The organism is Parafrankia sp. BMG5.11, assembly GCF_004337455.1.
On sequence record NZ_SJXI01000002.1, the window covers coordinates 114,110 to 168,913 of the forward strand.

At 66.5% G+C, this 54,804-nt stretch carries 58 protein-coding genes and 3 tRNA genes (2 of these 61 only partly in view); 24 read left to right on the top strand and 37 right to left on the bottom strand.

Going from position 1 to position 54,804, the window contains the following annotated elements:
• The 4 genes in view from E0504_RS03050 to E0504_RS03065 are tightly spaced (at most 35 nt apart) and all read right to left on the bottom strand, a layout consistent with a single transcriptional unit that may run on beyond the window.
• Positions 1 to 211, bottom strand: partial view of a MoxR family ATPase gene (locus E0504_RS03050; protein WP_131621953.1) — the 5' end (the start) only. Its footprint begins 746 nt before the window's first position; 211 of the gene's 957 nt are visible here — the first part of the coding sequence; the start codon lies at positions 209 to 211; the stop codon falls past the left edge of the window.
• Positions 212 to 213: 2 nt separating this feature from the next.
• Entirely contained in the window at positions 214 to 1,482 is a 1,269-nt protein-coding gene (locus E0504_RS03055; RefSeq protein WP_131621829.1) for a DUF4350 domain-containing protein, read from the bottom strand.
• Positions 1,479 to 2,141, bottom strand: a complete 663-nt coding sequence (locus tag E0504_RS03060; RefSeq protein ID WP_207912150.1) for a hypothetical protein — start codon at positions 2,139 to 2,141, stop codon at positions 1,479 to 1,481. Before E0504_RS03060 ends, E0504_RS03055 begins: the two co-directional genes overlap by 4 nt.
• Before the next feature lie 35 nt (positions 2,142 to 2,176).
• Positions 2,177 to 3,094, bottom strand: coding sequence for a prephenate dehydratase (locus E0504_RS03065; RefSeq protein WP_131621957.1), 918 nt, complete (start codon positions 3,092 to 3,094; stop codon positions 2,177 to 2,179).
• A gap of 140 nt (positions 3,095 to 3,234) precedes the next feature.
• On the opposite strand from E0504_RS03065, the gene E0504_RS03070 reads away from it, so the two are divergent.
• Positions 3,235 to 3,930 carry a cytochrome c family protein gene (locus tag E0504_RS03070; RefSeq protein WP_131621831.1) on the top strand — a complete coding sequence of 232 codons (696 nt, stop codon included), beginning with the start codon at positions 3,235 to 3,237 and terminating at the stop codon, positions 3,928 to 3,930.
• A 30-nt stretch (positions 3,931 to 3,960) separates the two neighbouring features.
• Here the strand turns inward: E0504_RS03070 and E0504_RS03075 are convergent, their stop codons facing one another.
• The 3 genes from E0504_RS03075 to E0504_RS03085 form a co-directional block, all read right to left on the bottom strand.
• Positions 3,961 to 4,164 carry a hypothetical protein gene (locus E0504_RS03075; RefSeq protein WP_131621833.1) on the bottom strand — a complete coding sequence of 68 codons (204 nt, stop codon included), beginning with the start codon at positions 4,162 to 4,164 and terminating at the stop codon, positions 3,961 to 3,963.
• A gap of 93 nt (positions 4,165 to 4,257) precedes the next feature.
• Positions 4,258 to 4,929, bottom strand: coding sequence for an RlmE family RNA methyltransferase (locus E0504_RS03080; RefSeq protein ID WP_131621835.1), 672 nt, complete (start codon positions 4,927 to 4,929; stop codon positions 4,258 to 4,260).
• Entirely contained in the window at positions 4,926 to 6,083 is a 1,158-nt protein-coding gene (locus E0504_RS03085; RefSeq protein WP_131621959.1) for a Ppx/GppA phosphatase family protein, read from the bottom strand. The genes E0504_RS03080 and E0504_RS03085 overlap by 4 nt, the downstream gene beginning before the upstream one ends.
• Positions 6,084 to 6,274: 191 nt before the next feature.
• On the opposite strand from E0504_RS03085, the gene E0504_RS03090 reads away from it, so the two are divergent.
• The 3 genes from E0504_RS03090 (at position 6,275) to E0504_RS03100 (ending at position 7,869) form a co-directional block, all read left to right on the top strand.
• Positions 6,275 to 6,348: transfer RNA gene (locus E0504_RS03090), tRNA-Gln, on the top strand.
• A gap of 65 nt (positions 6,349 to 6,413) precedes the next feature.
• Positions 6,414 to 6,953 (top strand): pseudouridine synthase, encoded by a 540-nt coding sequence (locus tag E0504_RS03095; RefSeq protein ID WP_131621837.1) that lies wholly within the window; start codon positions 6,414 to 6,416, stop codon positions 6,951 to 6,953.
• Positions 6,954 to 6,996: 43 nt separating this feature from the next.
• A complete protein-coding gene (locus E0504_RS03100) occupies positions 6,997 to 7,869 on the top strand; it encodes an LOG family protein (RefSeq protein WP_131621839.1) in 873 nt (290 codons plus the stop codon).
• Between the two features lie 20 nt (positions 7,870 to 7,889).
• Here the strand turns inward: E0504_RS03100 and thiD are convergent, their stop codons facing one another.
• From thiD to glmM, 3 genes are read right to left on the bottom strand one after another with little or no spacing between them, the layout of a single operon-like run.
• Positions 7,890 to 8,687 carry a bifunctional hydroxymethylpyrimidine kinase/phosphomethylpyrimidine kinase gene (thiD, locus tag E0504_RS03105; protein WP_131621841.1) on the bottom strand — a complete coding sequence of 266 codons (798 nt, stop codon included), beginning with the start codon at positions 8,685 to 8,687 and terminating at the stop codon, positions 7,890 to 7,892.
• Positions 8,684 to 8,908: a DUF1272 domain-containing protein gene (locus E0504_RS03110; RefSeq protein ID WP_131621843.1), complete on the bottom strand. Its 225-nt coding sequence runs from the start codon at positions 8,906 to 8,908 to the stop codon at positions 8,684 to 8,686. Before E0504_RS03110 ends, thiD begins: the two co-directional genes overlap by 4 nt.
• Positions 8,908 to 10,245, bottom strand: coding sequence for a phosphoglucosamine mutase (gene glmM / locus E0504_RS03115; protein WP_131621845.1), 1,338 nt, complete (start codon positions 10,243 to 10,245; stop codon positions 8,908 to 8,910). The genes E0504_RS03110 and glmM overlap by 1 nt, the downstream gene beginning before the upstream one ends.
• 102 nt (positions 10,246 to 10,347) lie before the next feature.
• Between glmM and E0504_RS03120 the strand changes: the two genes are divergently transcribed.
• Positions 10,348 to 11,640, top strand: coding sequence for a dicarboxylate/amino acid:cation symporter (locus E0504_RS03120; RefSeq protein ID WP_131621847.1), 1,293 nt, complete (start codon positions 10,348 to 10,350; stop codon positions 11,638 to 11,640).
• Positions 11,641 to 11,706: 66 nt separating this feature from the next.
• A complete protein-coding gene (locus E0504_RS03125) occupies positions 11,707 to 12,318 on the top strand; it encodes a superoxide dismutase (protein WP_131621849.1) in 612 nt (203 codons plus the stop codon).
• Between the two features lie 59 nt (positions 12,319 to 12,377).
• Here E0504_RS03125 and E0504_RS03130 read toward each other — a convergent pair whose 3' ends face one another.
• The 3 genes from E0504_RS03130 to E0504_RS03140 form a co-directional block, all read right to left on the bottom strand.
• A complete protein-coding gene (locus E0504_RS03130; RefSeq protein ID WP_207912152.1) occupies positions 12,378 to 13,604 on the bottom strand; it encodes an AI-2E family transporter in 1,227 nt (408 codons plus the stop codon).
• 68 nt (positions 13,605 to 13,672) lie between these two features.
• Positions 13,673 to 14,284, bottom strand: a complete 612-nt coding sequence (locus tag E0504_RS03135; protein ID WP_131621851.1) for a sigma-70 family RNA polymerase sigma factor — start codon at positions 14,282 to 14,284, stop codon at positions 13,673 to 13,675.
• The gene (locus E0504_RS03140) at positions 14,284 to 14,490 is read right to left on the bottom strand and encodes a NepR family anti-sigma factor (RefSeq protein WP_131621853.1); all 207 of its coding nucleotides are present in this window, start codon (positions 14,488 to 14,490) and stop codon (positions 14,284 to 14,286) included. Before E0504_RS03140 ends, E0504_RS03135 begins: the two co-directional genes overlap by 1 nt.
• 170 nt (positions 14,491 to 14,660) lie before the next feature.
• Here E0504_RS03140 and E0504_RS03145 point away from each other — a divergent pair, with 170 nt between their 5' ends.
• Complete coding sequence (locus tag E0504_RS03145) at positions 14,661 to 16,340, top strand: CHASE domain-containing protein (RefSeq protein WP_246844848.1); 1,680 nt, start codon at positions 14,661 to 14,663, stop codon at positions 16,338 to 16,340.
• A gap of 82 nt (positions 16,341 to 16,422) precedes the next feature.
• On the opposite strand, the gene E0504_RS03150 is transcribed toward E0504_RS03145, so the two are convergent.
• From E0504_RS03150 to E0504_RS03160, 3 genes are all read right to left on the bottom strand, one after another.
• Entirely contained in the window at positions 16,423 to 17,220 is a 798-nt protein-coding gene (locus tag E0504_RS03150) for a response regulator (protein WP_131621857.1), read from the bottom strand.
• A 419-nt stretch (positions 17,221 to 17,639) separates the two neighbouring features.
• On the bottom strand, positions 17,640 to 18,071 hold the full coding sequence (locus tag E0504_RS03155; RefSeq protein WP_207912153.1) for a response regulator: 432 nt from the start codon (positions 18,069 to 18,071) through the stop codon (positions 17,640 to 17,642).
• Positions 18,072 to 18,212: 141 nt separating this feature from the next.
• A complete protein-coding gene (locus E0504_RS03160) occupies positions 18,213 to 19,367 on the bottom strand; it encodes an N-acetyltransferase (RefSeq protein WP_131621859.1) in 1,155 nt (384 codons plus the stop codon).
• A gap of 108 nt (positions 19,368 to 19,475) precedes the next feature.
• Between E0504_RS03160 and E0504_RS03165 the strand changes: the two genes are divergently transcribed.
• Positions 19,476 to 20,600 carry a fatty acid desaturase gene (locus E0504_RS03165; protein WP_131621861.1) on the top strand — a complete coding sequence of 375 codons (1,125 nt, stop codon included), beginning with the start codon at positions 19,476 to 19,478 and terminating at the stop codon, positions 20,598 to 20,600.
• Between the two features lie 114 nt (positions 20,601 to 20,714).
• Here the strand turns inward: E0504_RS03165 and E0504_RS03170 are convergent, their stop codons facing one another.
• The 6 genes from E0504_RS03170 to E0504_RS03195 all read right to left on the bottom strand — a co-directional run bounded on the left by E0504_RS03170 (position 20,715) and on the right by E0504_RS03195 (position 26,748).
• Positions 20,715 to 21,002, bottom strand: a complete 288-nt coding sequence (locus E0504_RS03170) for a hypothetical protein (protein ID WP_207912154.1) — start codon at positions 21,000 to 21,002, stop codon at positions 20,715 to 20,717.
• 66 nt (positions 21,003 to 21,068) lie between these two features.
• On the bottom strand, positions 21,069 to 22,166 hold the full coding sequence (gene lptG / locus E0504_RS03175) for an LPS export ABC transporter permease LptG (protein ID WP_131621863.1): 1,098 nt from the start codon (positions 22,164 to 22,166) through the stop codon (positions 21,069 to 21,071).
• Between the two features lie 6 nt (positions 22,167 to 22,172).
• Positions 22,173 to 23,465, bottom strand: coding sequence for an LptF/LptG family permease (locus tag E0504_RS03180; protein WP_131621865.1), 1,293 nt, complete (start codon positions 23,463 to 23,465; stop codon positions 22,173 to 22,175).
• 50 nt (positions 23,466 to 23,515) lie between these two features.
• Positions 23,516 to 23,881, bottom strand: a complete 366-nt coding sequence (gene clpS, locus E0504_RS03185) for an ATP-dependent Clp protease adapter ClpS (protein WP_207912155.1) — start codon at positions 23,879 to 23,881, stop codon at positions 23,516 to 23,518.
• Positions 23,882 to 24,021: 140 nt separating this feature from the next.
• On the bottom strand, positions 24,022 to 24,786 hold the full coding sequence (locus E0504_RS03190; RefSeq protein WP_131621867.1) for a phasin family protein: 765 nt from the start codon (positions 24,784 to 24,786) through the stop codon (positions 24,022 to 24,024).
• A 108-nt stretch (positions 24,787 to 24,894) separates the two neighbouring features.
• Positions 24,895 to 26,748 (bottom strand): alpha/beta hydrolase, encoded by a 1,854-nt coding sequence (locus E0504_RS03195; protein WP_131621869.1) that lies wholly within the window; start codon positions 26,746 to 26,748, stop codon positions 24,895 to 24,897.
• A gap of 95 nt (positions 26,749 to 26,843) precedes the next feature.
• Here E0504_RS03195 and E0504_RS03200 point away from each other — a divergent pair, with 95 nt between their 5' ends.
• Together E0504_RS03200 and E0504_RS03205 are read left to right on the top strand one after the other, a co-directional pair.
• A complete protein-coding gene (locus E0504_RS03200; RefSeq protein WP_131621871.1) occupies positions 26,844 to 28,043 on the top strand; it encodes an LL-diaminopimelate aminotransferase in 1,200 nt (399 codons plus the stop codon).
• A gap of 38 nt (positions 28,044 to 28,081) precedes the next feature.
• Positions 28,082 to 28,657: an alpha-ketoglutarate-dependent dioxygenase AlkB gene (locus E0504_RS03205; RefSeq protein WP_165938387.1), complete on the top strand. Its 576-nt coding sequence runs from the start codon at positions 28,082 to 28,084 to the stop codon at positions 28,655 to 28,657.
• On the opposite strand, the gene rimO is transcribed toward E0504_RS03205, so the two are convergent.
• Entirely contained in the window at positions 28,654 to 30,042 is a 1,389-nt protein-coding gene (gene rimO, locus E0504_RS03210; protein ID WP_131621875.1) for a 30S ribosomal protein S12 methylthiotransferase RimO, read from the bottom strand. The genes E0504_RS03205 and rimO overlap by 4 nt on opposite strands.
• Positions 30,043 to 30,117: 75 nt before the next feature.
• Between rimO and E0504_RS03215 the strand changes: the two genes are divergently transcribed.
• Positions 30,118 to 30,516 carry a DUF1761 domain-containing protein gene (locus tag E0504_RS03215; RefSeq protein WP_207912157.1) on the top strand — a complete coding sequence of 133 codons (399 nt, stop codon included), beginning with the start codon at positions 30,118 to 30,120 and terminating at the stop codon, positions 30,514 to 30,516.
• Here the strand turns inward: E0504_RS03215 and E0504_RS03220 are convergent.
• Genes E0504_RS03220 through serS form a run of 3 tightly spaced genes read right to left on the bottom strand, consistent with a single transcriptional unit; the run spans position 30,501 to position 33,587 of the window.
• On the bottom strand, positions 30,501 to 31,541 hold the full coding sequence (locus tag E0504_RS03220) for a TrkA family potassium uptake protein (RefSeq protein ID WP_131621969.1): 1,041 nt from the start codon (positions 31,539 to 31,541) through the stop codon (positions 30,501 to 30,503). The genes E0504_RS03215 and E0504_RS03220 overlap by 16 nt on opposite strands.
• Positions 31,542 to 31,554: 13 nt before the next feature.
• Entirely contained in the window at positions 31,555 to 32,316 is a 762-nt protein-coding gene (gene surE, locus E0504_RS03225) for a 5'/3'-nucleotidase SurE (RefSeq protein WP_131621967.1), read from the bottom strand.
• Positions 32,313 to 33,587: a serine--tRNA ligase gene (gene serS / locus E0504_RS03230; protein WP_131621877.1), complete on the bottom strand. Its 1,275-nt coding sequence runs from the start codon at positions 33,585 to 33,587 to the stop codon at positions 32,313 to 32,315. Before serS ends, surE begins: the two co-directional genes overlap by 4 nt.
• A 101-nt stretch (positions 33,588 to 33,688) precedes the next feature.
• On the opposite strand from serS, the gene E0504_RS03235 reads away from it, so the two are divergent.
• The gene (locus E0504_RS03235; RefSeq protein WP_207912160.1) at positions 33,689 to 34,993 is read left to right on the top strand and encodes a sulfotransferase; all 1,305 of its coding nucleotides are present in this window, start codon (positions 33,689 to 33,691) and stop codon (positions 34,991 to 34,993) included.
• Here E0504_RS03235 and E0504_RS03240 read toward each other — a convergent pair.
• The 4 genes from E0504_RS03240 to sppA form a co-directional block, all read right to left on the bottom strand.
• Positions 34,990 to 35,898: a dimethylarginine dimethylaminohydrolase family protein gene (locus E0504_RS03240; protein WP_131621881.1), complete on the bottom strand. Its 909-nt coding sequence runs from the start codon at positions 35,896 to 35,898 to the stop codon at positions 34,990 to 34,992. The two genes, E0504_RS03235 and E0504_RS03240, sit on opposite strands and share 4 nt — an antisense overlap.
• A 42-nt stretch (positions 35,899 to 35,940) precedes the next feature.
• Positions 35,941 to 36,858, bottom strand: coding sequence for a methyltransferase (locus E0504_RS03245; protein ID WP_131621883.1), 918 nt, complete (start codon positions 36,856 to 36,858; stop codon positions 35,941 to 35,943).
• 127 nt (positions 36,859 to 36,985) lie between these two features.
• A tRNA-Val gene (locus tag E0504_RS03250) sits at positions 36,986 to 37,060 on the bottom strand.
• A gap of 78 nt (positions 37,061 to 37,138) precedes the next feature.
• Positions 37,139 to 38,959: a signal peptide peptidase SppA gene (gene sppA, locus E0504_RS03255; protein WP_207912161.1), complete on the bottom strand. Its 1,821-nt coding sequence runs from the start codon at positions 38,957 to 38,959 to the stop codon at positions 37,139 to 37,141.
• A 159-nt stretch (positions 38,960 to 39,118) separates the two neighbouring features.
• On the opposite strand from sppA, the gene E0504_RS03260 reads away from it, so the two are divergent.
• Both E0504_RS03260 and E0504_RS03265 read left to right on the top strand, forming a co-directional pair.
• Positions 39,119 to 40,156 carry an aspartate carbamoyltransferase catalytic subunit gene (locus E0504_RS03260; RefSeq protein ID WP_373693860.1) on the top strand — a complete coding sequence of 346 codons (1,038 nt, stop codon included), beginning with the start codon at positions 39,119 to 39,121 and terminating at the stop codon, positions 40,154 to 40,156.
• Complete coding sequence (locus E0504_RS03265; RefSeq protein WP_131621886.1) at positions 40,153 to 41,373, top strand: dihydroorotase family protein; 1,221 nt, start codon at positions 40,153 to 40,155, stop codon at positions 41,371 to 41,373. Before E0504_RS03260 ends, E0504_RS03265 begins: the two co-directional genes overlap by 4 nt.
• A 62-nt stretch (positions 41,374 to 41,435) precedes the next feature.
• On the opposite strand, the gene E0504_RS03270 is transcribed toward E0504_RS03265, so the two are convergent.
• The 3 genes from E0504_RS03270 to E0504_RS03280 are packed head-to-tail and all read right to left on the bottom strand — an operon-like array spanning position 41,436 to position 44,153.
• Positions 41,436 to 42,836 carry an SPOR domain-containing protein gene (locus E0504_RS03270; RefSeq protein WP_131621888.1) on the bottom strand — a complete coding sequence of 467 codons (1,401 nt, stop codon included), beginning with the start codon at positions 42,834 to 42,836 and terminating at the stop codon, positions 41,436 to 41,438.
• 23 nt (positions 42,837 to 42,859) lie between these two features.
• On the bottom strand, positions 42,860 to 43,405 hold the full coding sequence (locus E0504_RS03275; RefSeq protein WP_131621890.1) for a hypothetical protein: 546 nt from the start codon (positions 43,403 to 43,405) through the stop codon (positions 42,860 to 42,862).
• Between the two features lie 31 nt (positions 43,406 to 43,436).
• Positions 43,437 to 44,153: a ParA family protein gene (locus tag E0504_RS03280; protein ID WP_131621892.1), complete on the bottom strand. Its 717-nt coding sequence runs from the start codon at positions 44,151 to 44,153 to the stop codon at positions 43,437 to 43,439.
• A gap of 221 nt (positions 44,154 to 44,374) precedes the next feature.
• On the opposite strand from E0504_RS03280, the gene E0504_RS03285 reads away from it, so the two are divergent.
• The 4 genes from E0504_RS03285 (at position 44,375) to bfr (ending at position 47,619) form a co-directional block, all read left to right on the top strand.
• Complete coding sequence (locus E0504_RS03285) at positions 44,375 to 45,496, top strand: SPOR domain-containing protein (protein WP_131621894.1); 1,122 nt, start codon at positions 44,375 to 44,377, stop codon at positions 45,494 to 45,496.
• A gap of 31 nt (positions 45,497 to 45,527) precedes the next feature.
• Positions 45,528 to 46,781 (top strand): DUF418 domain-containing protein, encoded by a 1,254-nt coding sequence (locus E0504_RS03290; RefSeq protein WP_207912164.1) that lies wholly within the window; start codon positions 45,528 to 45,530, stop codon positions 46,779 to 46,781.
• A 42-nt stretch (positions 46,782 to 46,823) separates the two neighbouring features.
• On the top strand, positions 46,824 to 47,012 hold the full coding sequence (locus E0504_RS03295) for a bacterioferritin-associated ferredoxin (RefSeq protein ID WP_131621896.1): 189 nt from the start codon (positions 46,824 to 46,826) through the stop codon (positions 47,010 to 47,012).
• Between the two features lie 112 nt (positions 47,013 to 47,124).
• Positions 47,125 to 47,619, top strand: a complete 495-nt coding sequence (gene bfr, locus E0504_RS03300) for a bacterioferritin (protein WP_131621898.1) — start codon at positions 47,125 to 47,127, stop codon at positions 47,617 to 47,619.
• Here the strand turns inward: bfr and der are convergent.
• Positions 47,616 to 49,001 carry a ribosome biogenesis GTPase Der gene (gene der, locus E0504_RS03305; RefSeq protein WP_131621900.1) on the bottom strand — a complete coding sequence of 462 codons (1,386 nt, stop codon included), beginning with the start codon at positions 48,999 to 49,001 and terminating at the stop codon, positions 47,616 to 47,618. The two genes, bfr and der, sit on opposite strands and share 4 nt — an antisense overlap.
• A 109-nt stretch (positions 49,002 to 49,110) precedes the next feature.
• Here der and E0504_RS03310 point away from each other — a divergent pair, with 109 nt between their 5' ends.
• On the top strand, positions 49,111 to 49,848 hold the full coding sequence (locus E0504_RS03310; protein ID WP_207912165.1) for a CHAP domain-containing protein: 738 nt from the start codon (positions 49,111 to 49,113) through the stop codon (positions 49,846 to 49,848).
• Here the strand turns inward: E0504_RS03310 and E0504_RS03315 are convergent.
• The 3 genes from E0504_RS03315 to E0504_RS03325 are packed head-to-tail and all read right to left on the bottom strand — an operon-like array spanning position 49,845 to position 50,562.
• Positions 49,845 to 50,129 (bottom strand): DUF3297 family protein, encoded by a 285-nt coding sequence (locus tag E0504_RS03315; protein ID WP_131621902.1) that lies wholly within the window; start codon positions 50,127 to 50,129, stop codon positions 49,845 to 49,847. The genes E0504_RS03310 and E0504_RS03315 overlap by 4 nt on opposite strands.
• Positions 50,130 to 50,167: 38 nt before the next feature.
• The gene (locus E0504_RS03320) at positions 50,168 to 50,371 is read right to left on the bottom strand and encodes a hypothetical protein (RefSeq protein ID WP_131621903.1); all 204 of its coding nucleotides are present in this window, start codon (positions 50,369 to 50,371) and stop codon (positions 50,168 to 50,170) included.
• Between the two features lie 2 nt (positions 50,372 to 50,373).
• The gene (locus E0504_RS03325; protein ID WP_131621905.1) at positions 50,374 to 50,562 is read right to left on the bottom strand and encodes a hypothetical protein; all 189 of its coding nucleotides are present in this window, start codon (positions 50,560 to 50,562) and stop codon (positions 50,374 to 50,376) included.
• Positions 50,563 to 50,704: 142 nt separating this feature from the next.
• Between E0504_RS03325 and E0504_RS03330 the strand changes: the two genes are divergently transcribed.
• The 5 genes from E0504_RS03330 to clpX all read left to right on the top strand — a co-directional run.
• Positions 50,705 to 50,789 (top strand) — tRNA-Leu (locus E0504_RS03330).
• 60 nt (positions 50,790 to 50,849) lie between these two features.
• Complete coding sequence (gene tig / locus E0504_RS03335) at positions 50,850 to 52,427, top strand: trigger factor (protein WP_131621907.1); 1,578 nt, start codon at positions 50,850 to 50,852, stop codon at positions 52,425 to 52,427.
• Between the two features lie 47 nt (positions 52,428 to 52,474).
• Entirely contained in the window at positions 52,475 to 52,897 is a 423-nt protein-coding gene (locus tag E0504_RS03340; protein ID WP_131621909.1) for a DUF1622 domain-containing protein, read from the top strand.
• Positions 52,898 to 53,061: 164 nt separating this feature from the next.
• Positions 53,062 to 53,766 carry an ATP-dependent Clp protease proteolytic subunit gene (locus E0504_RS03345; RefSeq protein ID WP_131621911.1) on the top strand — a complete coding sequence of 235 codons (705 nt, stop codon included), beginning with the start codon at positions 53,062 to 53,064 and terminating at the stop codon, positions 53,764 to 53,766.
• Between the two features lie 144 nt (positions 53,767 to 53,910).
• Positions 53,911 to 54,804 carry the 5' portion of an ATP-dependent Clp protease ATP-binding subunit ClpX gene (gene clpX / locus E0504_RS03350; RefSeq protein WP_131621913.1) on the top strand. The gene runs 372 nt beyond the window's last position, so only the first 894 of its 1,266 coding nucleotides appear in the window; the start codon lies at positions 53,911 to 53,913; its stop codon lies off the right edge, out of view.

Below are 54,804 nucleotides of genomic sequence, written 5' to 3' on the forward strand. Positions count from 1 at the left end.
ACTGGATGCGCCCGAAATCCAGGCCCAGCGCGGCGGCAAAGCACTGGGCGAGGAACGTCTTGGCGGTGCCCGGCGGACCCTCCAGCAGGACGTGCCCTTCCGCGAGCAGCGCTACCAGCAGATGCTCGACGGTCTGTTCCTGCCCGACCACGGCCTTGGCGACTTCGCCGCGGATGGCGGCGGCCAGGTCGCGCACCTCGTCGAGGGTCATGGTCATCGGGTATTGGTCCTTTCGAGCGACTTGAGGGCGTGCGCCGCGCGCAGCGTCTGCGATGGTCCGCGCGCGGCGCGCAAGCGGTCGGCCAGCTCGCTGAAGCTGGGACCGTCCGGCGCGCGGCGTGCCAGGGCGGCGTCGATTGCGCCGGGGTCGGCGCTACGCAGGCCAAACGACGCGGCGAGCCTGCGGGCGACGAGATCGGCGAACGGTGCGCCCAGCAGATGCAGCCGGCCGCTGCGCCGGATGAAGCCTGCGGCGTTGGCGGCAAGGCGCGTCTTGCCGAAAGCGATCGCCCGATCCTCCGCCACCGGCGCGCCGAAGCGCCCGAACGCGCGCCAGCCCACCACCAGCAACGCCAGCAGCAGGCACAGCGTCGCGGCAAAAAAAGGCGGTTGGAAGGCGAGCGTGAGCAGATTCTTGTTCGCCCCGAACCCGTTGAGCGTGAGATCGAACACCACCGGAATGTCCTGCCCCTCGCGCGCTGCTTCGATCACCTCGGCCGCGAGCAAGGCGCGGTTGCGATCTGCCAGCCCATAGTTGTTGAACAGGTCCGGCTCGAACGCGACCACCAGGCTCCACTTATCGCCATCGCACTCCGCATCCGGCGCCGGAGCGCGGGCCGCGGCGTCAAGCACCGGATAGCAGCCGTGATCGTCGGCATAGGCGACCAGATCGCGGCCACGCGAGTCGCGCACCAGGCTGGTCCAGGCGCCTTCCTCCAGCCCCAGCACCTGATTGCGATCGGGCAATTGGCCGGCAAGGTCCATGCCCTGCCAGTCAGTGCCGCCGGGCAGCCGGGCAAGTCTGACGGTCATTTGTTGCGGGTCAGTCAGTTCATCGGTCCAGCGCGGTCGGCCTGCGCCGAGCAGTTGGACCCACCCCTGCTTGGTATTCGTCAGCGAGGCGGGGACGGTGACGCTGTTCCATTTCGGCAGGATCAGCAGGGTCGAGCCCGAATAGCGCCGCCGCTCGATGATCTCGGCAATGTCGTCGGGATCGCTCCACTGGGTGGGGGTAAGAACCAGTAGCGATTCGCCGGTGAGCTTGCCCGGACTGCGCGACAGCGTGACGTCATAGCCCTGCTTCTGCAGCATTGCGGCAAGCCCGGCATAGCCATCGAGCCCCTGGCTCCGCGCGTGGCCGCTGCCACTTGCCCCGCCCGGTCCGGTGTCGCCCTGCCCGATGAAGTACAGCAGCGCGATGAAGGTCGCCGCGCCGAACAGCACCAGGCCCAGCACTGCGCGCGGGCTGAACGACCCGCTCATGCGCGCGCCGGCAGCCGGGCAAGAGCGAACTCGGCATACGCGGCGCGGGCCGCGTGCCAATCTTCCGCGCCGAGCGCGCGCAAGGCAAACAGGCTGCGCTCCACCCGCCCGGCGATCGTGCCGAACGCGGTGCGCGCGCCGTCAGGCAACGCGGGCAGGGCGGCCAGCTCGCGCGCGGTGGTCGCGGGTTCGACGAGGTCGGGACGGGCAGCGGCGATCTGGCTAACGCTGCGCTTCAGCAGCAAGTGCGTCGCCTCATCGAAGCGGCCTCGCGCGGCGAGCGCGTCGGCATCCTCCAGCAGCGCGAGCGCATCGCCTGGCGCAGGGATCCATCCGCCGTCCTCCGACGCCGGTTGCTGTTTGGGGCGCCAGTGAAGCGCGGGAGACAGCATCCGCCACAGCAACAGGGCAAGTGCGGCGATCGCGATGGCAAGAAGCACCCATTTGAATATCGGCCAGCTTAAGCCCAGCGCACGGCCGACGGGCGCCAGCACGTCTCCCAACCATACGAACAGCGCATCGAGCCAGCCCGGTTCGGGCGGAGCTTCCTGGGGAATCTGTACCGGCGCGAACTGGATCGAATCGTCGGCGCGCACCGCGTCCCATGCCTTGGCAGGATCGCCGATCTGCCCCGTTCCCCCGATGCTGCCAGTCGTCACCGACCGGTGGTGACACGGCGCACCCGCAGGCGCAACTAACCGCGCACGCGTTCCTGGCGATAGGTCCCGAGGATGCGCAGTTCCTTGCAATGAAAGGCGAGCTCGTCGAGCGCCCGGTCGACCGCCGGTTCGCCCGGCGCGCCGATGATGTCGGCATAGAACATCGTCGCGGAAAAGCTCGCGCCGGCCTGGTAACTTTCCAGTTTCGTCATGTTCACGCCGTTGGTCGCGAACCCGCCCATCGCCTTGTACAACGCCGCCGGCACGTTCTTTACCTCGAACACGAACGTGGTGATCGCCGGCCCCCTGACCGTCGCAGCAGCGAGCGGCTGCCGTGCCAGCATCAGGAAGCGGGTGGTGTTGTCGGCCGCGTCCTCGACATCATGTTCCGCAATTTGCAGGCCGTAGAGCTCGGCGGCGAGCGGCGGAGCGATCGCCGCGAGGCCCGGCTCCCCCCGCTCCGACACATGCGCCGCGGCGCCGGCGGTGTCGGCATAGCTCAACGGCACGATGCCCCGCTCGCGCAGGAACCGGCGCGACTGGCCGAGCGCTTGAGGATGACTGTAGGCCGCCTCGAACGGGCCCATGGTCCCGTCCGCGCCGGCCAGCGCCATCAGCGCGTGGTTGATGCGCAGGAAGTGCTCAGCCACGATGTGCAGGCCGCTTTCCGGGAGCAGGAAGTGGATGTCGGCTACCCGCCCATGCTGGCTGTTCTCGACCGGGATGGCTGCGCTGCCGGCGCGTCCGGCTTTTACCGCGTCGATCGCGTCTTCGAAGCTGAAGCACGGCAACGGCAGGCAGCCGGGTGCCATCTCGGTGGCGGCGCGATGCGAATTGGCCCCCGGTGCCCCGGCAAAAGCGACCGCGCGCGCCGGGTCCGCGGCGGCGGCGGACTGCATCGCCTTCACCAGCGATCGGGCGGGTGCGGGGAACGAGGATTGAAAGCTGTCCATCTGGCGCTTGCGCCTAACGGCGCGGCAATCGCCGGGCAAGCCGCACGACCAGATGCGCGGGCACTTGCGCGCGCGCGGCGCCCTGACTAGAGCGCGGCGCAACCATTTTCCTTCCGCCTTTCTTCCGGATCACGCACCCCATGCAAGACCGCTTCAATACCGCCGCCGGCTGGGTCCTGTTTTCAGGCATCGTCGCGCTTGGTCTGTCGAGCGTCAGCGCGAAATACTTCACCGCCGACAAGCCGCACCGCCCCGAACAGATGGGCTATCCCATCGAAGGCGTGGTCGAGGAAGGTGAAGGCGGCGCGGACGCAGGGCCGGGTCTGGCGGTGCTGCTCGCTTCAGGCGATGTCGCTGCGGGTGAGAAGGCGGCGCAGGGCCGCTGCGGCACTTGCCATACCTTCGATCAGGGCGGCGCCGTGAAGCAGGGACCTAACCTCTACGGGGTCATGGGCACGCCGATCGGCAAGCACGCAGCGGGGTATGCGTATTCTAGCGCGTTGTCGGGTCACGGCGGCGAATGGTCGTACGAGAACATGGACGCGTGGCTCGCCAGCCCGAAGGCGTTCGCGCCTGGCACCAAGATGAGCTTTGCTGGCCTGTCGAACGGGCAGGACCGAGCGAACATCATCCTTTATCTGAAGCAGCAGGGTGGCGGACCCGCTTTGCCGACTCCGGAAGCGGCAGCGCCTGCCGGCGATGCGGCAGAAGCTGCCGCCGCCGGCGATCCTTCCGCCACTGCCGGGCCGGCCGAAAAGCCCGGCATGGATGCAGCCGGCGCGGTCGCGGCCCCGGTGACCGACGGGCCGCTAAACACGAACAAGGGCGAGAACTAAGCCGGTTTTCCGCCGGTCAGCGCAACCTGACTAGCGCCTATGCTTGCGGCCCGGATGCGGGGGGTGTTCCTCCGATTCGCGCGTGTCCTGCCGCTTTCGCCGTTCGTTCGCCTGGCGTCGCTTGCGCTCGGCGGCCTTGGTCGCGCTGGCGTGGCGGCGCATACTCTCGATCCAATTAAGCGCCGCAATCAGCAACGCGGTCACTGCGATGACCAGGATGACGTGCGTCGTCACGAGAGGGGCACAGCGGCATACATCGAAGGCCGGTGCGTGCGCCGATTGACGCAAATAGTCCAGTTTGGGTGAGCTCGGGCGTTGGGCGCACCGTCAGGTGAGCGGCTCGGCCTTGAAGCCCTGCGCGATCACGTACCACTCGCTCGACCCCTTGCGGCTGGCGGGCGGCTTGGCGTGCTTGACCGTGCGGAAATGCTTTTTCAGCAGCGCCAGGATCTCCGCGTCGGTGCCGCCGGCGAACACCTTCGCGACGAACGCACCGCCGGGTTCGAGGTGTTCCACGGCGAACCACGCGGCCGCTTCGACCAGGCCCATCGTGCGCAGGTGATCGGTCTGCTTGTGACCGACCGTATTGGCGGCCATATCGGACATCACGAGATCTGCTTTGCCGCCAAGCGCTTCGGCTAGCTTCGCCGGCGCATCGTCGGCCATGAAGTCCATCTGCAGCAGGGTGACGCCCTCGATCGGGTCGGTCTCCAGCAGATCGATGCCGACCACGCTTGCCTTGGGACGCAGCTTGCGCACCACCTGGCTCCACCCGCCCGGCGCGATGCCGAGGTCGATCACCCGGTGAACCCCCTTCAGCACGCCGAATTTCTCGTCGAGTTCGATCAGCTTGTATGCCGCGCGGCTGCGATACCCTTCGGCCTTGGCCTGCCGGACGTATGGGTCGTTGAGCTGGCGCGACAGCCAGCGATTGGACGACGCGGTGCGCCCGCGCGCGGTCTTGACCCGCTTCGTGGTATCGCCGCCGCCGCGGGTCATGCCGTGGGCCTGGGCGGGGCGGGGGTGCCGGCCATCAGGCTGCGCAGGATGCCTTCTCGAATCCCGCGATCGGCCACGCCCAGCCGTTCGGCCGGCCAGATGTCTAGGATCGATTCCAGGATCGCGCAGCCCGCGACGACCAGATCCGCGCGGTCCGGCCCGATGCAAGGGAGGGTCTGCCGCTCATCAAGATCCATCACCGACAGCCGCTCGCTGATGGTGCGCATCGCTTGTGCCGGCACGATCAGCCCGTCGACCGCGCGACGATCGTACTGCGGCAGCTCGAGATGCAGGCTGGCGAGCGTCGTGACGGTTCCGCTGGTGCCCAGCAGGCGGATATCCTCTGCCCGCGAAGCGTCCGCGATGCGCTCGGCAAACGGCGCGAAGCTGTCCGACACCAGCATCCGCATTTGCCGATATCGGCCAAGCCGGGTGGCGGCGTCGTCCTCCGCGCGGCCGACAGTGTCGGTCAGAGAGACCACGCCCCACGGCACGCTGGCCCAGTCGATGATCCGGGGCACGCGTTCGCCCGGCTCGATCAGCACCAGTTCGGTCGACCCGCCGCCGATGTCGAAGATCACCGCCGGCCCGTGACCCTGTTCCAGCAGGATATGGCAGCCCAGGACCGCGAGTCGGGCTTCCTCCTGCGCCGAGATGATGTCGAGCGCGATGCCGGTTTCCTCGCGCACGCGATCGATGAAATCCGCCCCGTTGGCGGCGCGTCGGCAGGCTTCGGTGGCGACCGAGCGGGCCAGCGACACGTTGCGGCGCCGCAGCTTGTCGGCGCAGACGTGGAGCGCCGCGAGCGCGCGATCCATCGCCTCGTCACTCAGGCGGCCGCTGTGCGCAAGACCCTCGCCCAGTCGCACGACTCGGCTGAAGGCGTCGATCACCGTGAAGTTTTCGCCGGAAGGGCGCGCAATCAGCAGCCGGCAGTTGTTGGTGCCCAGATCGAGCGCGGCATAGGCCTGCCGACGGGGTTCGCCGGTGGCCGGCGCGCCGGTGCGCAAGGCGGTGCCGCGATGTGCGCTGGGATCGGACGGCGAGGGGCGCTTGTAGCGGAAATCGGCTACTTTGCCGGACGGTTTGCCCCCGTTGCTGCGCGTCCTGTTCCTGGCGCTCCTGACTTTGTCCGGCGGAGAGACATCCGCCATTTCAATGCTTTCTGTTCCTCCCGCGAGACGCATCGGGCGCGCCGCGCGGGGACCTGGCGGCAATGCTAGCGGGCCGCGTGCCAGTCGGCAAGCTCGCCGGGACACAGTCGCTCCAGCGCGCTTGACCTTGGCCGCGGACGAACCTAAGTGCGCCTCCTCGCGGACCGGCCCCTGGCCGCCACCCGCGCCGGTGCCCCGTCCTCTAATGGTAAGAGAGCGGACTCTGACTCCGTCAATCAAGGTTCGAATCCTTGCGGGGCATCCAGCTTTTCAGGTTCGGCTGATCATGCAAGCCCGCGGCTCCTCCCTTGCTTTGCCAGCACTTTGTCGATGGCGCTGATTGCATTCAACAAGCCGATGAACGTCCTGTCGCAGTTCACCGACCGCGGCAGCGAGAGCGCGCGCGCCACCTTGTCGGACTTCATCGATCGTCCCGGAGTCTATCCAGCCGGCCGGCTCGACCGCGACAGCGAGGGGCTGCTGTTACTGACCGACGACGGCCGGTTGCAGGCGCGCATCGCCGATCCCCGGTTCAAACTGGAAAAGACTTATCTGGTGCAGGTGGAAGGCACGCCGGACGACGCGGCGCTGGGCCAACTGCGGCGCGGCGTGGTGCTCACCGATGGGCCGACTCGTCCCGCGCGCGCCGAGTTGATCGAGCCGCCCGCCCTGTGGCCGCGCGATCCGCCGGTCCGGTTTCGCAAGAGCGTACCTGACGCGTGGCTGCGCCTTTCCATCAGCGAGGGACGCAATCGCCAGGTACGGCGGATGACCGCTGCGGTCGGTCTGCCGACCTTGAGGCTGGTGCGCTGGCGGATCGGCGAGTGGGACCTCGCCGGTCTCGCACCCGGCGAATGGCGATTGGTGTAAGCGGTTATTGCCGCGCGCCGGCTTGCCGCCTATCGGCGCGCCAATGACCGAAAAAGAAGAACGCGATCTCACCGAACGCAAGTTTTACCCCGCCGAGCAGGAAGCTGCCTTCTCCGACAAGGCCAGCCCCGACACACCACAGACCCGTGACCCCGCATACCGGCTGGCATTTCGCGATGTCGAATTCCTGCTGCGCGAGGAACTGCGTCCGGTGCGCTTCCAACTGGAGTTGCTGAAGCCCGAAATGCTGCTCGACGAGGCGGGGGTTGGATCGACCCTCGTGATGTACGGCTCCGCCCGCATTCCATCACCCGATCACGCCGCTATGCTGGTCGAGAACGCCTCGCCCGAAAACCGCGTGGTGGCCGAGCGGCTGGCGGCCAAGGCCAAGTACTATGACGAGGCGTACAAGCTTGCACGGATGGTTAGCGAGCGAGCGATCGTCGAGAATGGCGAGCGCCAGTTCGTCATCTGCTCTGGCGGCGGCCCCTCGATCATGGAAGCTGCCAACAAGGGCGCGAACGATGCCGGTGCCGAATCGATCGGGCTCAATATCGTCCTGCCGCACGAGCAGGCGCCCAACGAATATGTCACCCCGCACCTGTCGTTCCAGTTTCACTATTTCGCGCTGCGCAAGATGCACTTCCTGCTCCGCGCGCGGGCGGTGGCGGTGTTCCCCGGCGGGTTCGGCACGTTCGACGAGTTCTTCGAGCTGCTGACCCTGATCCAGACCGGCAAGATGAAGCCGATGCCGATCCTGTTGTTCGGCAAGGATTTCTGGACCCGGGTGATCGACTGGGACGCGTTCGCCGAGGAAGGGACGATCTCCCGCGCCGACCTCGATCTGTTTCGCTGGTGTGAAACCGCCGACGAGGCCTGGGGCCACATCGCCGCGTTCTACGACATCAAGGATTGAGCGCCCGGCTGGTGCGCGCCTCAGGTAGGGGTGCGCACGGCCTGGTGACCAAGCGGACCTGAGCCGTCGCCGAAACCGGGCGCGTGCTCGATTGCCGCACGTACAAACCGGCGCGCCAGTCGCACCGCGTTGGTCAGCGGCTGCCCGTGCGCGAGCAGCGTCGCCACCGCGGACGACAGGGTGCAGCCGGTGCCGTGCGTGTGGCGCGTTTCGATGCGGGGATCATCGAAGTTGGCGAAGTCCCCGTCCGCCAGCACCAGCATATCGAGCACCCGGTCGCCTTCGGCGTGCCCGCCCTTCGCCAGCACCGTGCAGCTGTGCTGTTCGACCAGCATATGGGCCGCGGCGGCAACCGACTCGTGGGTGCCAACGGGCATTCCGGTTAGCGCGGTCAGTTCCGGCAGGTTGGGCGTAACCAGCGTGGCGATGTCCATCAGCGGGGCGAATGCGGCGATCGTGTCGTCGTCGGCCAGCACCCCGCCGCTGGTGGCGACCATCACCGGATCGAACACGATACTGCCGCTGAAGCTCTTCAGCAGCCGGGCGACCACGTGGGCGATGGCTGGCGAACCGAGCATTCCGATTTTGATCGCGTCGGCGCCGATGTCGGACAGGCAGGATTCGATCTGCGCTTCGACCAGTTCCGCCGACAGGGTCACCACGGCCTGCACCCCGCGGGTGTTCTGCGCGGTGATCGCGGTGATCGCAGTCATGCCATAGCCGCCGAGCATGGCGATCGTCTTGAGGTCGGCCTGGATACCCGCGCCCCCTGAGCTGTCGGACCCGGCGATCGCCAGCACCCGGGGCGGGGCGCTCACGACTGGAATTTCCGCTCGCTGCTCGGCGGGAACTTCGCGTGGAGCGCCTTGGCCCGGGCGGGGCGGTCCATCAGTTCACCGCCGCAGTTCGGACAACGATCGTCCAGCGCCTCGGCGCATTCCGCGCAGAAAGTACATTCGAAGCTGCAGATGAATGCGCCGGGATGTTCAGCCGGAAGATCCGCGCCGCAGCGTTCGCAGTCGGGCCGCATCTCCAGCATCAGGCGGCCTCGCGCACCGCATCGCAGATCGCATCGACCACGCGCTCGACCTGTGCCGCGTCATCGCCTTCGGCCATGACCCGGATCAGCGGCTCGGTGCCGGAGGGACGGATCACCAGTCGGCCCTTGCCGGTCAGTTCGCCGTTCGCGTCGGCGATCACCGCCTTGACCCGCGCATCATCCAGCGGTTTGCCGCCGGAATAGCGAACGTTCTTGAGGAGCTGAGGCACGGGCTCGAACTGGTGCAGCAGCTCGCTCGCGCGCTTGCCCGATCGCACGAGGCTGGCGAGCACCCGCAGGGCGGCGACAGTGCCGTCGCCGGTGGTCGCATAATCGAGCAGGATCATGTGTCCCGACTGCTCGCCGCCAACGTTGAACCCGCCCGCGCGCATCCGCTCAAGCACATGACGGTCGCCCACCTGGGTGCGCTCCAGTGTCAGACCCTTTCCTTCAAGAAACCGCTCCAGCCCCAGGTTCGACATCACCGTCGCCACTACGCCGCCGCCGCGTAGCGCGTCCTTTTCGCGCATCCTGAGGGCAATCACGGCCATCAGCTGGTCACCGTCGACCGCCTGCCCCTTTTCATCGACGACGATCAGCCGGTCAGCGTCGCCGTCGAGGGCGATGCCGATGTCCGCGCCTTCTTCGACCACCCTGGCCTGCAGGGCCGCGAGAGAGGTGGAGCCGACGTCGCGGTTGATGTTCGTGCCGTTAGGAGCGACGCCGATCGTCACGACCTCCGCGCCCAGTTCCCAGATCGCGCTCGGCGCCACCTGGTAGGCCGCGCCGTGGGCGCAATCGACCACGACCTTGAGGCCGTCGAACCGCAAGTCGCTGGCGACTGATTGCTTGACCGCGTGAATGTAGCGGCCACGCGCATCCTCAATCCGGCGGGCGCGGCCGATCAGCTCGGCTTCGGCCAGCACCGGCTCTGCCTCCAGCAGCGCCTCGATCGCCAGCTCGTCGGCATCGGACAACTTGAAACCATCGGGTCCGAACAGCTTGATGCCGTTATCCTCGAACGGATTGTGGCTGGCGCTGATCATGACGCCCAGATCGGCGCGCATCTCGCGCGTTAGCAAGGCGATCGCGGGGGTGGGCAGGGGGCCGGTCATGATCACGTCCATGCCCACGCTTGTGAAGCCGGCGACCAGCGCGCTTTCCATCATGTAGCCCGACAGGCGGGTGTCTTTGCCAATCACCACCCGGTGGCGGTGGTCGCCACGCAGGAAATGGTGGCCGGCGGCCTGGCCCACCTTCATCGCGACGGCAGCGGTGATCACACCTGCATTGGTGCGCCCGCGAATGCCGTCGGTGCCGAAAAATTTGCGTGCCATATGCGTCCCTTGCTCTGGCTTTGATCTGCAGTCCGCCGCTTTGCCGCCCACCGCGCGCGATGTCACTAGCCTGTGCGGGCGAAGGCGCTACTGTCCGCCGCGATGGATCGGACCGACACCGCACAACCCGCCGCCACGCTCCGCCAGTTGATTACCGTGAGCATCCCCGCCGGGTGGACGCTGGCAGGGTTGATCGCGGGACTTGGGGCCGGCGTGCTGCTGGCGCGAACCGAGGTGGCGGAGCCGGTGCTGGCGTTCGCCGGTCCGGTCGGATCGCTCTGGCTGCGTGCGTTGCAGGTGACGATCGTGCCGCTGGTCGCCGCGCTGCTGGTGATCGGCATCGCGCAAATGGCCCAGGCCGCCCGGGCGGGAGCGGCCGCGCGGCGGATGCTTGGCTGGGTGATCGCGGTGCTGGTGACCTCCGGCGTCATAGGCGTGCTGCTGACGCCGGTGCTGCTGCGCCTGTTTCCGCCGCCCGCCGCCGCCGCCGGGGTGCTGTCCGCAGGGGGTGAGGCACAGGAAGTGCCGGGGATCGGCGCATTCATCGAATCGCTTGTCGCGCCGAACATCGTCGCCGCGGCGGCGGAAACCGCGATGCTGCCGCTTACCCTGTTCTTCGTCGCCTTCGCGCTCGCCGTGGTGCGCTTGCCGGACGAACAACGCGAGTTGTTGCTGGGTGTGTTCCGCGCGCTCGCCAACACGATGCTGATGATCATCGGCGCGGTGCTGTGGGTTGCCCCGGTGGGGGTGTTCGCCCTCGCGCTGGGGGTCGGCGCGGCCAGCGGCGGCGCGGCATTCGCGACCCTGGCGCACTATATCCTAGTGGTCACGGCGGTCGGCACGACACTGCTGGTTGGCGGCTACTTGCTGGCGTGGCTGGCCGGAGGTATTTCGCCGCTGCGGTTCGGCCGCGCGCTGATCCCTGCGCAGGCGGTCGCGCTGTCGACCCAGAGTTCGCTCGCCAGCCTGCCCGCGATGCTCGACAGCGCCGAACGGCTGAAGGTGCGCGAGGAGACCGCCGAATTCGTCCTGCCGCTAAGCGTCGCGATCCTGCGCGCCACCAGCCCGGCGATGAACATCGCGGTGGCGATGTACGTGGCGCACCTTGCCGGCGTGGACCTGACCCCGATGTCGATGATCGCCGGGGTCGCGGTGGCGATCGTGATCGCGATCGGATCGGTCAGCCTGCCGGGCACGATCAGCTTCGTCATCTCCATCGGCCCGATCGCCTTGGCGATGGGGGTGCCGATCGGGCCGCTCGCGTTGCTGGTGGCGGTGGAAATGATGCCCGACATCATGCGCACCATCGCCAACGTGACAATGGACGTGGCGGTCACCACGGCGGTCGATCGCCACCAGCCGGCGGACGAACCCTCAGACGCGTTGCAACCCTAGCGCGCGCCGCGCATTGGTGTAACGAACCCCCTTGTCATTCACGCCAGCCCTCCACAGGAGACATCCATGGCCTTTGAAGTCACCCCGCTGCCTTATGAACCCACCGCGCTCGACCCCGCGATCAGCGCCGAAACGCTGAGCTTCCACCACGGCAAACATCACAAGGCGTACATCGACAAGACCAACGCCGCGATCGCCGGGACCGATCTTGAAAATGCCGCGCTCGAGGACGTGATCAAGAGCGCGCGGGGCCAGAACCAGGGCCTGTTCAACAATTCCGCGCAGAGCTGGAACCACGGGTTTTACTGGCACTCGCTGACGCCTTCGTCCGGTGAGCCCTCGGAGGAACTGCAGAGCATGATCGACAGCGCCTTCGGCTCGACCGAAGCGCTGGAAACGCAGTTGAAGGAGCGCGGCGTCGGCCACTTCTCCAACGGCTGGGTGTGGCTGATCGAGCGTGGCGGCAAGCTGGAGATTGGCGAAACGCACGACGGCGATACCTTCGCCGATCAGGACGCCAACCCACTGCTGGTCATCGACCTGTGGGAACACGCCTATTACCTCGACCATCAGAACCTGCGGCCGAAGTATCTGGAAGAAGTCGTCGGCGGTAAGCTGAACTGGGCGTTCGCGTCCGAGAACCTCAACCGCGGCACCACCTGGAAGTATCCCTGCTAGGCTGACAACGCTGACGCAATGAGAGCGGCTCGCTGCGTTTGGCGCAGCGGGCCGTTTTGCTATTCAGCGACGGCGGGCGATCCTTCTGCCCTGAGCTCGGCTTCCGGATCGCGCTCGATGAACAGCGGCTCGCCAAAGATGAAGCCGATCAGGTTCGGCCGGCCGACATGGTCAAAAAAGGCGGTCAGCGTCAGCAGGATCGGCACCGAGAGCAGCGCCCCGAACACGCCCCAGATCCACGAGAAATAGCTGAGCGCGATCAGGATCAGTACGGGGTTCATGGTGAACCGCGCGCCCAGGATCGACGGGGTGAAGGCGTTCGATTCCACCGCATGAAGCGACAGATATGCCGCCGCCGGGATGACCCCCACCCATGCCGTGTCTGCGGTGCCCACCCCGTACAGGGCGAGAAGCGCGGTCATCATGAGAGGGCCGATGTATGGCAGGAAGTTAAGTAGCGCCGCGAGGCCGCCCCACATGACCGGCGCGTCGAGGCCGAATGCCCAGGCGCCAAGGCCCACGATCACGCCGACGCAGCCGTTGATCCAGGTGACGGTCAGGATGTAGGCCGCGACCCGGTCTTGCACGTCGCGCACGATCCGCGCGGCTTTCAGGCTGGCGCCCAGATCGGCGCGCTCCAGCATCAGCCGGCGCCGCATCCGCACCCGCGCCTCCACCAGGAAAAAGGTCATCAACAAGGTGAGCAGCGTTTCCAGCACCACGCTGGGAGTCGCATAAGCGAACTGTTCCAGCACCGACGGCGTGGCGACCACCACTTCGTTGCCCGATTGGCCTGTCAATTCGGCCAGCCGGTCGTTGGCGGCGGCAAGCCATGAGAACTGAGCGCGCAGTTCGCTGAACCGCTGGCCGATCTGGTCGATAATCTTGGGCAGGGTGTCGAACAGTGCCAGTGCGGGCTGCAGGATCAGCAGGCCGGCAAGGACTATTCCCGCCAGCAGCACGAGCAGCGCGGTGAGCGAGGCCAGAACATTGGGCAGGCCCCATTCCGCCAGCTTGTCAGCCAGCGGTGCCAACACGATGGTCAGGATCAACGCCGTGACCAGCGGCAGGAAGACCACCGACCCGATCGACAGCACGAACGGAAGCGCGAGAAACAGTCCCAATCCAAGGATCAGCACCAGCGCGGAAATCAGCCGCAATTCCTGCGCCGCAAAGGTCATTCGCGCGGTACGCATTGCGCGCACGGCCGGTGAGACCTCGACGTGCTCGGACGAGGGCGCATCTTCGCCCCCGCCGGCCACGGGAGGAGTCGGTGCCTTGGTCATGCCCGCCTCATCTGCTGCGAATGGTGTCCGCGATCCTGCCCCTGCGATCAGCGGCGATCAAGCGGACATCAGCGCGTCGGCTCGCTCACGCCGTTGCCGGCGGCGACCTCGTCGAGTTCCTCGAGTATGGCGCGGTGCGCGTTGACGTCGGCGATCGCACGCTGGGGAATGTCTCCCTCGTCCAGCATCGCGGTCAGCGCGGCCCGGGCGCGACCCACGCGGCTCTTGATCGTGCCGACGGCGCAGCCGCAGATTTGCGCCGCTTCCTCGTAGGAAAAGCCGCCCGCGCCGACCAGTAGCAGCGCCTCGCGCCGTTCAGGCGGCAGGGTAAGCAGCGCCCGGCGCATGTCCGACAGGTGGATCGGCTCCTCCTGCCCAGCCGGGGCCGTCAGGATCCGTTCGGCCACCGTTTCATCATAGTCGCCCCTGAACCGGTTCCGGCGCATGTCGGTCAGGTACGCGTTGCGCAGGATCACGAATGTCCAGGCGCGCATGGAGGTGCCGGGTTCGAAGCGTTCCTGCGCGGCCCAGGCCTTGAGCAGGGTTTCCTGCACCAGGTCATCTGCCATGTCAGGACGGCCGCACAAGCCGCGAGCGAACGCCCGCAGGTGCGGCACGACGCCGGTCAGTTCGCGCTTGAAGTCGGCCTTTTGCGAGACCGTCCGCTGCTCGTCGGACATCAGTTCTTGCGGTCCAGCTGGGCCAGCAGTTCGCTGAACTGGTCGGGCAAGGGTTCATCGACAACCGAATCATACAGTTGGCGGAGGCCCGAGGCCCAACCCGGCTTGTCGGTCTTGCCTGGTGTTTGCTGCTTCACGGTCTTGCCATCCTTGCTCGCGGGGTTGCCGCTCGCCCGGCGCGCGTCGCTTTTCGCTTTATTGTCCAATTACAGCCCCATCCCATTCGACCAACACGAAATCACGGCGCGCGCGTTCACACACACCGAGTTTCGGACCCATGGGCAGGGAACGAAGCTTGCGTGGCTTGGTTCCCTCCACGATGGCCGCGGTGCAGCCAGTATTCACAGGTGTGTTAGTTGGGGGCCGGGTAAGCTTTTTGGAAGAGTCCGATATCCATTCCCGGCGCACCCGGCGCTGGCTGGTTTCCTATCCGCGCGCGACCCCGCTGGCGATCTTCCTGCTGATCGCGGCGATCACGGCGTTGAGCGTGTTTGCTATCGAGCGCGGTGAGTACCGGCGCGAGGAAGCCCGGCTGAGCGAGACTGCCAAGGCGATCGCCTCGGCGATCGAACGGCGCGGCAACACGTCCTCGGCTTATCTCCGCGCGGGCGCTGCATTATTCGGCACGGTCAAGACCGTGCCGCCCAGCCTGTTCCGGCGGTTTGTCAGCGAACTGCGGCTCGACGCGGATTATCGCGGCGCCGAAGGCATCGGCTGGGCGGAAGCGATCTCGCCGGCGCAGCTTGCTACGTACCAGGCGCGGATGGAGACGGAGAGGCCCGGCGCCCGACCGGTGTATCCGCGCCCGGACGGGCGGCTCGGGCAGATGACGCCGATCACATATCTGCTCCCGGATACCGAGCGGAACCGGCGGGCGCTGGGCTTTGACATGTATTCCGATCCAATTCGCCGCGCCGCGATGGAGGAGGCCGAGCGAGCAGTGCGGCCGACTGCCAGCGGGCCGGTGGTGCTGGTACAGGAAGAGGACGGTCGCCGCTCGACCGGCTTCCTGATCTATATGCCCGTGTTCGATCAGGTATCGGAAGCGCGGCGGCTCAAGGGCTTTCTGTACAGTCCTTTCAACGCGCGCGATTTCCTGACCTCTGCCCTGCAGCTCGAGACGCGCAATGACATGGGCATCCGGCTCTATGATGGCGACGCCGATCCGGGGAACCTGCTGGCCGAGATCGCGCCCGACGAACGCACCGGTCGCACGATGACGGAGCGGGTCATGGTCGCAAACCGGCCGATGACCTTGGCGATCGAATCGACCCGCGGCGCATCGCTGTCGATGCTGTCGATGCTGACCCTGCTGTTCGGCCTGCTGGTCGCCAGCTTGTTGATGGTCGTCGCGCGTCTGCTCACCCAGCAAGCGGTCGAGGACCAGGCCTCGCTTGAATGGCTGGCGGAGCAAAACTCGATCCGCGACACGCTGACGCGCGAGCTCAACCATCGGGTGAAGAACACGCTCGCCAACGTGCTGTCGATCGTCAGCCTGACACGGCGGCGCGCGCATAGCCTGGATGAATTTGCCGAAGGGCTGGACGGCCGCATTCGCGCGCTGTCAGCCACCCACGACCTGCTGACGCAATCGGATTGGGGGACAACTCCGATCGGGTCGGTCATCGAAGCTGAGCTCACCCCCTATGCCCGGGCGGAAGGATCGCTTGAGATCGGCGGCCCCCATGTGGAACTGGCGCCGAACGACGCGCTTTCGCTCGGGCTCGCGGTGCACGAGTTGGCCACCAACGCGGCCAAGTACGGCGCGCTGTCGACCGCCGCCGGCAACGTGCGGATCACCTGGGCGCTCGACCGCCCTGACCTCGTCAGCGTGCGGTGGGTCGAAACCGGCGGTCCGCCCGTGCCGCAAGACCGGCCACGCGGCTTCGGCACCGACCTGATCGAGAAGATCGTGGCGCATGAACTGCGGCACCCGGTGGAATTGTCCTTCAATCCCGGCGGCGTGTCCTGCACGCTGTATGTGCCGGTGCGGGTGCGCAGCGAGTTCGAGATCCGCGCCCGCCGCCGTTCGGAAGCCGCAGCCAAGGCGAAGTAAGCGCTGAGCGAATTGAGCGGCCCAAACGAAATGAGCGGCCAGTTGCCCGGCCGCTCATCACGTTTCTTCTAGTAGTGGAAACTCAGCCGAGCGGGCGGCTCGATCCGAAGAACAACGCCTGGCTGATGGCCGCGCGTACCGTCGATTCCTGGAACGGCTTGGTCACCAGGTACGTCGGCTCCGGGCGGTCGCCGGTCAGCAGCCGCTCAGGATATGCCGTGATGAAGATCACCGGCACGCTGTCGATCGCCAGGATGTCGTCCACCGCGTCCAGGCCGGAGGATCCATCCGCCAGCTGGATATCGGCGAGCACGAGGCCCGGAGTGCGCTCTGCCACGACTTCCTGCGCTTGGGTGCGGGTCGCCGCGGTGCCGCAGATCTCGTGTCCGAGTGACCGGACGAGGTCTTCGAGCTGCATCGAGATCAGCGGCTCGTCCTCTATGATCAGGACGCTGGTCGAGGATTCGCGGTCGATTTCCTGGACCGCTTCCTTGACCATCGATTCCACGTCGGCGGCGCTCATGTCCATCACTTCGGCCGCTTCGGGAATGGAGAAATCCTCCAGCGTCGTCAGCAGCAGTGCTTGACGATTGAGCGGCGTGATCGTGCGCAAGCGGTCCTGCGCCGCATGCTCATGGTTTGAGCTCGCGGCTTCATCGTCGCTGCCTACTTCCAGGTAAGCGCTGGACCAGACCTTGTTGAACGCCTTGTAGAGCGGCACGCGGCCACCCGAGAGCGAATTTTTCAGCGCGTCGTCGGCCAGCGCAGCCTCAAGCGTGGCGCGCACGAATGCGTCGCCGGTATGTTGTGAACCAGTTAGAGCCCGCGCGTAACGGCGCAGATACGGCAGATTGGCGGCGACTTGATCCCCGAGCGACATGCATTCCCTTCCCGTAAAAGTCTCGCGCGTAAACGGAACGGCGCTGCTATTGTTCCGCTGAAAGTTTGGCAAGCGAAGTCGCCGGTGCCGGTGGGAGAGTCTCCATGCGGACTCAAGTGCGGCGGTCGTTCTGACCCACATATCCCCGTCATCCGGGCTTTTTAACAAAGCATTTCAATCGTATGCGTTAAAAAATCAGCGGCCGACGTTTTTTTTCGGGTCCGTGGGAACGCCCAAACGGGTGGATCATTTTATCCTTGTCACCGCCGAGACCCCCCTCCCGTCCAAGCGGCTGGTGATACGATCCCGAAGGGCCTTCGCTCTCCAAGAGAGCGAAGGCCTTTTTTTTTTGAGATTTTCGGCGCACCAAATGGCTCGGCTGCCACGCACCGAAAGGATTTGCGCGCGAGCGCCTTCCGCTAAGCCAGCGCTTGCTTGAGCCGGCCCAGCAGGCCAGGGCGAGGCGGTTGGCGGAGCGCCGCGATCAGGTCGTTGTGATCGTATGGCTTGGCGAGCACCGGGCCCAGTTCTGCGATCTCGGGCGGGATGTCCTGCGGTGCGCCGGTCGAAAAGACGATCCGTGGCGGCTTGGGACCGACCGAGTTGACCAGTTCGGCCAACGCCCAGCCATCGTCCCGGTCAGCGAGATGCACATCGAGCACCATCCCATCGGGCCGCGTATCGCGCAGAACCGCCAGCGCCTCCGCTGTCGTGCTGCACATCTTGACCTCGGTAGCGCCGCCATCGAGCAGAGCCTGTTCGATCGCCATCGCGATCAATGGATCGTCTTCCACCAGCAGGACAACGCCCAGCGGGAGGTTCTTGCTCGTTCGTGCTGGACGTCTGGCCACTTCAAATCCCTCACGCTCGGACCGGGCGCGGCGGCCCGACCATCCGTAAAGCCAAACGGCAAGGAACGCGCGGCCGTTCCCCGTTCGCGCTTCACTGTGCCCCGATTGCGCCGCACCGTGTCGCGTTTGCCACGCCCGGCGTCAGAGTGCTTTCTCGTAGATCACGTACGCACGGTTTTCGTGGCCGTTGATGGCATCGGCGATCGCGACCATTCCCTGGTTGTCTTCCAGGATCCAGCCGAATTCGCCCCGGGTGGCGCCGTACCGCCGGATGGCCTCATGCCGGATAGTCTCGATCATCATGAAGGCCAGCTGGCTGGCCGTGCGCGACGCTTGCAGGCGCTTGCGAACGCCCATCAGCGGAACCCGCATCGTGCGCATCCGCGGTTTTCGCAGCCAGAGCAACAGCTTGGCCCAGCCGAACGGGAACAGGCGACCCTTCAGGGGGGCGAGCGCTTCGTTGAGGTCGGGCAAGGTCATCATGAAAGCGACCGGCTCGCCATCGTACTCGGCGATCATGATCAGGTCCTCAAACACGATCGGCCGGAATTTCTTGCCCGCGTAGGCGATCTCCGCCTCGGTAAAGGGCACGAAACCCCAGTTATCCGACCACGCATCGTTGAGGATTTCCAGGATCAGCCGCGCTTCCTCGTCGAACCGCGACTTGTCCACCTTGCGGATGCGGATGCGTGTATTCTTCTCGCCCGCCGCTACGATCCGCTGGATCAGCGGGGGAAAGTCGTTGGTGATGTCGATTTCATAGGTGAGCAGGCGCTTGGTCGGGGAATAGCCACCGCTGCTTTCGATCCACTGGGCATAGCGGGCCGGCTGGTGTCCCATCATCACGGTGGGAGGGTGGTCATGGCCGCGAACCAGCTGGCCCGGCTCCTCCCAGACCGACATGCTCAGGGGGGCGAGCACGCGGGTCATGCCCTGGTCGCGCAACCAGTCTTCGGCATGACGGATCAGCGCGTGGGCGACGTCCTCGTCCTCGGCGTCCAGCAAGCCCCAATTGCCGGTGCCGGGCCCCATGCCCTGTTCCGGCGGCTGAGCCAGCGCAAGGTGATCGATGTGCGCGGAAATCCGTCCGACAGCCCGGCCGCCGTCGCGTGCGATGACCTGTTGGACCGTCGCATGTTCGAAGAACGGGTTCTTGCCCGGGGTGACGAGCTCGATCGCTTCCATCCTCAGCGGTGCAACCCAGTTTGGGTCGGAGCCGTTCAGGCGATAACTGAGATCGACGAATTCGCGCCGGTCGCGCTTGCTGGCGACGGGGGTAAACTCTATCTTGCGCATGGAATACTCCCGACCTCGTTCATTTCGCATAACGCGCGAAGCGGTTATGGACCCCGCGTGGGTCGGCCGCGCCGGATAGGCTGCGGGACTTGATCGGAAAAGCCAGAAATGACCGCCTCGACTGCTTCCTCACCTGTTCAACCCGCTGGTTCCCCGGCTTACTCTGGTGCGCGCACGGAAGACGACAAGGCGCTGCTGCGCGCGGCAGCCGAACTGACCCGCGACATCAGCACGGCCAAACCGCTTATCTACTGGTCTGACATGCTGCTTTCGGCCGCCGGGGGATACGCTGCGCTGGCCGGCGCGATCCTGGCCCCCGCGTTGTGGCAGACCATCGCGCTCGGCGTGATCTCGACGCTGGCGTTGTACCGCGCGTTGCTGTTCATCCATGAACTCACTCACCTGCACCGCAATGCGTTGCCCGGATTTCGGACGACCTGGAACCTGCTGGTCGGCATCCCGATGCTCACCCCGTCGTTCATGTACGAGGACGGGCACACTATCCATCATTCGCGCAAGCGCTATGGCACCCGCGATGACCCGGAATACCTGCCGCTGGCGCTGATGAAGCCGTGGAGCTTGCCGCTGTTCGTGCTGATCGCGTTGCTGGCGCCCATCGGGCTGGTGCTTCGCTTCGGCGTGCTCGCGCCGCTTGGCCTGTTCATTCCTGCGCTGCGGCGGGCGAACTGGGCGCGCTTTTCGACTTTGGCCATCAACCCCGAATTCCGCCGCCGCCCGGCCGACCCGCAGAATCGTCGCCGGTTCGCATGGCTGGAAGCGGGTGCCGCGCTATGGGGCATGGCGCTGATTGCCAGCGTCTTTGTGATCGGCTGGCAACCCCTGGTGGTGGCGCTGGCCATCTTCTCGGCCGTGGCGGTGCTCAACCAGTTGCGGACCTTGGTGGCGCACTTGTGGGAAAACGAGGGTGAGGCGATGAGTGTGACTGCTCAGTACCTCGACACCGCGAACGTTCCCCCGCCGGGATGGATCGCTGCCTTGTGGGCGCCGGTGGGTTTGCGGTTCCACGCTCTGCACCACTTGCTGCCGTCGTTGCCGTACCACTCGCTTGGCGAAGCGCACCGGAGATTGACCGCGCACGAAGCGGCCAGCGTTACTTATGGCAAGGCGCACTATCGCGGCATGGCGCCGCTGATCGGGCGGATCGCATCGAGCACCATGCGTGGCCGCCCGCAGCAGGCCGAGCCGGCAGGTGACACCGTCCAGGCAAGCTGAGCGCGCCCCCGGACACACGACCCGAGACGAATACAAGAAAGGGGCCGCCTCCTGAGAGACGGCCCCTTTTTGTACGCCGGCCACAAGGACCGGGCGTGACGATCGCTTAAGCGATTACTGCGCGGTCGCGGTTGCAGTCGGCGTTGCGCCGGCACCCATCGTCGCACCAGCGTCAACCGAAGCGCCAGCAGCCGGAGCGGCGGTCGTGTCGGTTGCCATCGGGTCGGTCGCCATGGCGGTGTCGGTCGCCATCGGGTCGGTCGCCATCGCGGTGTCGGCAGCCATGGGCTCCGTCATCGTGGTGTCGGCGGCGGCATCGGTCGCGACGGTGTCGGTTTCAGCGTCGCCGCCGCAGGCGGTCAGGGCGAGAGCGGCGATCAGGGGAAATGCAAACTTCTTCATGGGGTCGGACTCCTTGGGATAGTTCCCGGTCAACCGGATAGCGCCGCCAAAGTTCCGCCGCAATTGCTATTCTTCAGTGCGGATCAGAACGGTTTCGCCGATCAGCGCGAACAGTACGAAAGGCGCCCACGCCGCGAGCAGCGGGGGATAGCCGCCGAAATTGCCCATCGCGAGCGCGGCGTTGTCGACCACAAAGTAAGCAAAGCCCAACGCCATCCCGATCGCTGCCCGGACGAGTACCTGACCCGACCGGGCCAGCCCGAACGCGGCGACCGCTCCCAGTAGTGGCATCAGCACCGATGAAAGAGGGCCGGCAAGCTTGTGCCACCACTTGGCCTTCAGTTCGGCCGTGCGGCGGCCGGCGGCTTCGTAGTCGGCGATCGACTGGCGGAGCTGCCAGAACGACTGCGCGTCGGCATCGACACTACCGAGCGCGACCTGCTCCGGCGTGATCTGCGAAGCGACGACCTCGCTTGAGACCGCTTCGCTGCGCGCGCCCGCGACATCGAAGCGCTCCGCGTTCTCCAGTCGCCACCCGGGATTGGCATACACCGCCCGCTCGGCGCGCACCTGATCGGCGATCGCTCCGGTTGGGGAACGGCGATACCAGGTGACTCCGGTCAATTCGGTGCCGGCGCCCGTGCCGCTGACGCTGGCAGCCGACAGGATATTGGTCCCATCGGTGAGGTAGAGATTGGTTCTGGTGCCCGAATCCAGGGGCACCTTGCGAAATTCGTTGGCATCCCATGCCTTCAGGGTCGCGTTGGCGCGGGTCACCACGCGTTCGTTGAACGCGAAGCTGCCGACGCCCACGATCAGTGCGGTGAGCAACAGCGGCGCAAGGATCTGGTGCGCCGACAGCCCCGCGGCCTTCATCGAGATGACCTCGCTGTTCTGGTTGAGGCCGACCAGGGTGATGATGGTCGCCAGCAGAACCGAATACGGCAGGAACCGCGCCACCAGCTGCGGCGCGCGCAAGGTGGCGTAAGTCCAGATTTCCGCTTGCCCGTTGCCCGGCACGGCCAGGATCTTGCCGGTGCTCGACAGCAGGTCGAGCATCAGCAGCACCAGAACCAGCATCACCAGCACCGCCAGGATGCGCACCACGAACAGCTTCGCGAGGTAAAGCGTCAACGTGCGCGAGGGAAAGAAATCGAGCTGCATCGGGATCTACTCGGCCGGCGCCGCGACCAGCGGCAGCGTTCGCCCGCGGCGGCGGAACAGCGCGCGCAATCGTTTGCCGAGCTTGGAGAACGCAGCCTCCAGGGCGCCGATCGCCTGCCCGCCCGGGACATAGGCGACCCGCCAGTACATCCACAGGATCAAGGCTGCGAACAGGGCAAAGGGCAACCACAGCGCCAGCGTGGGATCGAACCGGCCCAGCGTGGCCACGTCCTCTGCGTACTGATTGATCTTGTGATAGGAGACGACCATCACGATCGCCACGAACACCCCCAGCGCGCTGCTCGATCGCTTGGGCGGGACCGCCAGCGCCACCGCCAGCAGCGGCATCAGCAGCATCATCACCACTTCCACCAGGCGGAAGTTGAAGCTCGCCCGGCTGCCGTCACGCTGTTCTTCGGTGGTCTGCCGTTCTCCCCAGCCGATCCGCAGCAATTCGGGCAGGATATACTCGCGCTCGGCATCGCCGCGGCTGCGGAACTTGGCCACTGTGGGCAGGTCGATCGGCAGGTCGTGCCGGGTGAAGCTGAGCACCCGCGGGGTCGACCGGCCGCCCATGTCCTGGACGATCACCCCGTCGGTCAGGCGCAGGATGATCGTGTCGGGACTGTCGGTGGTGGCGAGGAAAGAGCCTTCCTTGGCGGAAATCGACAGTACGTCGCCCTTGGTGCTGGAAACGCGCGCGAAGATGCCGATCAGCCGGCGCCCGTCGTCCTCGCTCCGCTCGATCCTGAGCGCCATGCGGTCCTTCAGGGTGGTGAATTCTCCCACCTTGATCGACGCGCCCAGCGCACCCGAGCGCAATTCGTAGTCGAGCCGTTCGTACCAGTAGCGGCTGACCGGCTGGACATAGAACACCAGCGCGATGTTCACCGCGATCAGCACCGCGGCGATGGCGTAGGGCACGCGCAGCAGCCGGCTATAGCCGAGCCCGACCGCGCGCATGATGTCCAGTTCGCTGGAGATGGCGAGCTTGCGGAACGCGAACAGGATCCCCAGCAGCAGGCCCAGCGGGATCGCCAGCGATGCGTATTCGGGCATCATCGTCGCCAGCATCTTGAACACCACGTCGACCGGACCGCCCTGGACGGCCACGAAATCGAGCAACCGCAGCATCTTGTCGAGCACCAGCAGCGACGCGGCGAGCGCGAACACGCCCAGCATCGGGATGATCGTCAGCCGCAGGATGTAGCGGTCGAGAGCGGGCAGGAAGTTGAACAAGGGCGGGTGCGGTCTTCTTGGCTGGTGGCGCGTGTTAGCGGCAAATCCGCCGCCGGTCATGCCCCGTCAGGGTGTGCTAACGCGCCTGCACCGCGCGCAGGATGTCAGTTTCAGGCTTTCTCCAGCGTGCATTGGAGGGGGTGCTGGTTCTGGCGCGCGAAGTCCATCACCTGGTTCACCTTCGTTTCGGCGACTTCATAGGGAAACACGCCGCACACGCCGACGCCCCGCTGGTGGACGTGCAGCATCACCCGGGTGGCCTGTTCCATGTCCATCCGGAAAAACCGCTTTAGCACGATCACCACGAACTCCATCGGGGTGTAGTCGTCATTGAGCATCAGCACTTTGTACTGGCTGGGCTTCTTGGGCTTGGCACGGGTCTTGGTGGCGATGCCGATCTGGTCGTCTTGACCCTCGTCCTCGTCCCGCCCGGCGGAGCGGGTAGGGCTGGCGCAGGGGGGGAAGCGATCGGTCATCAGGCGCGCAATATCGTATCGAACGGGCTGGCTGCAAGATGGCGAGCGCGAGTTAGGGCTGCGCAAGCGACTGCGGACACGAAAAACGGGCCGGACGGCTCTCACCGTCCGGCCTGCTGATTGTTCGCCTGAAGCAATGCTTAGGCGGCCACGTTCATCCGCTCGGCGGCCACGCTCATGCGGGTCGAGATCGGCGCGAAAGCGTCGTTGACCAGCTTGACCGAAACTTCGGCGTTCCTGGAAGCGCGCGCGACCGCGGCGTCGAAGTTGCGGCGAGCGATCTCGCCCTGCAGCTTGAACAGCTCGGTCGGGCTCTTGACCGCGGCCATCGCCTTGAGGTCGGCGGTCAAGGTTTCGAAAGCGCCCTTGGCGGCTTCGATCTCATCGCGCGCCATGTCCTGCACGCCGGTGCCCACGATCTTGCCCGATTCCACGAGCGCTTCGACGTTGCCCTTGGTGAACTCGGTCATCTCGCCGGCATAGGTCTGCAGCCGGTCGTAAGCGGCCTTGGCACGCTCCTGCGCCTGGGCGGCGGTGTTCTTGATGCCCTGGGTGAATTCGGTCGTCTGGGTGGTGGTGGTTTCCATGATCTTGTCCTTCAATTGCGAGATGGTGGGGATCGCACGCTGGGGAGCGGCGATGGTATCTTGCCCGGTCGGCGCAGCCTGTGCGGCACGGTCGGGCGTGGAAGTGACGGGGACATCGCTCTTGCGAGCGGCCTTCGCGGCGCTGAACTTGCGCCCTGACTTACCGGTAGCCTTAGCCGGCGAAGTCTTCATGCCCGCAACCGCGAGAGCGATCTTGGACGTGTCGGTCGTGGCGGCGTCGATCGTCGCGTCAGCCTTCGGCGCTTCCACAGCTACGGCTTTGACGTTCTGACCCTGGTCATCGGCGGCATCGGCCATCGCATTTCGCTCCTATGTTGCACTGCACAAATAAGGAGCGGAAGAGCGAAGTCAAGGATGTTTTGTGCAGTGCAGCATTGGTGCCTGCTGCCGTCGTCGCTCAACTGGCTACCGGGTCATCACATAGCGACCGGGGGCATCCTCGATCACCGTGTCTCCCGCCCCGCCGGGAACGCGCTTGCCCTCGGCCGGCACCATCGTGCCGCTGCGGTTTTCGATCCAGGCGCGCCAGTGTGGCCACCAGCTGCCCTTGTGCTCCGTCGCGCCCGCGACGAAATCATCCAGCGAGGCGGCAGCGCTGTCGCCGGTCCAGTACTGGTACTTGCCCGCGTCAGGATGGTTGACGACGCCCGCGATGTGGCCGGACCCGGCCAGCACGAACGTGGTGTCGCCGCGCACATGGCGGGTCATCCGCCAGACGCTTTCAGCCGGAGCGATGTGATCCTCGCGCCCCGCCTGGATGTAGATGGGGGTTTCGATCCGCGTCAGGTCGATCGGCGTGCCATCGGCTTCCAGCGCATCGGGCACCACCAGCTTGTTGCCGCGATACAGATCGCGCAGATAATCACCGTGCCATTTGGCGGGCAAGTTGGTGACATCGCCGTTCCAGTGCAGCAGGTCGAACGCGGGGTAATCCTCCCCCAGCAGGTAGTTGTTGACCACGTAGTTCCAGATCAGGTCGCGCCCGCGCAGCAGGTTGAATGTCGCGGCCATGTATCGCCCGTCGAGATAGCCGTCCTTGGCGATGTTGCCGATCATCTCCAGCTGGCCATCGTCGATGAAATGTTTGAGCTCGCCCGCTTTCTCAAAATCGACCTGCGCGGTGAAGAAGGTGGCTGATGCGACCTTTCCGGCCTCGCCCCGCCGCGCCTGGATCGCGAGCACCGCCGCGAGCGTGGTCCCTGATACGCAGTACCCGATGGCATGGATGGCGGGCACGGCCAGCCGTTCACGGACAATGTCGATCGCCTCCATCTGGGCGCGGATGTAGTCGTCCCACACGACGTCCTTCATGCTCGCGTCGGCCGACTTCCAGCTGACGATGAATACGCTCAGTCCCTGATCTACCGCCCACTTGATGAAGCTTTTCTTCGGCGTCAGATCGAGGATGTAGAACCGGTTGATCCACGGCGGGAAGATCACCAGCGGGGTTTCGAGCACCTGATCGGTCGATGGGGAGTACTGGATCAGCTGATACAACGACCCCTCGTGCACCACCTTCCCCGGAGTGACGGCGATATTCTCGCCCAGCTTGAACGCATCGGGATCGGTATGCGTGAGCTGGCCACGCTCCAGATCCTGGATCAGGTGCCGCATCCCCTTTACCAGGTTCTCGCCCTTGCTCTCGATCGTGCGCTGGAGGACGACGGGGTTGGTGGCGAGGAAGTTGTCCGGGCTCATCGCCTCGACCAGAGCCTTGGTGGCGAAGGTCAGCTGCTCCTTCTTTTCGGCGTCGATGCCCGGCGCCTGCTCGGCCGCCTTGGTCATGGTCTCAGCGACCATCAGGTAGGTCTGATGGAGCAGCGCGAACGCCGGATGGTTGCGCCACGCCGGATCGGCAAAGCGCTTGTCAGCGCGCGGCAGTTCAGGCTCGGCCGCGCCGGCGCTCATCGCACCGGCGGCGACGGTCTGCCACAGCTTCATGCCTTCTTCGGCCATGCTCTGCGTGGCGGCCAGGCCCTGCTGCGCAGCGGCTTGCCACCCCTGGCTCATCACCATGAACTGCATCGGGTCGAACGCATGGGCCGGATCGCCCGCCGCGCTGGCTTTGGCGGACACGAACTCCAGCCACATCGCCTGCAGCTTGCGCGCAGTATCCGACCACGCGCCGATCTCGGCCCAGTCGGTCATCACCTGCGGCGTACCACCGGGCATGAGCCCACCCCACACCTGGCGCATCGCGTCGCCCTGGCTGTTCCACAGCGCCGTGAACGGATCGGGGCTGCGGTCGTCGTCGGCCATTGATGCTCTCCGGGTGCGCTAGTTGTTTCACCAGCGTCGATATTCGCTTACAGCCAAACGCGCGGGTGCGCACCCCGCTCCAGCGATTGGGACCGATGACCGACGAATTCTACCGCATGAAGCGCCTGCCGCCCTACGTGATCGCCGAAGTCAATGGGATGCGCGCGGCCGCCCGCGCGAGCGGCAAGGACATCATCGACCTGGGCATGGGGAACCCCGATCTGCCGCCGCCGCCGCACGTCATCGAAAAGCTGGTTGAGGTCGCGCAAAAGCCCGATGCCCACGGCTATTCGCAATCCAAGGGCATCCCCGGTCTGCGCCGTGCGCAGGCGAACTATTATGGCCGCCGTTTCGGGGTGGACCTCGATCCGGAAACCGAGGTCGTCGTCACGATGGGTTCGAAGGAGGGGCTCGCCAGCCTCGCCACTGCGATCACCGCGCCGGGCGACGTCGTGCTGGCGCCGAACCCTAGCTATCCGATCCACACCTTCGGGTTCATCATTGCCGGGGCGACCATCCGCAGCGTCCCGACCACGCCGGACGAGGATTATTTCCGCAGCCTGGAAAAGGCGATGGCCTTCACCGTGCCGCGCCCCAGCATCCTGGTGGTGAACTATCCTTCCAACCCCACGGCCGAGACGGTGGACCTGGCGTTCTACGAGCGGCTGGTGGCGTGGGCGAAGGAGAACCGGGTGTGGGTGATCTCCGACCTCGCGTATTCTGAGCTCTATTACGACGGCAAGCCGACCGTCTCGATCCTGCAGGTGCCGGGCGCGAAGGACATCGCGGTCGAGTTCACCTCGCTCAGCAAGACGTATTCGATGGCCGGCTGGCGGATCGGCTTCGCGGTCGGCAACCAGCAGCTGATCGCGGCGATGACGCGGGTGAAAAGCTACCTCGATTACGGCGCGTTCACCCCGATCCAGGCGGCCGCCTGCGCGGCGCTCAACGGCCCGCAGGACATCGTCGAGAAGAACCGCGCGCTGTATCACAAGCGGCGCGACGTGCTGGTCGAGGTGTTCGGGCGCGCCGGATGGGATATCCCGCCGCCCGCCGCCAGCATGTTCGCCTGGGCCCCGCTGCCGCCGGCACTGGCGCACATGGGCAGCCTGGAGTTTTCCAAGCAGATGCTCACCCAGGCGCAAGTCGCGGTCGCGCCCGGCGTGGGCTACGGCGAGGACGGCGAGGGGTTCGTGCGCATCGCGCTGGTCGAGAACGAGCAGCGCCTGCGTCAGGCCGCGCGCAACGTGCGCCGCTGGTTCCAGTCGATGGGGGTCAACGCCAGCGCCGCCTGACGGCTTGGCACGGGCGGGGCGCTCCCCACATCGGGCGCGTGACCGATCAGCTTGCCTTCTTCAGCGATACGCCAGCGCCCCCCGCCGTGCCGGGGCTGGTGCAGGTGCACGACGCGATCACGCCCCCACGCGAAGCTGAAATCTCCGCGCTGATCGACGCTGCGCCCCTGGCCCCATTCCAGTTCGGCCAGTGGGAGGGGAAGCGCCTGACGGTGAATTACGGCTCGGCGTACGATTACCAGCGCGCTCGTCCAAGCGACGCGCCGCCGCTGCCGAACTGGCTGGTGGCGCTGCGCGACGAGCTCGCGCCGCAGGTCGCGCGCGATCCCCAGCAGTTCGTGCAGGGACTTCTCATTCGCTACGACCCTGGCGCCGGGATCGGCTGGCACCGCGACCGTCCGCAGTATGGCGAGGTGATCGGGCTTTCACTGGGGGCGCCGGTCACGCTGCGCCTGCGCCGGCGATTGCCGGGCGGCGGGTTCGAACGGGTCGGTGTGCCGCTTCCTCCGCGCTCGCTCTATCTGTTGAGCGGCGCGGTGCGCGAGCAGTGGGAGCACTCGATCGCGCCGACTGATGCCACCCGCCGCAGCGTAACCCTCCGGACGATGCGCTAGAACGCCACGCCGTAGAGGTCGTGCGCGTCGGCATCCTCGATCCTGGCGTCGGCGAAGTCGCCGGGCTTGAGGTTGGGCGAAACGTTGCGCAGGAACACCTGGCCGTCGATCTCAGGCGCATCAGCCTGGCTGCGGGCGGTGGCGCCGATATCGCCGTCCTCGTCCGGCTCGCCCACTTCGTCGATGATCACCGGCAGCGTGCGGCCGACCTTGGCGGCGAGCTTGGCGGCGCTGATCCGCTCGGTGACTTCCATCAGCCGGGCGTAGCGTTCTTCCTTCACCTCGTCGGGCACGTGATCGGGCAGGGCGTTCGCCTGCGCCCCGGCGACGGGTTCGAACCGGAAACCGCCCACCCGGTCAAGTTGTGCTTCTTCGAGCCAGTCGAGCAGGTAGCGAAAATCTTCCTCGGTCTCGCCGGGAAAGCCGACCACGAAGCTGGAGCGGATGGTGAGGTCGGGCGCGATCGCGCGCCATGACTTGATCCGCTCGAGCACGCGCGCCTCGTTCGCCGGGCGCTTCATCGCACGCAGCACCTTGGGCGCGGCGTGCTGGAACGGGATGTCGAGGTAGGGCGTCAGCAACCCTTCCGCCATCAGCGGAATGACCTGGTCGACGTGGGGGTAGGGGTACACGTAATGCAGCCGCACCCACGGCGTGGCGCCTTCCGGCGTGCGCAGTTGCCCCAGTTCACGCGCGAGGTCGGTCATGTGCGCGCGTACCTCGCGCCCCTTCCAGGTGCGGGTTTCGTGGCGGGTGTCGACTCCGTACGCCGAGGTGTCCTGGCTGATCACCAGCAGTTCGCGGGTGCCGGCGGCGACCAGCTTCTCCGCCTCGCGCAGCACCGCGTCGATCCGCCGGCTGGCGAGTTTTCCGCGCAGCGAGGGAATGATGCAGAACGCGCAGGAGTGATTGCAGCCTTCGGAAATCTTCAGGTAGCTGTAGTGGCGCGGGGTCAGCTTGATCCCGCCGTCGTCGGCGAACGCCTGCGGGATCAGGTCCACGTATGGGCCCTGGCTCGCCGGCGCCGCCTCGCGCACCGCGTCGATGACCGTTTCGTACTGATGCGCGCCAGTGACCGCGAGCACCTGGGGGAACCGCGCGCGGATCGCCTCCGCCTCCTCGCCCATGCAGCCGGTAACGATCACGCGGCCGTTTTCCGCGATCGCTTCGCCGATTGCCTCCAGGCTTTCCTCCTTGGCCGAATCGAGGAACCCGCAGGTGTTCACCAGCACCACGTCGGCCCCCGCATAATCAGCGCTCATGGCATAGCCATCAGCACGCAGGGTCGTCAGGATACGCTCGCTGTCGACGAGGTTCTTGGGACAGCCGAGGCTGACCATCCCGACCTTCTTCTGGTCGGGGATCGCGGTTGCGGAAGATGCCATGATGGGCGCGCCCCTACACCTGTTGGCGGCTTTACGCTACAGCTTGCGGAACTAACAAATATAAGAGGATCGCGCGTGGGCCCCGTCAACTGGATCGCTGTGGTGGTGGCCGTGCTGGTCGCAGGCGGCCTCGCGCTGGTCTGGTTCGGTCCGCTATTCGGGCGTGGCGGCGCCCGCCGATCGCTGGCGCCTAAGCCCCTGGCTGTAAAAGCCATGCTGTTCACCGATCTACTGCTCGTCATCACCGCGGCGATGCTGGGCCATATGTTCGCGCGGGTTGGCGCCGACACGCTCGCCGCCAAGCCATGGCTGTATTTCATGATGAGCGGCGGACTGGCGCTCGCCTTCGTTATCCCCGCGCTACTGACCAGTTTCCGCCTGACCCGGGTGCCCGTTCGCGTGACGATCATTCACGCCGGCTATTGGCTGGCGGCCTACCTCGCGATGGGGTTGGTGTTCTACTTGCTGGGCTGAGCGCTGATCGTGGGCCGGATCTCGACGATGACGTCGCCCGGCTGCAGCGTGCACGCCTCCCAGAAGCCCAGTTCCTGCTCTCCGCGATAGATACGCAGACCCCGCGCACCGTTCGTCAGGTCGTCGAGGCTGCGGCCGATCTCCTCCGGCTTCACCGGACGCTCGACCAGCTGGACGCGGCCGCCGACCGAGGCGAGGTCGGCCATGTAATCGGCGACGTGGCTCCCTTGCGCGCTTCCGGCGAGCAACAGCCCGGTAAAGCGCACCGGATTGATCACGTTGTCCGCGCCCGCCTGCCGGGCCAGCAGTTCGTTGTCTTCCGCCCGGACAACCACGCTGATCGGCACCTTGGGGGCGAGGTGACGCACGGTGAGCACGATCAGGATCGAGCTGTCGTCGCGCCCGGCGGACACCAGCACGGTGCGCGCCTCGGCTACCCGCACCGCCATCAGGTTTTCGTCGCGCGACGCATCGGCCGCCATCACGTTGCAGCCAAGTTCCTCCGCCTCGTGCAGCCGCTCCTCGCTGGAATCGAGGACCACGATGCAGCTGGGATCGGTGCCCCGCTCGATCAGTTCGCGCACGGCTTCCGAACCCGAGATGCCGAAGCCGATCACCACCACGTGATCGGTCAGACGTTCCTGAATGCGCTTCATGCGCCACTTCTCCCAACCGCGCTTGATGACGAAATCGTAGGCGGCGCCCACGAAAATGAACAGAACCGCGAACCGGATCGGGGTGACGATCACCGCCTCGATCAGCCGTGCCTTGTCGCTCACCGGGGCGATGTCGCCGAACCCGGTGGTGGTGATCGAGATCATCGTGAAATAGACCACGTCGAGCAGGCTGATGTGCCCGTCATGGTGGTCCACCAGCCCATCGCGGTCGAACCAGTGGATCGCGACCACCAGCGCGATCAGCCCGATCGCCAGCGCCAGGCGGATGAACGCGTCGGCCCAGATGGGCAGCCCCACCTTGCGGCGCAGCGGATGGAACCCGGGCTGAACCCGCTTGGGCCTTACCACGGCGGCTGCTCCGTCAAGCGAACCGCTCACCCAGATCGCCCAGCGAGGCGTGGTGCGTCAGGTCGAGCTGAAGCGGGGTGACCGACACATACCCGTCGGAGATCGCCTCCAGATCGGTACCGTGATCCAACGTGTGCTCGATCGCTTCCAGACCGAACCAGTAATAGGGATACCCGCGTGGATCGCGGCTTTCGACCACCGTCCCGCGCGAATAGTCGTGGAAGCCCTGCCGGACCGCCCGAATGCCCTTGATCTCGTCGGCGGGGAGGGCGGGGAAGTTGACGTTGACCAGCGTGCGCCGGGGCAGGGGCACGTCGAGCAGCGGCCCCAGCACCTTGGCGCCCCACGCCAGCGCCGCATCGAACGGCACCGCATCGCCCATGCCTTCGCCGGCATAGACCTGGCTGAGCGCGATCGAGCGGATACCCGCCAGCGCACCTTCGATGGCTGCGGAAACGGTCCCCGAATAGGTAATGTCGTCGGCCAGGTTGGCGCCGCGATTGACGCCTGACAGGATCACGTCCGGGACGCCGTCCATCACCTTGCGCAGGCCCATCGTTACGGCGTCGGTCGGGGTGCCGCTGACCGAGAAGCGCCGCTCCTCGTGCTGGCGCATCCGGACCGGGCGGCTGAGGGTGAGGGAGTGGCCCGCGCCCGATTGCTCCTCGGCCGGGGCGCAGATCCAGATGTCGTCGGTGAACTGGCGCGCGATTTCCTCCAGCACCGCCAGACCGGGGGCGTAGATGCCGTCGTCGTTGGTGAGGAGGATTTTCATGCCGTCGGCACCAGCCGCTCGAGCCCGCCGGTCCATGGCTTCAGCGCTTCGGGCACGATCACCGATCCGTCCTCCTGCTGGTAGTTTTCCAGCACCGCCACCAGCGTGCGCCCGACCGCGAGGCCGCTCCCGTTGAGCGTGTGGACGAATGCCGGCTTGCCGTTCTCCGCCCGATAGCGCGCGTTCATCCGCCGCGCCTGGAAATCGCCGCACCAGCTGATCGAGCTGATCTCGCGGTAGGCGCTCTGGCCCGGCAGCCACACTTCGAGGTCGAAGGTCCTTTTCGCTCCGAAACCCATGTCCCCGGCGCACAGCAGCATCGTGCGATACGGCAACTCGAGCCGTTCCAGGATCACTTGCGCCGACCGCAGCATGTGCTGGTGTTCGCCCTCGGCATCATCCGGCCGGCAGATCGAGACCAGCTCCACCTTGTCGAACTGGTGCTGGCGGATGTAGCCCCGGGTGTCGCGCCCCGCCGATCCCGCCTCGGAACGGAAGCAGGGGGTCAGCGCGGTGAGTCGCAGCGGCTGAGGCAGGTCGATGATTTGCTCGCGCACCGAATTGGTCAGGCTGACCTCGCTGGTCGGGATCAGCCAGCGGCCATCGGTTGTGGCGAACGAGTCCTCGGCAAATTTGGGCAGCTGGCCGGTGCCGAACATCGCCTCTTCGCGCACCAGCAGCGGCGTGGCGCACTCGATAAAGCCATGTTGCATCGTTTGTGCGTCGAGCATGAACTGCGCGAGCGCCCGTTGCAGTCGCGCCATCTGGCCCTTGAGGAACGTGAAGCGCGCGCCCGCGATGGCCGCGCCGGTTTCGAAATCGAGACCCAGAGCCGGGCCGAAATCGGCATGTTCCTGTGGCTGAAACGCGAATTCGCGCGGGCTGCCCCAGCGGGCGACCTCGACGTTGCCCGCCTCATCCTCCCCTTCCGGCACGTCCTCGGCGGGCAGGTTGGGCAGGCTGGCCAGCAGATTGTCCTGCGCAGTGCCGGCGGCCCGTTCCTCGTCCTCCAGCGCAGGGAGCTCGGTCTTGATCGCCGCGACTTCGGCCTTGAGGGCTTCGGCCCCATCGTTGTCGCCGCGGCCCATCACGGCCCCGATCGCCTTGGACGCTTCATTGCGCCTTGCGAGCAGATCCTGCGCCTTCGTCGCGGCCGCGCGCCGCCGCTCGTCGAACGCGAGAACCTCTTGCGCCGAAGCCGTGAAACCGCGCCGCGCGAGTGCGTCATCGAAAGCTTGCGGGTGCTCGCGGATCAGGCGGATATCATGCATGGGCGCGGCCTATGCCCCAGCGCCGGACCCCGCGCAATGCGGGAACCAGCGGCTGTCGTGGCGGTAGAACAGCCACGCCAGGGTGGCGACAGGGACCTGACTTGAGCCAGCAAAAGACCGTCCAGCCGCCGCGGCGGACGAAGTTCATCGACATACTCGACAGCACCCTGCGCGCCGGACGCCGCGTGGGATTGGTTGCGCCGGCCGGGCTGACCAAGCCCGAGATGCTGGCGCGCGCTATCGAGGACGTCGGCCGCGATGATTTTGGCGATCCGTGGTTCGAACGGCCGCTGGATGCCTTGCTGGACTCGATTCATGGGGAAGCGCGCCTGAATGCCGCCGGGGACTGGGCCGCCCGCCAGCAGTTCCACCACGTGCTGCGCGATCGCCTGCTGGCGCAGACGTGGTTCGAACGGCATCCGGAGATCCTCGCCCGCCCGATCCCGCACCCGGTGGTGATCGTCGGCCCCATGCGGTCGGGCACCACCCGCCTCCACCGCTTGCTGGCCGCCGATCGCCGGTTCGCCCATCTGCGCAGCTTCGAGACGATCAGCCCGGTCCCGCGCCCGGGGTTCGAAGAGGTGATGGCGGGGCGCAAGGCGGACTTCCGCCCCAAGCTCGCCAGCCGGATCATGAAAGTCGCGCGCCTTGCCAATCCGCGCACGCTGTCGATTCACCCGACCGGACCCTTCGAACCGGAGGAGGAACTCGGCCTGCTGGTCGCCAGCATGTACGGGATGAAACACGAAGCGCAGTGGACCGTGCCGAGCTATGGGCGCTGGTGCGAGGGCGAGGACGCGACGCCAGCCTATCGCCACCTCGCCAATCTGCTCCGCCTCGTCGGCTGGTCACAGCAGGAAAGCAGCCTGCGCCCCTGGATCCTCAAGACCCCCCAGCACATGCTCGACTTGCCGGCACTGCTGAAGGTGTTCCCGGACGCTCGACTGATCTTCACCCATCGCGATCCGCGCGCGGTCGTCGGCAGCGCGGCGTCGCTCGCCTGGAACCAGACGATCATCTATTCCGATCAGGCAGATCCGCACACCGTCGGCCGCGAATGGTTGCGCAAGACCGGGCTGATGGTCGACCGAATGATGGAGGCGCGCCGGGCGATCCCGGCCGAGCGGATGATCGATGTCCAGTACGACGAGATGGACCGCGATTGGCGCGGAGCCATGGCGCGGGTCTATTGCTTTCTCGGGCTGGAAATGGACAGCGCGGTGACGGGGATGGAGCGCTACGTCGAACGCAGCCGCGCGTTGAAGCGCCGCCCTCATCGATACAGCCTGTCGCAATTCGGCCTCGGCGAGAACGAAGTGCTGGACCGATTGGAGGACTACGTGCGGCGGTTCGATGTTCCAATGGAAGGCGCCGTCCCTCCGCCGCGCCGGCTGTTCGGGCGCTAGGATCCCCGAAGCAGCGGCATCGTAAGGCAGTGGACTCCGCCGCCGCAAGCGGTGAACTGATCGAGATTGGTCTCCGTCACCGTGAACCCGGCGTCGCGCATCATCGCGCTCACCCGCGGAGTGCCGGCTCCGGCGATGATCCGCTGCCCGTCGATCGACACGACATTGCAACCGAGCAGCCGGGATTCCTTGTAAGTGACCGGCAGGATCTTGATGCCGCGCCGGGCGATGGTTTCGAGAAATGAGTCGTCCAGCACCTCGGTGCAGCCGAGCGCCGTCGTAGAATGCAGCATGGAAAAGATCGTATCGAGGTGGAGGAAATGCTCGTCGAACCGGTAGAGCAGGACCTCCCACCCCTCGTGCCGGAAACGCGCGGCAAAGGCCTCCGCGCCCTCGTCATCGGTCCGATTGCCCGATACGCCGACGATCAGAAGTCCCGGACGCGCGACACAAACGTCGCCCCCTTCGATCGAACCGACGGTGACCTGCTCGACACGCGACTGGGTGTGGGTTTCGGCCCACGCCTTGAAGTGAGCCACTTCGACCGCGCGGTGCTTCAGTGCCGGGTTAAGCGCCACCAGACCCCAGGGAGTGCTCACGCCTACATCCCGCGTGAAGCACAAGTCCGGCATCCCCGGGCGCGGGGGAAGCAGGTCCACGGCGGCGCCATTGGCTGCCAGGATCTCGCGCAAGCCGCGATGCTGGGCAAGCGCAGCATGCGTGTCGGATTCAAAACCGTCGCGGATGCTCTCCTTGGTCACCGAACAGCACGGCACCGGCTTCAGGTGATTGGGCGCGCACACCAGAACGCGTCGCAACGTGTCGGTTTCACCGGACACTTCGAGGGAGGGGTTTTCGTGCGTGCGGCGCGCGAACAGGCGGCCGGCTTCCAGTTCCAATTTCATGCAACGACAGCCTTCTAAACGGATTTTCGTTCCGCCGGCAGGTCAGTTCGCCCCAAGAAAAACCGCCGCCACCAGTTCGATGCGCTCGACATCGCGGTAAGACGGGTTGGTCAGTTCCTCGCCAAACACGTCAGGATCAAGGGTGTGGTAATCGAGCGTTCGCTGGTGAGCGGCGGCCAGTCCCTGCAGCCGGGTCTTGAGGCCATCGACCCCGTCGATGATCGCCGAGCCGGTATAGAGGATCATGGTCCCGTGCGCCGACAGTCGGGGCAGCGTGTCGGCAACCATGTCGATCGCCACCTGCGCTCCGTGCAAATCCCCACCGTCACGATAGGCGCGGCTCGCACCGTCGATGATATAGGGTGGGTTGGCGACCGCGAGATCGATCGGAAGGTCGGGGCGCGGAATGCCGCTCGTTTCGATGAACTCGATTTGCGCTCCGGCGGCCTGGGCGTTCACCGAGGCAAACCGCAGCGCCTTGGGATTCACATCGGTGGCGAGCACGCGGGCGGACGGACAGCCCTGGCGGATGACGATCGCGCCCACGCCGGCGCCGGTCCCGATATCGAGCGCCGTCGCGATGCGCTGCCTGTCCAATCTGCCGAGTTCCTGTTCGATCAGGTTAGCGAACCGGTAGCTGTCGGGGCCAAAGAACACTGCGTCTTCATGCATGGTGGGATAGGCTGAATGGACGATCAGATTGTCGCCCAGGCTCGAGATGCGAACGGTGGCCCTTAGCAGGTCGTCGATGCCAACCTCCGCCAAGCCGCCGTCGATGACGATGCGGCGGAGTTCTGGCTCAAGCAGGTCAGGCCGGAAAGGCAGGCTCCATCCGAACACGTCGCGCAGATCGCCCGCCAGCGCCTTGTGCGGCCGCGAGATCACCCGCTGGTGCGTTGCCGGGGTGGGGCTGACGAAGGCGTAACCGCGCTGTAAGAGCGCTTCGAGCAACGCCAGCATATGCTGGTCTCCCTGCGTCCGGCGAGGAGATGAAGGACCGGTCTGATGGATATCGAAGGGCACGCTGCAGCGAACGCGCCTGGCTTAACGCCGGTTCCGGGCGCTGGTCAGGCGCCGCCGGACGGAATGGTGGGCGCGACAGGGATTGAACCTGTGACCCCACCCGTGTGAAGGGTGTGCTCTACCGCTGAGCTACGCGCCCGTCCTGGCGAACTCCCAACCTGGTCGGGATGCGGACAGGGGCGCGCCTTTGCCACCCGGTTGGCTGCTTGGCAAGCGCCTAAGCCACGAGCGCGATCAACCGGGCGACCCAGCCAGACAGCGCCGCCTCATCTGCCCGCTGCACGGTTCCGGCGCACTCCAGGCAGTACGCCTGCATTCCCTGTACCCGGGTCAGCCGATCGGCGTCCCCGGCCAGTTGTGCCAGCACCGACTGGCGGCGCGCGGTGAGGACGCCGAACACGTCGCTCGCGCCGGCGCTTCGCTCGCTTTCCCCGATCAACAGCTGGCGCAGCAGCGTGTCGCCGACGCCTCGCTGTTCACCCAGGTATTCGGCGTGCCAGTCGCCATCGCCCAGCTTGGCCTGCCCGGCCACCCACGCCAGCGCGTCCTGCAAGCCGCCGTGCTGATCGACCAGGCCGATCTGGCGCGCGGTGCCGCCGTCCCACACGCGGCCCTGGCCGACGGCATCGACCCGTTCGCGGGTCATCTTGCGCGATTGCGCAACCCGGGTGATGAAGTCGCCATAACCGTTCTCGATATAGCCCTGGAGCAGGGCGTCGACCTCTGGCGTGAAGCCTGACACCAGATCGGGCTGGCCCGACAACGGTGTCGTCTTCACTCCGTCGGCGTTGAGACCCCAGCGCGCGGCGGCCCGTTCGAACGTTGGCACCACCGCGAAAATGCCGATCGAACCGGTGATCGTACTCGGCTCGGCGAAGATGCGCTGCGCCGGGGTCGACACCCAGTAGCCGCCACTGGCGGCGACATTGGCCATCGACACGGCGACGGGAATCCCCTTCGCCTTGTGCCGCATGATGGCTCGGCGGATCGCCTCGCTCGCCATCACCGAGCCGCCAGGGGAATCGACCCGCACCACCAGGCCCTTGAGGTCATCGTCGAGCGCGTCGTCGAGCACCTGGGCAATCCGGTCACCGCCCGCGGTCCCGGGGCCCGCTTCGCCATCGACGATGTTGCCCGCGATCGTGACGACCCCGATCGCGCCGCCCGCTTTCTCGAGCGGGTTGTCCGCCAGCCATGGATCGAGTTCGGTCCTGGCATAAGCGCCGGGGCTGTCGTCCCACTTGTCCCCGCCCACGATCCGGGCGACGCGCTCGCCGAACGCGACCTTATCGCCCAATTGATCGACCAGGCCGGCCTTCTTCGCCGCGGTCGCCGGATCGAATCCCGCCGACTGCAGCCAGCCCACCGGATCGGCGGTGATCGCCGCCACCTGCGCCTTGGGCCGCGCCTTGGCGACGTTGGCCTGCCATTCGCTCCACAATGCCCCATAAAGCTGGGCGTAGTTCTCGCGCGCCGGCTCGGACATCTCGTTGAGGTAATAGGGTTCGACCGCGCTCTTGTAGGTGCCCACCTTGTAGATCCGGGCGTTGACGTCGAGGTTGCGGAGCAGCTCACCGTAGTACAGGCGGTTGCCGCCCGGCCCGGTGACCACCGCTCCGCCGAGCGGGTCGACCCACACCTCGCTGGCGTGGCTGGCCAGCATGACCCCGCTGTCGGTATAAGCTACGGCCCAAGCCAACACCGGCTTCTTCGCCGCGCGCACCCGGTCGAGCGCAGCGCCCACGTCCTCGATGTGGACCTGGCCCCCGCCGACAAAACGCGACAGGTCGAGCACGACCGCCTTAATCCGGTCATCGGTGGCGGCGGCGTCGAGCGCGTGTACCAGGTCCTGCACATCGTATTCGCCGGCGGGCACCTGGCCCGAGAGCAGCGTGCTGATGACGTCGGGCTGGCTCTTCTCTTCCACGATGATGCCGTCGAGATCGATCAGCAGCGCCCCGTCGCGCACCGCCGCGGGGCTGGGGCGGGCAGTGAGCACCGCATAGAGCGCGAAGAAGAACAGCAGCAGGAACAGCAAGCTGAGGCCATCCTTGACGGCGACGATCAGGTGCCAGACCTTGCGGGCAAAGGACATGTAAGAAGAATTCCCGATAAAGCGTTGCCGGCGATCTAGGGGCTTGCACCGGCGAGCGCCACCCGAATGCACTTGACCGGCCTATGGCGCTCGACCAAGGGCATGGCTTCAATGACATCGGCGGCATTTTCAGGTGGAGCGGGCGCATCGCCCGGACGCTATCCGGCGGGCGCACGTGCCTTCCCGCACCGCGACCTGCTGGCGATCGCCCAGCTTGAGCGGCACGAAATCCTCTACCTGCTCGATGAAGCTGAGCAGTGGGTCCAGCTCAACCGCAGCGCTGCCAAGCGCAGCGATTTGCTGGCCGGCCTGACGGTGATCAACGCGTTCTTCGAGAATTCCACCCGCACACTGTTGAGCTTCGAGATCGCCGGAAAGCGGCTGGGCGCCGACGTGGTCAACATGCACGCCGCGCAATCGAGCGTGAAGAAGGGCGAAACGCTGATCGACACCGCGATCACGCTGAACGCGATGCGGCCCGATGCGATCGTCATCCGCCACGGCAGCAGCGGCGCGACGGCGCTGATCGCCGACAAGGTCGATTGCCCGGTGCTCAACGCCGGCGACGGGCAGCACGAGCATCCGACGCAAGCGTTGCTCGATGCGCTGGCGCTGCGTCATGCCTTGCGCGCACGGGGTGAAACGGCCGACGACTTCACCGGCATGACGGTCACGATCTGCGGCGACCTGCTTCACAGCCGGGTCGCGCGGTCCAACATCCTGTGCCTGCAGGCGATGGGGGCCAGCGTGCGGGTGTGCGCGCCGCCATCGCTGCTGCCGAGCCATATCGAAGCGATGGGCGTCACTGCCTTCACCGACTTTGACCGCGCACTGGAAGGCGCGGACGTGGCGATGATGCTGCGCTTGCAGACCGAGCGGATGAGCGGGCAGTTCGTCCCCTCCGCCCGCGAGTATCACCACCTTTACGGCCTTACGCACCAACGGCTTGCGCGCGCCGCGCCAAACGCGCTCGTCATGCACCCCGGCCCGATGAACCGCAGGGTGGAAATCGATAGCGAAGTGGCCGATTTGCTCGACAGGTCCCTCATCACCGCGCAGGTCGAAATGGGCGTGGCGATCCGCATGGCCTGCCTGGAGGTGCTGACCCGGCGCCGCCGCGAAGTGGCGGGCTGGGAATGAGGCAGGCGCGCCCTCTGATGATCGTTGGCGGCCGGGTGGTGCTGCGCGACGGTGTTCGCAGGGGCGCGCTGCGGCTCGCAGGCGGGCGCATCGCCGGGTTCGCCAATCCGTGTGACGGCGACGAAGTGATCGACGCAAAGGGGCTGCTCATCGCGCCGGGACTGGTCGATCTCGGGGTGTTCGCGGTCGACAAGCCGGCGTTCCGCTTCGGCGGGATCACCCGCGCCGGGTTGATGCCCGACCAGCACCCGCCGCTCGACTATCCGGCGCGGGTCAACTTTATCGCCAAGAGCGGCAAGCCCGATCTGTGGGTCCACCCGCTGGCAGCCGCGACGGTGGGTCTGGCCGGGCACGAACTGGCCGAGATCGCGCTGATGCGGGACGCCGGCGCGCGCGCGGTCGCCACGGGTCGCAAGTGGATCGGCGATTCAGGCGTGATGCTGCGGCTGCTGCAGTACTCCGCCATGCTGGACCTGGTGGTGGTGGTCCATGCAGAGGATGCGGGCCTTGCGGGGGATGCGGCGGCGACCGCGGGCGAGATGGCGACCCGTCTCGGCCTGCCCGGCGCGCCTGCCGAGGCGGAAGCGCTCGCCGTCGCCCGCGATATCGCGCTGGCGGAACTCAGCGGAGCGCGGGTGCACTTCCGCCAGGTGACCACCCGCGCGGCGCTGGCGCTGGTGCGCTCAGCCAAGGCGCGGGGCGTTGCAGTGACCGCGGGGATCACCCCGGCGCACTTCATGCTGTCCGACCTGGCGACGATGAACTTCCGCACATTCGCGCGGCTGTCGCCGCCGCTGCGGAACGAGGATGATCGCCAGGCGGTACGCGAAGCCCTGGCGGACGGCACGATCGACGTGATCGCCAGCGGGCACGATCCACGCGGCCCGGAAGACAAACGTCTACCCTTCGCCGATGCCGCTCCTGGCATGGCAGGGGCCGAAACCCTGCTCGCCATGACGCTCACGCTGGTGCGGGACGGGGTCATCGACTTGCCCCGCGCATTCGATCTTCTCGCGGGCGCCCCGGCGCGCCTGTTGGGCGTCGAGGCAGGCGAACTGCGCGAAGGCTGCGAGGCAGACGTGGCACTGATCGATCCCGAACGGCCATGGGTGATCGACGGCCGCGAAATGGCAGCGACCGCGGGCAATACCCCGTTCGATCGCCAACCGACCCAGGGGCGGGTGGTGGCGCTCTACAAGGGCGGTTTGGCGCTTTAACGCCGAAAAGGCCCCTCCCGCGGGTGCGGGAGAGGCCTTCGCTCGGTGGCTTGTGAAACGGGTTAGCGGCGCGCCATGCGCACCCCGGTATTGACCGCGCCCGGCAGCGGCCGGCCTTCGGCCCAGGCGATGCACTGTTCGCCCTTGCCGCGCACCGTCGAGCAGACAGAGCTTGCCTGAGCCCGCTGGAGGCCGCCGGCGCTGACCCGGTAATACGTCTTGCCGCGCACCACCGCCTTGGTGATCACCATGTCGAAGGCGGAGAGCTGCGGGAACCGCTTGGCGTAAATGGCCCATGCGCGCTGGGCACTGGCTTCGGAAGAGAAGGAGCCGAGCTGCACGAGATGGTCGCCGGACTGACTGGCTGCGACGGTCCGGTTCGCGGCTTTGCGGACCGGCTTGGCCGAAGCGACGCGGGTCGGAGCCTGCTGGATCACCGGCTGGGCGACAAATTCCGCAGCGGAAGCGATCATCTGTGCAGGTGTCGCGCCACCGGGCGCTTGCGCGGCGAACGCGGTGTCGAAGTCTGCCGTGGGCACGGGGGTGGGCGCGGGCGCAGGAGCAGGAGCGGCCACTGCCACCTGCATCGCCACCGGGGCGGGCTGGGCGGCTGGTGCATAGCTGCCGACTGGCGGCAATTCGCCACCGGCAAAGGCGAATTCCTGCGCTGGCGCGGATTCGGTCACCGGGGCGGCGGCGACGGCTGCTGCCTCGGCCACCAGCTGGCCGTGGCTCGGGTGATTGGCGAGCGCCAGTTCGACCGGCTGCCCGGCGTCGGCCACCGCCCGCGTGCCCAGCAAGGCCGCGACGCGGTTCCTCGACTGGTCAGGCGTCGAAAGCGCCGCCCACTGCGTCAGTCGCGCGCCGAGCTGATCGGCGGGCACATCTTCGGCCGCCATGATCCGGGCGCCGGCCCAATCGCCGCCCAGGGCGAGCGCGTAGGCCAGGTTCTGGCGCACCTTGGGCGTGTTGTCTCCGCTGCGCAGGGCATTCGACAGCACGAACGCACCCTGCTGCGGTTCACCGGCGAGGGCGAGCGCCAGGCCCAGGTCCGCCGCGGCGATATCGTCGCCATAATCGCTGAGGACGCGCAACGCGGCTGCCCGGTCGCCCGAGGCCACCGACGCCAGCGCGAAGCCCAACACTGTGCGCGGTCTGGTATCACCCAGCGTCATCGCGTCATCGAAGCTGGTGCGCGCGGCCAGGAAGCGGCCGGCATCCATGTACGCCGCGCCCAGCATCGTGCGATAGCTTGCGTTGCGCGGGTCGGCCAGCACGGCGGCTTCCGCATTAGTGATCGCCGAGCCGCTGTTGCCTCGCGTCATGGCGACCTCGGCCTTGCTCGCCGACAAGTCGGCACGCGGCGCGACATTGGTGGCGCAGCCTGCCAGCGCGGTGGAAGCGAGCGCTGTACCGGCGGCCAGCGCCAGCATGCGAGAGGTGCGGTTCGTGCGGGTGATCATGGTATCTTCCCCTGTGGTCGCGTTCAGCGCCGCTGGACCTGCGCGGCGAGCGTATCGAGTTCGGGCATGTCAGCGAGCAGCGCGTCGAGCGCGTCGGTCACCAGCGCCTGTGCGCTCACGCCCTTGATGGTGGTGGCAAGCCGCAGCTTCAGATGGCGGTGCGGATCGAGCCGCAGCGTAAATGCGGCCCGGCCGGTCCGCTGTTGCACCGAACGCCGTTTGGTCGGTGCCGGGGCGGGGGCCATTTCCGGTGCCGGTGCATCGAGACGCTCGGCGAGTTGTTCCTGCTGGCGAACCACGGCCGGAAGCGGAGCCTCGGTGTCCGTTTCTTCGACCACGCGCGGCATCGGGGTGAGCTGATATACCTCCGCGCCGGTCGCGACGGCAGGCTCGTGCTCGCCCATGTCGTTCCAGCCGAGATCCTCGAGCTGGTCGGGCGCGGGTGCCGTCATGGGTTCGGCTGCCGTCATCGCGGCGAGCGCTGCATGCTGCGGACGCATGGCCGGCTTCGCGCCGCCCTTGCGAGCGAGCAGCGACGGGCTGAGCGAGGCGAAGGTGACTTCGGCCATCTGCGATTCGGCCTTTCTCTCGTGCCTGCGCTTACTGCGCCACCCGGCGGCCGAAGCCGCCCTGGGGACGATATGCGCTGGGCGCGGCGGACACCGCGTTGGGCGCGGCGAACACGGTGCGGCGGAAGTTCTTCTCCAGCCGGTCGGACACGTAGTTCCACAACGCGGCGACCTCGGCGGCCGAACGGCCTTCGGGGTCGACTTCCATCACCGTGCGGCCGTCGATCATCGAGGCGGCGAAGTCAGTGCGGTGGTGCAGCGTGATTGGCGCGACGGTGCCGTGCTGGCTCAGCGCGACGGCGGCCTCGGACGTGATCTTGGCCTTGGGCGTCGCGGCGTTGACTACGAAGATCAGCGGCTTGCCTGCCCGTTCGCACAAGTCGACCGTGGCGCCGACGGCGCGCAGATCGTGCGGGCTGGGGCGGGTGGGGACGACGATCAATTCGGCCACGCCGATGACCGACTGGATCGCCATCGTGATCGCCGGCGGAGTATCGATCACCGCCAGTTTGAAGCCCTGCTGGCGCAGCACCTGAAGATCGCTGGCGAGTCGCGCCACCGTCGTCTGGGCGAAAGCCGGATATTCGGCTTCCCGCTCGTTCCACCAGTCGGCCAGCGATCCTTGCGGATCGATGTCGATCAGCACCACCGGCCCGGCACCGGCGCGCTGCGCCTGTACGGCCATGTGCCCGGACAAGGTTGTCTTGCCCGATCCACCCTTCTGCGAAGCCAATGCCAGTACCCGCAAGGCTGGTCCCCCTGAAAAACCCGTTGCCAAAGTGCACCCATGCACCCTTCGCCAGCCGAGATCGCAGCATACCCCTAATTTAACGTTAATCCTCCCGCCGGCGGCGCCACTGCCGGGCGCCTAAAAGTGCCTTCACAGAAACTCTTTGCTAACGGCTGGTTCACTATGTCACGCTGGTCATCAACCCGTTCATCGGGCGACAGGGGAAGAGCTCGATCACCATGCGCCTGACGCACTCCATCGCCATCACGATGCTCGCGGCGGGGCTCGCTTTCGGTTCGATCCCGGCGCACGCGGACGTGAAAGCGGGCGTGGACGCATGGGCTTCGGGAGACTTCGCGCGCGCGATCGCGGAATGGAAGGAGCCCGCCGCCAAGGGCGATGCGGATGCTTTATTCAACCTCGCCCAGGCGTATCGGCTGGGGCGCGGGGTGCCCGAGAACATCCAAGAAGCCGAGAACCTGTATGCGCGCGCGGCGGCGAAGGGGCATCTCAAGGCGGCGGACAACTATGGCCTGCTGCTGTTCCAGGACGGCCGCCGCGAGCAGGCCCTGCCGTATGTCACCGCCGCTGCCGAGCGCGGCGATCCGCGTGCGCAGTACCTGCTGGGGATCGCCTATTTCAACGGCGACCTGGTCGTGCGCGACTGGGTGCGGGCTTACGCGCTGCTAACGCTGGCGAACGCGGCTGACCTGCCGCAGGCGCGGCCCGCGATCCAGCAGATGGACGAATTCGTGCCGTTGGCGCAGCGCCAGCAAGCGCAGTCGCTGGCGGCGCAGATGCGCGCGCAGGCAGATGCCATCCGCACTGCGCAGTTGTCTGCGGCGGATCTGGGGCAGGGCTTCGATGGCGTAGTGCAGACGCCGGCGCGCACCGCCGCGGTGCAGGCATTTCAGCCGATTGCTGGCGCGCCGGCTCCGCTGTCCGTGGCTTCTGCGGAAGCAGCGGTGGCCGAAGCCATGCGCGCGACCGGCACCGAAAGTCCGGCTGATGCCGGAGCGGACTTTGCCAGGCCGGCGCGGGCCCAGGTTGCCGCTGCGCCGCCGGTGCGCGAGCGCGCGCAGGTGCAAGCGGCGCGCGCCGCTTCGCCCGCTCGCGCCGAAGCGCATCACACGAGCGGGCCGTGGAAGGTCCAACTCGGTGCCTTTGCAGTGGCCGGCAACGCCGACCGGCTGTGGTCGCAGTTGACGGGCAAGTCAGTGCTTTCCGGCAAGAGCAAAGTCACTATGCGATCCGGACGGTTGACCCGGCTCCTAGCAGCCGGGTGGGCGACCCAGGGCGACGCGCAAGGTGCGTGCAACGCGCTCAAGGCGGCGGGGCAGGGCTGCATCGTCACCCGTTGAGCCGGGGCCGCGACCGGCCTACGGGCGCGCGGTGAGCGCTGCCGATCCTTCCGCCCTGCCGACGGCGACCGGCGAGCGACTGGTAAGCCTCGATTTCATTCGCGGCATCGCGGTCATGGGCATCCTGGCCGCCAACATCGTCGCCTTTGGGCAACCTTACATGGCCTACATGTGGCCCGGCGGTTTTGTGACCGCGCACGGCCCGGTTTCCGATTGGCTATGGGTTGCTCAGTTCGTCTTCGTCGACGGCAAGATGCGCGGATTGTTCACGCTATTGTTCGGGGCGGGGCTGGTTCTGTTCGCCGACCGGGTGACAGTGCGTGGGGGTTCGACCTGGGTGCAGGTGCGGCGGCTTGGGTGGCTGCTGGTCTTTGGGCTGGCGCATTATTACCTGCTGTGGCGCGGCGACATCCTGACCCTTTATGCTCTATGCGGGTTGATCGCGCTGTTCGCTTTGCGCTTGCCAGCGGTCCACCAACTAGCCGCGGGCCTGACCGTGTACGTATTCGGCGCGGTGCTGAACTCGGTGCAATACGGGCTGATGTGGGCCGCCAGCGAGATGTCGTTGGGTGCGGACCCGCAGTATGCGCCGCTGGCGCGCGATGCGGTCGCCATGCTCGACGGTGAACGCGCTGACGCCTTGCGCGAGATCGCGATCAACACCCGCGGCTCGTATGCCGACTACGTCGCCCACGCGTTGGGCGATCATCGGTGGAACTGGATCGACCAGTTCACGCACACCGCGCTCGAAACGGTGCCATTTATGCTGGTCGGCATGGCTCTTTATCGGGCCGGGCTGTTTGACGGGAGAATTGACCGGCGCACCCAGGCCCGGTGGGGCTGGTGGGGGCTGGGCGCCGGTACGGCCATGACGCTCGCGCTCGCGCTGTGGGCCGTCGCCGATGGGCTGACCTACACGGGCACGATGTTCGCCTTTCTGGGACCCCAAACCCTCACCCGGGTGCCGGCGATCCTGGGCCTTGCGGCGCTGCTCGCGCTGTGGGCGCCGCGGGCGACCGGCTGGCTTGGGCGCCGGGTCACGGCGGCGGGCCGGATGGCGTTTTCGAATTACCTTGGCACCTCCCTCATCATGCTGGTGGTGTTCCAGAGCTGGGGCCTGAACCTGTTCGGCGCGCTCGACCGCCCGAAGCTGTATCTCGTGGTGTTGCTGGCATGGCTGGCGATGCTCGCATGGTCGCAGCCATGGCTTGCGCGGTTCCGGTATGGCCCGCTCGAGTGGCTGTGGCGCTGTCTCACCTACGGTCGGATTTTCCCGCTGCGATAGCACTTGCTCTTGCGACTTGTTCGCATTAGCTTCCGATTCGTCATGTACATCTGTGTCTGCAACGCCATCAAGGAATGCGAGCTGCGCCGGGCGGCGCTGCGGAGCACCGGCGATGCAGAGGCGCTCTATGCGGCGCTCGGCAAGCGACCGAACTGCGGTCAATGCCTGGACGAAGCCGACGAGATCGTGGAGGAAGAGCGGACACTCGCCTCCGTCCCCATTGCTGCCTGACGCTGCGACGCACTCGCAATTGGCGGATTTCCGCCGTTTACCGGCTGTTTTCCTTGCTCGCTTGGCCGCGCGTGGCCATAACCACGGCTAGGCCGCGACAGGAGATACCACAGTGAAGAGCGACCCCCAGGTCATCGATTTTCTCAATCGCGCGCTCACGAACGAACTGACCGCGATCAACCAGTACTGGCTGCACTACCGCGTGCTGCACCACTGGGGCATCCAGAAGCTGGCCGAATACGAGCGTCACGAATCGATCGATGAGATGAAACACGCCGACGTGCTGGCAGAGCGCGTCCTGTTTCTCGATGGCCTACCCAACTTCCAGGCGATCCACCGGCTGAAGGTGGGGGAAACGGTCGAGGAGATTCTGCGCGCCGACTTGGCGCTGGAGATGGAAGCGATCCCGCTGCTGCGCGACGCTATCCAGCACTGCGAAACGGTGCGCGACTATGTCAGTCGCGAAATCTTCGAGCGGATCCTCGAAAGCGAGGAAGAACACGTCGACTTCCTCGAGACCCAGTTCGAGATGATCGAGCGCATGGGTCTGCAGAACTACGTCCAGCTCCACAGCGAGCCGGCGGGCGAAGGCGGGACGGGCGCCTAGTCCTTCCCGAACGGGTTCTTCGGGCTTTTCAGCACGATCCGCAGCGGCACCCCGTCGAAGCCGAGTGCGCTGCGGATCGAATTCAGCAGATACCGTTCATAGCTCGCGGGCAGCATGTCCAGCCGGGTGCCGAACACCACGAACCGCGGCGGGCGCGTGCCGGCCTGCGTGATATAGCGCAGCTTGATGCGCTTGCCCTTTGGGGCCGGCGGCGGGTTGGCTTCCAGCGCATCGTCGAACCAGCGGTTGAGGGCGGCTGTCGGCACCCGTTTCGACCAGGCATCGCGCAGCACGAATGCCGCCTGCAGCATCTGGTCCAGCCCCTTCCCCGTCCGCGCGCTCACCGCGAACACCGGCACGCCCTTGACCTGCGATAGGCCGTCCTCAAGCGCACCCTTGATGCCGTTGAACAGGCTGCTCGCGTTCTCGGCGATGTCCCATTTGTTGATCGCGATCATCAGCGCGCGGCCTTCTTCCAGCACGTGCGCGGCGATCTTGAGGTCCTGATGTTCAAGCCCGCGCGTCGCGTCGAGCAGCAGGACGACCACTTCGGCGAAATCGACCGCGCGCTTGGCATCGGCGACCGACATCTTTTCCAGCTTGTCGACCACCTGGGCGCGCTTGCGCATCCCGGCGGTGTCGATCAGCCGCACGTCGCGCACCTCGCCGTCCGCATCGGTCCACTGCCAGTCGACCGCGATCGAATCGCGGGTGATCCCCGCCTCCGGCCCGGTGAGCAGGCGATCCTCGCCCAGGAAACGGTTGATCAGGGTGGATTTGCCGGCGTTCGGCCGCCCGACGATGGCCAGCTTGAGGGGCCCGAGTTCAAGCTCCTCCATGTCAGCGGGCTCGCCTGCGCGGTCAGCGGCCTCACGCTCGGCCTCCGCCGCGCCGATCAGGGGCCACAGCGCTTCGAACAGGTCGGCCACGCCTTCGCCGTGCTCTGCACTGAGCGCCACGGGTTCGCCGAAACCAAGGGAGAATGCCTCGAACAGACCGGCGTCGCCGGCGCTGCCCTCGGCCTTGTTGGCCACCGCCACCACCGGAATCTCCTGCGTGCGCAGCCAGCGGGCGATCTCCTCGTCCAGCGGCGTCAGGCCGGCGCGAGCGTCGATCACGAATAGCGCCGCATCGGCTCCCTCGACGCTGACCTCGGTCTGCTTGCGCATCCGGCCGGGGAGGGTCTCCTCGTCCTCGTCTTCCCACCCGGCGGTGTCCACGATCGTGAACTCCAGTCCGGCCAGCACCGCGTCGCCCATGCGGCGGTCGCGGGTGACGCCGGGCTGATCGTCGACTAGGGCGAGCTTCTTGCCGACCAGCCGGTTGAACAGGGTCGATTTGCCGACGTTGGGCCGGCCGATGATGATGACCTCGGGTTTCATGCCCGCCTCAGGTGGCCGCTCGGCACGCGCTTGGCAAGCGAAGCGGTCGGTAGGACGATGTTAACCTTGGCGCGGCAGCTTAAGGGACATGAGGGGTAGGTTCATCATCGTGGCCGGTGCGATCGGCCTGGGCTGGTCCGGCATGGCGCAGGCTGACGCCTCGGCCAGCTTCGATCCGGGGCAGCGCGCCGAGAGCCAGGAGTTGCAGCCCTATCTGCAATGCGTGCCCTATGCGCGCGAACGGTCCGGCGTGCAGATCTATGGAGATGCCCGAACCTGGTGGGACCAAGCGGCCGGACGCTACAAGCGCGGTATTCGGCCCCGGGCCGGCGCGGTGATGACATTCCGCCCCTCCGGCGCGATGACGCTGGGCCATGTCGCCGCCGTGGCGCGGGTGATCGACGACCGGACCGTGCTGCTCGATCACGCTAACTGGTCGCCGATCGGCGGGCGTCGCGGGCAGATCGAGCGCGGGGTCAAGGCCGTGGACGTGTCGCCCGCTAATGATTGGAGCCAGGTACGCGTGTGGTACGATCCGATCGGCGGCCTCGGAACGACCGCGTGGCCGGTAGCGGGTTTCATCTACAACGAGCGCGACAACGGGGACGCCCCGTTAGGCGGACCGCGCGTGCTGGCAAGCGCAGGCTATAGCGCGCACGCGGTGCAGCCGCCGATCTCCGCCAAACCGACCAAGCGGTTCGCTGCGGCATTCGCCTCTTTGGAAAGCCCGCGCGTCGAGAAACCCGCGCCAAGGCGCGTAGCGCTAATGCAGGCGCCGGTGCGAACGGCAGGCAGGTCAGCGTCGGGCGATCCGATCGCGACCGCACTAGCGCGTTACGACCGCTAGTCGGACTTGCGGGCCACCGGCGGCTCGTCGCCCAAGTCCTCAAACCAGGCTTCGACGGGGCCGTTGAGCTTTAGTGTCAGCGGCTGCCCCTTGCGGTCCATCGTTTTGCCCGCCTGCACCCGAATCCAGCCTTCGGAGATGCAATACTCCTCCACGTCGGTCCGTACCCGGTCCTTGAACCGGATGCCTATTCCGCGCTGAAGCGAATCGGCATCGAAGTACGGGCTCTGCGGGTTGACCGAGAGGTGATCGGGGGGTGTCTGGCTTTGCTCGTCGCTCATGGGTCGGGCCCTTAGTCGGCACGGGCCTGACCGGCAAGTCAGTCGGGCGGCAGTTCAGCCTCGGGCGGCGCCGCCCGTTCCGGGTCCGGGCGGACACCGGCATTGCGGCGCTCGATGTCGATTTCGCTGGGGCCGATGTCGAGCACCGGGCCGTCGTCCGCAAAATCGCGGTCGTCTTCACCCAGTTGATGGGCTGACAGCGGCGTGTTCGCCGGGTCTGGCGGTGGGACGGGAGTGCCCATGCTCAGTTCAGCGGCGGCAGTTCGGTCGGCTGCTGGCCGGGTTGCAAGGTATCGGGCGAAGGCGCCTCGATCTCGCCGGGCTGCTGCATCGGCTCTTCCGCCGGCGCTTGCGAGGGCTGGGTTTCCGGGGGGCTTTGCGGGTCGATCCGGTCGGGACCGGGGTCGGGCCGGATTTCGGGATTGGAGGCCATGGGCAGTTCCTTTCGTCGGGCATCAACGCGGGGATACGGCTGGGTGTTCCACGCGGCTTGCCCTTTGCCCGCGCGCGCTGTAACGGCGCACCCCTGTTCGCGCAGCGGGGCCTAACAGCCCACGCGCGGCTGCGTTCGGGATGCGGGCGTGGCGGAATTGGTAGACGCGCTGGTTTTAGGTACCAGTATCGCAAGATGTGGGGGTTCGAGTCCCTTCGCCCGCACCACCTTCCGCCCGGGCCCGAGCGCAGTGACACGTTTGCATCGAAAAGGCTTTTGACCGTCCCATGAAGATCGAAGAGACCACCAACGAAGGCCTGCGCCGCACCTATGCCGTGACCATCCCGGCTCAGGACATCGACGCTGCGATCGAAGCCGAGGTGAAGAAGATCGCGCCTCAGGTGCGCATGCCCGGCTTCCGCCCCGGCAAGGTGCCGGCGAACCTCGTCAAGAAGATGCACGGCGAGGCGATCCACGGCCAGGTGGTCAACGAGCAGATCCAGGGCGCGGTCGACGGCCTGATGCGCGACAAGCAACTGCGTCCCGCGATGCAGCCGCAGGTCCAGTTCGGAGACGGGTATGAGCAGGGCAAGGACGCGACCCTGACGGTCGATGTCGAAGTGCTGCCCGAGATCGAGGCGCCGTCGCTCGACGGTCTCAAGCTGGAACGGCTGACGGTGCCGGTTGCCGACAGCGAAGTGGACGAGGCGGTGAACAATATCGCCAGCCAGCAGAAGACCTTCAAGGATGCACCGAAGAACCGGAAGGCCGCTGACGGCGACCAGCTGATCATCGACTTCACCGGCTCGATCGACGGGGTCGAATTCGAAGGCGGCAAGGCGGAAGAGACCCCGCTGGTGATCGGCGCCAACCGCTTCATCCCCGGGTTCGAAGAGCAGCTTGCCGGTGCCAAGGCCGGCGACGACAAGACCATCACGGTCACTTTCCCGGCCGACTATCCGGCCAAGGAACTCGCCGGCAAGGATGCCCAGTTCGCAATCCACGTGCACAAGGTGCAGGTCGAAGACGAAACCGCGGTGGACGAGGAATTCGCCAAGTCGCTCGGCCTCGAAAGCCTGGAGCAACTGCGCGGCCTGCTGAAGGGCCAGCTGGAGCAGGAGCTGAACGGTCTTACCCGCACCGCCATGAAGCGTCAGCTGCTCGACACGCTCGCTTCTGGTCACGACTTCCCGGTGCCGCAGGGCATGGTCGATGCCGAATTCGAACAGATCTGGCAGCAGCTTCAGCAGGAAGCCGCTGGCGAGGAAGACCCTGAGGCTGCGCTCAAGGAGATCGAAGCCGAAAAGGCCGATTACCGCGCCATTGCCGAACGCCGCGTGCGTCTGGGGCTGCTGCTGTCCGAAATCGGCCAGGCAAACGGGGTGCAGGTGACCCAGCAGGAAATGAGCATGCTCATCCAGCAGGCAGCCCAGCAATACCGCCCGGAAGACCGTGACCGGTTCATGGAACTGATCCGCACCAACGACATGGCCGCCGCCCAGCTGCGCGCGCCCCTGTATGAAGACAAGGTGGTCGATTTCCTGTTCGACAAGGCAGATATCACCGACCGTGAGGTGACCCGCGAGGAACTGCAGGCCGCGATCGAGGCAGAGGAAACTCCTGCCCCCGCCGCTGCCGCAAGCCCGGCCGGAAAGAAAAAGGCGCCGGCGAAGAAGGCCGCCAAGGCGCAACCAGCCGCCGATGCTCCGGCTGAGGACGCTCCGGTTGCCAGCGAGGCTTCGTCGGAAGAAGCGACGCCTGCGAAGCCGGCAAAGAAAGCCGCGGCCAAGAAGAACGCTGAGCCGACCGAAGACAAGCCGGCGGCCAAGAAAGCACCGGCGAAAAAGGCTGCCGCCAAGAAGTAAGCTGCGCTGCGGCGGAACCGGCCGCTATGTAAGCCGGTTCACGCCGTATGGAGCACTGGATCCGCGAATTTACCCTCGCCACCTCGCTGGTGGTGGAGGGTATCGCGGCGCTGATCGTCGCGTTCGCGGTTGCCGAAGCGGTCGCGCGGCTGGTTATGTCAATCCCCCGCCACAGCGGCGCGGCGCCCGGGCACGTGTCTCATGGCGCGAAGGAAGAGATCCGGTTGCGGCTGGGGCGCTGGCTGGCGCTGGCGCTGGAACTGCTGCTCGGTGCCGACATCCTGCGCACGGCGGTCGCGCCGACCTGGTCGGAGATCGGCCAACTTGCTGCCGTTGCCGCCATTCGCACCTTGCTCAATTTCTTCCTCCAGCGCGAGATCGCGGCTGAGGAGGTACGCAAGAATGCGCAGAGGGCTAAGCCTGACGAGAGTGATGGCCGCGGCGGAGCGGCAGATCCGACGGCGGAATAGGCTCATCTGCCGCTGAAGCTGGCCAACGCGAATGCCGCGGGGAGCACTTGCCGCTTCGCGCGACATTCCACCGGGGATTGCTCGCGTCGGGGTTAACGCCCTTGAACATGCGCCGGCCACTCGCGACATAGGCGGCCGACAAGAGACGGAAGGACAGAGTTTCCATGATCGACGTGTTGGGCGGCTACGGCGAGACCTACGGCAGCCAGGGCAAGTTCACTCGCGACCCGTTCACCGGCGCGCTGGTGCCGGTGGTGGTCGAGCAGACGAGCCGCGGCGAGCGCAGCTTCGACATCTTTTCCCGCCTGCTGCGCGAACGCATCGTGTTCGTGACCGATCAGGTGGAAGACAACATGGCTTCGCTGATCGTGGCGCAGCTGTTGTTCCTCGAAAGCGAAAACCCGTCCAAGCCGATCAGCATGTACATCAATTCGCCCGGCGGCGTGGTCACGGCCGGCATGGCGATTCACGACACCATGCAGTATATCAAACCGCGCGTTTCCACCGTCTGTGTCGGGCAGGCTGCGTCGATGGGCAGCTTCCTGCTCGCCGCCGGTGAGCCGGGCATGCGCATCGCGCTGCCCAATGCGCGGATCATGGTGCACCAGCCTTCGGGCGGCGCGCGTGGCATGGCTTCGGATATCGAAATCCAGGCACGCGAGATCCTGCGCATGCGCACTCGTCTCAACGATCTGTACGCCAAGTACACCGGTAAATCGCTGGAGGAGATCGAGAAGGCGATGGACCGCGACACCTTCCTCGAGGCCGAGGAAGCCCGCGCGTTCGGCATCGTCGACAAGGTGTTCGAAACCCGCCCGGAGAGTGAGACCACCGGCGAGGGCGAGGGCAGCGGCGGCGCGCCGGAGTGAGCCGTAGCATTTCGGCAACCGTGCCCCTTCAGCTTGGCGCAAGGCGCTCAGTGCTAGGCGCTGCAGGTTGATTATCGAAAATCCGGCCCTACGGTCGGCGAATCCCGCATTGCTGCAAGCCGCGGGGCTCGAAGGTATCAGGATATGACCAAGTTGAGCGGATCGGACTCGAAAAGCACTCTGTACTGCAGCTTCTGCGGCAAGTCGCAGCACGAAGTGCGCAAGCTGATCGCGGGCCCCACCGTGTTCATCTGCGACGAATGCGTCGAGCTGTGCAACGACATCATCCGTGAAGAAACCAAGGCCGGGATTGCCGGGCGCAAGGAAGGCGATGTGCCGACCCCGCTCGATATCTTCGTCACGCTCAACGATTACGTGATCGGGCAGGACCGCGCCAAGCGCGTTCTGTCAGTCGCGGTGCACAACCACTACAAGCGGCTGAAGCACGGCGGCAAGGCGGGCGACGTAGAGCTCGCCAAGTCGAACATCTTGCTCGTCGGCCCGACCGGGTGCGGCAAGACGCTGCTCGCGCAGACGCTGGCGCGCACATTCGACGTGCCCTTCACCATGGCCGACGCCACCACGCTGACCGAAGCCGGTTACGTGGGCGAGGATGTCGAGAACATCATTCTGAAACTGCTGCAGGCGTCCGACTACAACGTCGAAAAGGCGCAGCACGGGATCGTCTACATCGACGAGATCGACAAGATCACCCGCAAGGCGGAAAACCCCTCGATCACCCGCGACGTGTCGGGCGAAGGCGTGCAGCAGGCGCTGCTCAAGCTGATGGAGGGTACCACTGCGTCAGTCCCGCCGCAGGGTGGGCGCAAGCATCCGCAGCAGGAATTCCTGCAGGTGGACACCACCAACATCCTGTTCATTTGCGGCGGTGCGTTCGCCGGGCTCGACAAGATCATCGCCGACCGCCTGCAGAAGCGCTCGATCGGCTTCGGCGCGCACGTCGCCGATCCGGACAAGCGCCGGGTGGGCGAGCTGCTCCAGAAGTGCGAGCCGGAGGATCTCCTGAAGTTCGGGCTG

Excerpts from the sequence above, each read along its gene's own strand:
- surE (WP_131621967.1), bottom strand. The coding sequence starts at position 32,316 with ATGAAAATCCTCCTCACCAACGACGACGGCATCTACGCCCCCGGTCTG.
- glmM (WP_131621845.1), bottom strand. The coding sequence starts at position 10,245 with ATGGCACGCAAATTTTTCGGCACCGACGGCATTCGCGGGCGCACCAAT.
- E0504_RS03170 (WP_207912154.1), bottom strand. The coding sequence starts at position 21,002 with ATGAAGAAGTTTGCATTTCCCCTGATCGCCGCTCTCGCCCTGACCGCC.
- E0504_RS03195 (WP_131621869.1), bottom strand. The coding sequence starts at position 26,748 with ATGGCCGACGACGACCGCAGCCCCGATCCGTTCACGGCGCTGTGGAAC.
- E0504_RS03120 (WP_131621847.1), top strand. The coding sequence starts at position 10,348 with ATGGATCGGACCGACACCGCACAACCCGCCGCCACGCTCCGCCAGTTG.
- lptG (WP_131621863.1), bottom strand. The coding sequence starts at position 22,166 with ATGCAGCTCGATTTCTTTCCCTCGCGCACGTTGACGCTTTACCTCGCG.
- E0504_RS03125 (WP_131621849.1), top strand. The coding sequence starts at position 11,707 with ATGGCCTTTGAAGTCACCCCGCTGCCTTATGAACCCACCGCGCTCGAC.
- E0504_RS03200 (WP_131621871.1), top strand. The coding sequence starts at position 26,844 with ATGACCGACGAATTCTACCGCATGAAGCGCCTGCCGCCCTACGTGATC.
- E0504_RS03055 (WP_131621829.1), bottom strand. The coding sequence starts at position 1,482 with ATGAGCGGGTCGTTCAGCCCGCGCGCAGTGCTGGGCCTGGTGCTGTTC.
- E0504_RS03245 (WP_131621883.1), bottom strand. The coding sequence starts at position 36,858 with ATGCTGGCGTTGCTCGAAGCGCTCTTACAGCGCGGTTACGCCTTCGTC.
- tig (WP_131621907.1), top strand. The coding sequence starts at position 50,850 with ATGAAGATCGAAGAGACCACCAACGAAGGCCTGCGCCGCACCTATGCC.
- E0504_RS03260 (WP_373693860.1), top strand. The coding sequence starts at position 39,119 with ATGGCTTCAATGACATCGGCGGCATTTTCAGGTGGAGCGGGCGCATCG.
- E0504_RS03285 (WP_131621894.1), top strand. The coding sequence starts at position 44,375 with ATGCGCCTGACGCACTCCATCGCCATCACGATGCTCGCGGCGGGGCTC.
- E0504_RS03070 (WP_131621831.1), top strand. The coding sequence starts at position 3,235 with ATGCAAGACCGCTTCAATACCGCCGCCGGCTGGGTCCTGTTTTCAGGC.
- E0504_RS03080 (WP_131621835.1), bottom strand. The coding sequence starts at position 4,929 with ATGACCCGCGGCGGCGGCGATACCACGAAGCGGGTCAAGACCGCGCGC.
- E0504_RS03345 (WP_131621911.1), top strand. The coding sequence starts at position 53,062 with ATGATCGACGTGTTGGGCGGCTACGGCGAGACCTACGGCAGCCAGGGC.
- clpS (WP_207912155.1), bottom strand. The coding sequence starts at position 23,881 with ATGACCGATCGCTTCCCCCCCTGCGCCAGCCCTACCCGCTCCGCCGGG.
- E0504_RS03065 (WP_131621957.1), bottom strand. The coding sequence starts at position 3,094 with ATGGACAGCTTTCAATCCTCGTTCCCCGCACCCGCCCGATCGCTGGTG.
- E0504_RS03150 (WP_131621857.1), bottom strand. The coding sequence starts at position 17,220 with ATGTCGCTCGGGGATCAAGTCGCCGCCAATCTGCCGTATCTGCGCCGT.
- E0504_RS03190 (WP_131621867.1), bottom strand. The coding sequence starts at position 24,786 with ATGGCCGATGCCGCCGATGACCAGGGTCAGAACGTCAAAGCCGTAGCT.
- E0504_RS03100 (WP_131621839.1), top strand. The coding sequence starts at position 6,997 with ATGACCGAAAAAGAAGAACGCGATCTCACCGAACGCAAGTTTTACCCC.
- serS (WP_131621877.1), bottom strand. The coding sequence starts at position 33,587 with ATGCATGATATCCGCCTGATCCGCGAGCACCCGCAAGCTTTCGATGAC.
- E0504_RS03265 (WP_131621886.1), top strand. The coding sequence starts at position 40,153 with ATGAGGCAGGCGCGCCCTCTGATGATCGTTGGCGGCCGGGTGGTGCTG.
- E0504_RS03320 (WP_131621903.1), bottom strand. The coding sequence starts at position 50,371 with ATGGGCACTCCCGTCCCACCGCCAGACCCGGCGAACACGCCGCTGTCA.
- E0504_RS03160 (WP_131621859.1), bottom strand. The coding sequence starts at position 19,367 with ATGCGCAAGATAGAGTTTACCCCCGTCGCCAGCAAGCGCGACCGGCGC.
- E0504_RS03275 (WP_131621890.1), bottom strand. The coding sequence starts at position 43,405 with ATGGCCGAAGTCACCTTCGCCTCGCTCAGCCCGTCGCTGCTCGCTCGC.
- E0504_RS03240 (WP_131621881.1), bottom strand. The coding sequence starts at position 35,898 with ATGAAATTGGAACTGGAAGCCGGCCGCCTGTTCGCGCGCCGCACGCAC.
- E0504_RS03325 (WP_131621905.1), bottom strand. The coding sequence starts at position 50,562 with ATGGCCTCCAATCCCGAAATCCGGCCCGACCCCGGTCCCGACCGGATC.
- E0504_RS03135 (WP_131621851.1), bottom strand. The coding sequence starts at position 14,284 with ATGTCCGACGAGCAGCGGACGGTCTCGCAAAAGGCCGACTTCAAGCGC.
- E0504_RS03110 (WP_131621843.1), bottom strand. The coding sequence starts at position 8,908 with ATGCTGGAGATGCGGCCCGACTGCGAACGCTGCGGCGCGGATCTTCCG.
- E0504_RS03130 (WP_207912152.1), bottom strand. The coding sequence starts at position 13,604 with ATGACCAAGGCACCGACTCCTCCCGTGGCCGGCGGGGGCGAAGATGCG.
- E0504_RS03295 (WP_131621896.1), top strand. The coding sequence starts at position 46,824 with ATGTACATCTGTGTCTGCAACGCCATCAAGGAATGCGAGCTGCGCCGG.
- E0504_RS03095 (WP_131621837.1), top strand. The coding sequence starts at position 6,414 with ATGGCGCTGATTGCATTCAACAAGCCGATGAACGTCCTGTCGCAGTTC.
- der (WP_131621900.1), bottom strand. The coding sequence starts at position 49,001 with ATGAAACCCGAGGTCATCATCATCGGCCGGCCCAACGTCGGCAAATCG.
- E0504_RS03180 (WP_131621865.1), bottom strand. The coding sequence starts at position 23,465 with ATGACCGGCGGCGGATTTGCCGCTAACACGCGCCACCAGCCAAGAAGA.
- E0504_RS03315 (WP_131621902.1), bottom strand. The coding sequence starts at position 50,129 with ATGAGCGACGAGCAAAGCCAGACACCCCCCGATCACCTCTCGGTCAAC.
- E0504_RS03165 (WP_131621861.1), top strand. The coding sequence starts at position 19,476 with ATGACCGCCTCGACTGCTTCCTCACCTGTTCAACCCGCTGGTTCCCCG.
- E0504_RS03270 (WP_131621888.1), bottom strand. The coding sequence starts at position 42,836 with ATGATCACCCGCACGAACCGCACCTCTCGCATGCTGGCGCTGGCCGCC.
- E0504_RS03340 (WP_131621909.1), top strand. The coding sequence starts at position 52,475 with ATGGAGCACTGGATCCGCGAATTTACCCTCGCCACCTCGCTGGTGGTG.
- rimO (WP_131621875.1), bottom strand. The coding sequence starts at position 30,042 with ATGGCATCTTCCGCAACCGCGATCCCCGACCAGAAGAAGGTCGGGATG.
- E0504_RS03085 (WP_131621959.1), bottom strand. The coding sequence starts at position 6,083 with ATGGCGGATGTCTCTCCGCCGGACAAAGTCAGGAGCGCCAGGAACAGG.